Raw genomic sequence first — 56,308 nt, forward strand, 5'->3', positions numbered from 1 at the left:
GTCAAGCAGGGCAAGCCGGGCAAGGTGGCTTTGGTCGCGGTGATGCGCAAGATGCTGGTGATCCTCAACGCCCGCAAAAGGGATGCGGAGGCCCAGATGGCCTCCGCCTGACAAGACAGTTGCTACAGGGAGTGCTTGGCTGGCGCGTCAGTCTTCGACGCGCAGTACCGCGCCCGGCTTCAGCACGCTGCTGCCGCTCAGGCCGTTCAGCGACAGCAGGGCCTTCACCGGCATGCCGTAGCGGCGGGCGATGGTCCAGGCAGACTCGCCATTTCGCACGGTGTGGCGACGGCTGCGCGGACGGTCGGCGATGGCCGCGACGGTCTTGGCCACCTGGGGCGTTGGCGCGGCTGCGGCGACCGGAACGGCGCTGGCGACCAGCGCGGTGGCAGCCTCTGCTACTGTCGCATTGGTGGCCGAGACCGGCGCCAGCACGCGAGTGGTGCCGGAGGCGCGGCCACCGCCTGCCAGGGCGGGGTTGAGGCGGGCGATCCTGGCCGGGTCCAGGGCGCGCTGTGCGGCCCATTGCTGGACGCTGGTGCCGGCCGGCAGGGTGTGGTCCTTCAGCACCGGCACGGTGCGGTCCAGCGAGGCCATCACGCGCGGCTGGTCTTCCACGTCTTCCAGCACGCAGGCCAGGGCATGCAGCTTCTCGACGTAGGCATAGGTGACCGGCGACAGGCCGGGCAGCGCCGAGGGCTTGGCGTTCTGCGCATTCATGCCAGCCTTGCGCAGCGACTGCAGCACGCGGTACTCGCCGGCGTTGTAGGCCATGGTGGCCAGGCGCCAGTCGCCACCGAACATGCCGTGCAGGGTCTTCAGGTAACGCACCGCGGCCTGGGTCGAATCGACCGCAGAGAGGCGTCCGTCATAGCCGTTGGCCATCGGCACGCGATGGTTGCGTGCGGTGGTGGCGATGAACTGCCACAGGCCGGTCGGGCCGCTGCCGTTGCGGGCATTGGGCCGGTAACCGCTTTCCACGAAGGGAATCAGGGCGAATTCGGTGGGCAGGTTGGCTTTGCGCAGTTCTTCAACCACATAACCGAACAGCACCAGTGCGTCGTCATCCTGATTGGCCAGGCGGGACGGCGCGTGGGCGAACTGCTTCTGCCAGCGCGGGCTGGTGGCTTCGGCATCGCAGCTGGGTTCGGCCAGGCCATCGCGGAAGCTGGTGAAGATCTCCTGGCCATTGCGCACCGAGGGCGCAGGCAGCGCGGACGGATCCAGCGGCAGCGCCGCAGCGGCGGTCAGGTTCTGGCTGATGCCGGCGCCCAGCGACTGTGCGCCTGCGGTTCCGGCCAGCCCCAGGACAAGGCCCAGGGCCAGCGGCAGACTTCGGCGCATCATGCGCGAAAGCCGTCTTTCCAATGCCGGAGACCGGCCATCACGTCGACGTCGTCAACGACGTCACGGCCCAGGTGTGCCGACACCGACGCACGGATCGGCGCCGTGTGCACACGCAGGAAGGGATTGCAGTCGAATTCGTTGGCCAGGGTTACCGGCAGGGTGGAACGGTCATCGCGGCGCATGGCCAAAGCCTCCTCTTGGCGCTGCCACAGGGCAGCGTTGGCGGGGTCGACATGCCGCGCGAAGACGGCATTTGACACGGTGTACTCATGAGCGCAACACAGCAGCAGTTGCGCGGGCAGGGCACCCAGCTTCAGCATCGATGCCAGCAGCTGGGACGGCGTACCTTCGAACAGGCGCCCACAGCCCAGGCTGAACAACGAATCTCCGCTGAAAAGGTGTTCAGCAGTGTGAAACGCGATGTGGCTGCGGGTATGCCCGGGCACGGATAGTACGTGGAACATCCGGCCCAGTGCCTGAACGCGTTCACCTTCGCCGACCCGCTCGGTCGCCGTCGGGATGCGCTCCTCGGCCGGTGCGATTACCCGCACACCGGGAAAACGCGCCTGCAGTGCGGGCACGCCGCCAATGTGGTCATCGTGGTGATGGGTGAGCAGGATGCTGTCCACGCGCAGGCCCTGGTCGGCCAGCGCGAGCACCGGCGCAGCATCGCCGGGATCGACGACCACGGCTGCACCATCGTCGTCGATCAACATCCAGATGTAGTTGTCCGCAAATGCGGTCAGGGCAGTCAGTCGCATAGAATTGGACCATGCCCGCGCTGCAGAGCACCCGTCAAGCGAGCCAGGCCCCGTGGTTCGACAGCGAACCGGCGGTGGCATTGCGCGTGCTGGAGCGGCAGTTGCTGCTGCCGCAGCTGTCGGTGCTGCCGACGCAGCCGTGGCTGTGGATCGCACCAAGTGCGGCGTGGCTGGACGATGCACAGCTGGGCGGACGCGGTCTGCGCCTGTTCCGGCAGGGGCAGGGCTATGCCGGCGACACCCGCTGCGCCCTGCCATTGCCGCTGGCCAATGAGAGCGTCAACGCCATCGTTCTGCAGCATGTGGTCGCGGCCGATGCGGACCAGCTGCTGGATGAGTGCGAACGCGTGCTGATGCCGGGCGGCCACCTGTGGCTGAGCAGCCTCAATCCGTTCAGCCCGTACCGCACGCGCTGGCGCCAGCATGGGCTGGTGGTGCGCACGCCGCAGCGGATCCGCCTGCTACTCGGCCGCCATGGCCTGGAGTGCGACGATATGCGCTACCTCGGTCCGCTCTGGCAGGGCGGCGGCAGCCGTCGTCCCGGCGGCTGGGCACCACTGCGCGCGGCCTGCCTGTTCCATGCCGAAAAACGCACGCTGGCCCTGCCCGGGCCGAAACCGCTGCCGGTGCGCTGGCACGGCACTGTTGCTACCTGATTCTGGAGTTGTATTGAAAACCATCGAAATCCACACCGACGGTTCCTGCCTTGGCAATCCCGGCCCCGGCGGCTGGGCTGCGCTGCTGCGCTACAAGGGCCACGAGCGTGAACTGAGCGGCGGCGAAGCGCACACCACCAACAACCGGATGGAGCTGATGGCGGCCATCTCCGGCCTGGAGTCGCTGACCGAGCCGTGCAACATCGTGCTCTACACCGATTCGCAGTATGTGCGGCAGGGCCTGACCCAGTGGCTGCCCGGCTGGATCCGCAAGAACTGGAAGACCGCTGGCGGCGACCCGGTGAAGAACCGCGAGCTGTGGGAGCGCCTGCAGGCGGCCACGCTGCGCCACCAGATCGACTGGCGCTGGGTGAAGGGCCACTCCGGTGACCCGGACAACGAGCGGGTGGATACCCTGGCCCGCAATGCGGCCATCCAGATCCGCGACTCCAGCCCGGTAAACTGAGCCCATGCGTCAGATCATCCTCGATACCGAAACCACCGGCCTGGAATGGAAGAAGGGCAACCGCATCGTTGAAATCGGCTGTGTGGAGCTGTTCAAGCGCCGACCGACCGGCAACAACTACCACCAGTACATCAAGCCGGACTGCGAGTTCGAACAGGGCGCGCAGGAAGTCACCGGCCTGACCCTGGAGTTCCTTGATGACAAGCCGGACTTCGCGCAGATCGCCGACGAGTTCCTGGCGTTCATCGATGGCGCCGAGCTGATCATCCACAACGCGGCGTTCGACCTGGGCTTCCTCGACAACGAGCTTTCATTGCTGGGGCCGCAGTACGGGAAGATCACCGACCGCTGCACCGTGATCGATACCCTGGTGATGGCGCGCGAGCGCTTCCCGGGCCAGCGCAACTCGCTGGATGCGCTGTGCAGGCGGCTGGGCGTGGACAATTCGCACCGCGCACTGCACGGCGGCCTGCTCGATGCGCAGATCCTGGGCGACGTCTACATCGCCCTGACCTCGGGCCAGGAGGAGATCGGTTTCGGGCTGGGCGATGACGATGCCGGCGCTGCCGGTGCGGCATTGCTGGCCTTCGATACCAGCAAGCTGTTGCCGCGCCCGCGCGTGGTGGCCACGCCGTCGGAACTGGAAGCGCACACCGCACGCCTGGAGCGGCTGCGCAAGAAGGCCGGCCACGCGCTGTGGGATGGCCCGAAGGTGGAAGAGCCTGCCAGCGTGTAATGCCTGGGATGGGGTAGTGCCGGCTGCTGGCCGGCAGCGCCGTATCCACGCGTGGCGTGGATCTACCGGTTAGTGGCAGCGCACCAGGATCACGCTGATGTTGTCGCGGCCACCGCCATCGAGCGCGGCCGCGACCAGCGTATCCACGCATTCCTGCGCGCTGGCATCCTCGAAGGCGAGGGTGCGGGCAATGCCGCGGTCGTCCACTTCCTCGGTGAGGCCGTCACTGCACAGGAGCAATTGCATGCCCGGGCGCAGTTCGCCGCTGGTGGTGGCCACGTTCAGATGCGCTGGATCGGTCACGCCCAGTGCCTGGGTGACGACGTTGCGGTGCGGATGCGCACGCGCCTGTTCGGCGGTGAGATTGCCCTGGGTGACCAGTTCCTGCACTACGCTGTGGTCCTGGCTGAGCTGGGCCAGCTGGCCGTCGCGCCACAGGTAGGCACGGCTGTCGCCGACCCACGCCACTTCATAGCGGTTGCCGTGCACGCGTGCGGCCACCACGGTGGTGCCCATCGGCAGGGTGTCGTTGCGGCGGCGCGAGGCGCGGATGATCTCTTCATCGGCAGTACGGATGGCCTGCGCCAGCGGTGCCCCGCGACGGATCTCGCGCACGATGGCCTCGCGTGCCAGCGCGCTGGCGACCTCGCCGCAGGCGTGCCCGCCCATGCCATCAGCCACCAGCCAAAGGCCGAGCTCGCTGTCACCGTAGTAGGTGTCCTCGTTGAGCTCGCGGCGCATGCCGGGATGGGTGAGATGTCCGAATTCGATCATGGTGGGCAACGGGCGCGGTATTGCGGGGGAGACGGGCATCATCGGGTGGTGGCCGGGATCCGGCAAGGCATGCACCCGGGAAATTTTCATCGGGTTGTTCGTAATGACTTGTCGTCGGCCTCACTTCCTCGTATGATGCGCGTCCCCGGTCCGCCGGGGACCACCCGGAGAGGTGGCAGAGTGGTTGAATGTACCTGACTCGAAATCAGGCAGGCGTTTATAGCGCCTCGGGGGTTCGAATCCCCCCCTCTCCGCCAGATAAAAGAAAAAGGGCTGCCGAAAGGCGGCCCTTTTTCTTTTATCTGGCGCGGGACGCGACGCGCTTTGCGCGTCGCCCCACACGTTGCTGCGCAACCTATGGGCCCCTCCCTTTGCCTGCCTCTCCCCGCCCCTGTCGGGGCAGCCTCTCAACAGAGGGGCTTGTTGCTCCAGATGCATCTGTACATCCACGCCATGCGTGGATGCTCTTCCTGCCGAGCTGAACCATCCACGCATGGCGTGGATCTACCCATTCCATCGCGAGCTGCGAGTTAAACTGCCTGCCTCACCTGCTGGAGCTTTCCCCATGACCGCTGAAATCCTCGTCCCCGTTTCTTTCGGCGAGTTGCTGGACAAGATCTCGATCCTGCAGATCAAGTCCGAGCGCATCAGCGACGAAGGCAAGCTGGCCAACGTGCGCAAGGAGCTGTCGGCGCTGGAGCAGACCTGGATGGCGCACCCGGCGGCGGTGAAGGACATCGCCAAGCTGCGTGCCGAGCTGAAGGCGGTCAACGAGCAGCTGTGGGATATCGAGGACGACATCCGCCTGAAGGAGAAGGCGCAGGCGTTCGACCAGGGCTTCATCGACCTGGCGCGCAGCGTCTACCTGCGCAACGATGAGCGCGCGCGCATCAAGAAGGCGATCAACCTGGCGCTCGGTTCGGCGTACGTGGAAGAGAAGTCGTACCAGGATTACGCGCAGCGCGCGTAATCCCGGCCAAAGGGGAGATCCACGCCATGCGTGGATGGCGACTGCCGCTCACCCCAGGTGGTCGGCGACGTAGCGTTCGAACGCAGCGATACCGTCTTCGACGCTGATCAGTTCCATCACGTCATCGAACTCGATCTTGGTGCCCCACTTCAGGTCGGCAGCCTGCTTGCCCAGATACTTGCGCGCGGCGTCGTCGTAGCGGTCCACGCAGTAGCGGCGGTCCGAGTAGGGGCCGCTGCGGTGCGGGTTGCTGGCCGCGTGCAGGCCCAGCACCTTGGCACCCATGGCATTGGCGATGTGCATCGGGCCCGAATCCGGGGTCATCACCAGGTTGGCGCGGGCAAGCAGGGCAGGCAGCTGCTTGAGCGTGTCCTTGCCGACCAGGTCCAGCGCCGGTGTATCCAACTGCGCCAGGATGGCGTCGGCCATGCTGCGCTCCAGTTCGCTGCGGCCGCCACACAACACGACCTTCCAGCCACGCTGTGCGGCGTGGCTGGCAACGGCGGCATAGCGGTCGGCGTACCAGTTGCGGCGCACGTGGCTGGAGCACGGCGAGATCATCAGCACCGGACGGCCATCGTCCTTCCACTGCGCGGCGGCCCACTCAGAGGCCGCCGGCGGCACGGCCAGGTCCCAGCTGACCTCCGTCTGGCGCAGGCCCATCGGCTCGCAGAAGCTGCCAATGGCGTCGAGCACGTGGATGCCGGGGCGGTCGGGAATGCGTTCGTTGATGAAGAGACCATGCAGGTCCTTGGAGCGGCTGCGGTCATAGCCGATGCGGCGTTCGGCCGGAATGAACGCCGACAGCAGGTTGGCGCGGAACGCGACCTGCATCTGCAGCAGTGCCTCGAAGCGACCCGGCGGCAGCTGCTTGCGCAGCTCCTTGACGCCGGCCATGCCGCTCTTCTTGTCATAGGCATGGAAGGTCACGCCGGGCAGGCCCTCGAGGAGCTTGTGACCGGCCTTGTCGATGATCCAGTGGATCGGCGTGTCCGGCCGCGCAGCCTGCAGCGTGCGCACCAAGGGCACCACGTGGGTGACATCGCCGAGTGCGGACAGGCGCAGGAGGCACAATGAGGAGGACGCTGATGCCATGTGTTGTTAGACTCAAAGAAATGGTCGCATTCGACGCCAATGAAGCGCTGACGCCATGCCGCGAGGGTCGCGGCATCGGGGCCATTCTGTTCGACCGCGAGCGGCTGCGGCAAGCCGAGGCCGACCTGTTCTCGCCCCAGCACTGGGGCAGCAAGGCCCGGCCGGTCGGCGAGGGTGGCCGTGGAAGCGCCTGGTTCATCGATGCGCCGTTCGGTACCAGCGTCCTGCGCCACTACCTGCGCGGCGGCCTGGCGGCGAAAATCAGCCATGACCAGTACCTCTGGCGCGGCGCCGATCGGACCCGCAGCTTCGCCGAATTCCGGCTGATGCGCGCATTGCGCGAGAAGAAGCTGCCGGTACCCCGGCCCCTGGCGGCGTTCTACATGCGCGAGGGCCTGCGCTACCGGGCGGCGATCCTGATGGAGCGGATCGAGGGCGTGCGCTCGCTGGCCGATCGCGCGCTGGTTGCCGGCCGTGGAGCGCCTTGGGAAGAAACCGGGCGATTGATCGCCCGCTTTCACCGGGCCGGGCTGGATCATGCCGACCTCAATGCGCACAACATCCTGTTCGATGGCAATGGTCATGGCTGGTTGATCGACTTCGACCGCGGGGTGATCCGCATCCCGGCCACCGCCTGGCGCGAGCGCAATCTGAAGCGCCTGCTGCGCTCGCTGGTCAAGCTGCGCGGCGAGCGCAGCATGGAAGACGTGCAGAAGGACTACATGCGGCTGCGCCGCGCCTATGACATGGCCTGGAACCGGGGCACCTGATGGACTGGTCGTTGCGTTTCCTCGGCGTCGGCAATGCGTCGGCGGTCGAGCTGGGCTCGCCGATGTCGGTGATCGAGCGCGAGGGGAGGCCGTGGCTGACCATCGATTGTGGTGGTGAGGGCCTGACCGCGTTCAAGGGCCACTACGGGCACATGCCGCAGGCGCTGTTCGTCACCCATGTGCACCTGGATCACGTGGCCGGCTTCGAACGGTTGTTCGTCGACACCTTCTTCAGTGGGCAGCGGCGCGGCAAGGTGCGCCTGTACGTGCCGGCGACGGTGGTGCCGCTCCTGCACAAGCGCATCGGCGATTACCCGAACGTGCTGGCCGAGGGCGGCGCCAACTTCTGGGACGCGTTCCAGCTGATCGTGGTGGGCGATGCGTTCTGGCACGAGGGCGTGCGCCTGGAAGTGTTTCCGGTGCGCCACCACTGGCCGGAGACTGCCTATGGCCTGCGCCTGCAGGGTGCGCTGACCTGGAGCGGCGATACCCGGCCGATTCCGGAAATGCTCGCCCGCTTCGCCGATGACAATGAGCTGATCGCCCACGACTGTGGCCTGCACGGCAACCCGTCGCATACCGGCGTGGATGATCTGGAGCGCGAGTACAGCGCTGAACTGCAGGCGCGGATGATGCTCTATCACTACGCCAGCAAAGCCGACGGCCAGGCGCTGGCCGCGCGTGGACACCGTGTAGCCCAGCCAGGGCAGTGCGTGCCGCTGGCCAATCCGACCGCCCCGCACGTCCTGGCCCAGGACCCGCCGTGAGCGCTGCCGGCCGGCCTGCCGATGCGGCGCTGGCTGCCGCACTGGAGGCGCTGGAGCGCGCCCTGCACAGGCCACAGGTGCGCGGTGACCGCGAGCGCCTGGAGGCGCTGCTGGACGAGGATTTCAGCGAGATCGGCAGTTCCGGCCGCTGTTATGGGCGTGCCGCTGCGCTGCAGGAGATTCCGCAGGAGCGGGCGGAGGTTGAGATTGAATCGGGCGACTATGCCGTGTGGCTGCTGTCCGACGGCCTGGCACAGGTGCGCTACCGCAGCCGCAACCACGTTGATGGCCAGGCCCAGGGCTGGGTGTTGCGCAGTTCGCTGTGGCGACGGCACGCGCAGGGATGGCGGGTGGTGTTCCACCAGGGCACGCCTGAAGCACGTTAGCGCCGGGTCATGCCCGGCGAAGAGCGCCAACCAAGGTTGGCAGCCACCAGAAGTGGGGCAGCGCCCGAAAAGGCGGTGGCCCCGCCGGCTGACCTCGGCGCCCGCGTCGATCGATACCGTTGCTGCCTTCCGGCCCTGGCGGGATTTTCGACCTAGCGTCGCGAGGGGCCGACGGGGCCACCATAGAGACGTTGGCCGCCCAGAAGGCGGCCAGTTCGCGGATCAGGGGAAGCAGCGCGCGTCGCGCCGGAGACCACAGCCGGACTGCGCATCGGCTGGCCGATGGCAGGCGCGTATTCTAGCCCAGGCATGCACGCCGGCGCCAGCTTCATGCGCTGAATCAGCTGTAACCCCTGACCGCAGGCAACGGCCCGGGCCAACCGGCGTTGCTAGAATGCCGGCCAGGAGGAACGACCTCCCCCACATCGGGAATCAATGACCAGGACGGCCTGGCCCTACCAAGAGGAGGGCTGTCATGGCCTGGATCTATCTGTTGTTCGCCGGCCTGCTGGAAATCGTCTGGGCCGTGTCCATGAAGCAGTCTGAAGGCTTCACCAGGCTCACCCCTACCGTGGTCACCATCATCGGCATGATCGCCAGCTTCTGGCTGCTTGCGGTGGCCATGCGCAGCCTGCCGCTGGGTACCGCTTATACGATCTGGACGGGCATCGGGGCGGTTGGCGCCTTCGTGGTCGGCATCGTGTTCCTTGGCGAGCAGGTCAGCCCGATGCGGATCGGTGCGGCGCTGCTGATCGTTTCCGGCCTGGTGCTGATGAAACTCTCGAGCAGCTGAATGCATTTAGTTGGGCGGAGAAAGGAATCTCCGCCTGCTGCAGGTATATGCATTTTCGGCAAAACCATTTTGTCCGCCCGTTTTATTTGACGTGCGTCATGAAAATAACGAGCTTGATTCACATGCCGCTGGCGCCATCGGCCGCACAGTGCCGCCATTCGTCATCCGAAATCGGGGAGTTTTCGCCTTGACGGACACGTTGGCCTGCCTGTTCCAGGTGCGGTCGCGTGAAGATGTGAAGATTTTCAGAAGTTAATGAAGCCAGGCCTTGTTCCCATGTCGGGAACCGGGGTGGGCCGCATTGTCTTCAAAAGAACCTGCCTGCAGTGCCATCCGGTCTTTTCATGGAGATTTACCGATGAACCGCATTTACCGTCTGGTTTTCAATCGTGCCCTCGGCGTAATGCAGGTTGCTTCGGAGGTCGCCCAGAATCCCGGCGGAAGCGCGGTCTGCGCAGGGCGGGTGCCGCGATTGCGGGCGCACCAGTTGGCGGTGGCATTGGCTGCCATGCTGGCCAGTGGTTCGGCGTTCGCGGCTTGCTCGACACCGGGACCGAATATCAACTGCACGGGTACCACCAACAACTTCGCGGATGCCACCAATGGTGTCAATGTAACCGTGGCGGCCGGCGCGAATGTAGGAAGCACTGCCGGCCTGGGCAACTCGATGACGTTGAGCGGTAACGGCATCCAGCTCACCAACAACGGCACGATCGGTACCAGCGTAGGTATTTTTGCCGCCTCCGGCGCGGTGCTGGGCAATGCGAGTGGCCAGACGATCACCGTCGACAACACTTCGACCGGCACCCTGCAGGGCTTCATCGATGTCGCCGCCCTGTTGGGTGCGAGTGGGCGTGCGCTGTCCGTGCAGAATGGCGCAAGTGGCGTCACCACGATCAACAACGCCGGCACCGTCAACATGAATTTCCTGTTGGGCGGAATCGGTACGGCCGATGCGCCGGCCATCGTCAGCTACGGCGGCGCGCGAACGGTTCTGAGCAATACCGGAGGGATTACCGGGCGGGTCGGTCTCGCCGGATCGGCGGCAGGCAATTCGGTGACCAACAGCGGCACGATCACCGGCAGCGTCTACCTCGGCGATTCCACGCTGGGGAATACCTTTACCGCCGTATCCGGGTCCAATGTGGCAACTGGGACCGGGGCGTCGGCGGGCATCGATGTGCTGGGCGGTATCTCGGTCTCGCTGGCAGCGGCCGGTACGGTCAACGCAGGTGTCGGTACTGGTGCAGCCAACAACACGCTGGTGCTGCAGAACAGCCCGACCGGCCCAGGCTCCGGCACCGGCGGGGCGCAGACCACGCTGGGCTGGAACCAGTACCTCAACTTCCAGCGGCTGACCGTCAACAGCGGTACATGGAACCTGCAGGGAGCCTGGACCGGAACCGGGCCCACGACGCTCAATGACGGTCTGGTCAATTTCAACAATGCTGCCTCCTTCGGCACCGGGCTGTTCACGGCCAACGGCGGTGCCATTGCCGCCTCCACGGCGGGCCTGAACCTGACCAACGCCTTCAACCTTGGCGGCAACCTTTCCCTCGGCGGAACCAATGCGTTCGGCCTGGGGGGCGTGCTTTCAGGCGCTGGCGGCCTGGCGGTCAACAACACCGGCATCGTCACCCTCGGCGGCGCGAACCTGTTCTCCGGCGGCGTCAACCTCAATGCCGGTGGCCTGCTGCTGGGCAATGCGGGTGCTCTCGGCTCAGGCACCCTCACCGTGGGTGGTCTGGCGTCGCTGGACACCACCGCCGCGTTCAACCTGAGCAACAACCTGATCGTCAGCGGGGGCGGCACGCTCAACCTGCTCGGCAACAACAGTCTCGGCCTCAACGGTTCGATCTCCGGCGCCGGCAACCTGGTCAAGGCGGGGCCGGGTACGCTCACCTTGAATGGTACCAACCTGCTCACGGGCTCCTTCTCGGTCACCGGTGGTGCGCTGGCATTGGGCGCCGGTGGCAGCCTGTCGCCGACAAGTGCGATCTCGCTGAGCGCAGGGACCAACCTCGATCTCTCGGTTGCGGCCAGCCAGACCATCGGCTCACTCGCCGGATCCGGTGCGCTCAACCTCGGCGCGCACAGCCTCACCCTTGGTGGCCTGAACACCAGCACCAGCTTCTCCGGCGTCATCGGCGGTGTCGGTGGCGCGCTGGTCAAGGTCGGTACGGGTACCCAGACCCTGTCTGGTGCCAATACCTTCACCGGTGGCGTCGCGCTAAACGGCGGCGGCCTGCTGCTGGGCAATGCTGCTGCGCTGGGCAGCGGTGCACTCAGCGTCGGCGGCAACGTGACGCTCGATGGAACCACGGGAGCGCTTGCACTGGCCAACGCGGTCAACCTGGGTGCGGGCAGCATCCTCAATCTGCCCGGCAACCAGGCGCTGACGTTCAACGGCGTGATCGGGGGCACCGGCAGCCTGGTCAAGAATGGGGCGACCACGCTGACACTCAACGGTGCAAATAGCTTTGGTGGTGGGCTGGGGCTCAATGCCGGTGGCCTGGTCCTGGGCAATGCCGGCGCGCTCGGAACCGGCACGTTGAATGTTGGCGGTGTGACAACGCTCGATGCCAGCGCGGCGCTGAGCGTGGGCAATGGCATCAACCTCGGTGCAGGTGGCCTGCTCAATGTACTGGGCAGCAATGCACTGACGCTGGGCGGCTCCATCGGTGGTACCGGCAGCCTGGTCAAGAACGGTGCTGCCACGCTGACGCTGGGCGGCGCGAATACCTTCACCGGCGGTCTGGCGATCAATGCCGGCAAGGTCGCGGTGGGCAGCGGCGGAAGCCTGGCGGCCGGTGGTGCGGTCAACCTGGCCGGCGTTGGCGCGGACCTGGACATCTCGCTCGGCGGCAACCAGACCATCGGCGCGCTGTCCGGTATCGCCGGCAGCACGGTGACGCTGGGCAGCAGCACGCTCACCTTCGGTGATGCCACCAACCAGACGTTCGCGGGCGTGATCGGCGGTACCGGCGGCCTGGTCAAGCAGGGCACGGGCATCCAGACGCTGAGCGGCGCCAACACCTTCAGTGGGGGCGTGAATCTGACGGCGGGCGGCCTGCTGCTGGGCAACAACAGTGCGATCGGCAGCGGTGCGTTGACGGTTAGTGGAAACGGTACGCTCGATGGCTCGGCCGCACTGAACCTCGGCAATGCCATCAACCTGAGCGCGGCGCTGACCCTGCCGGGCAGCCAGAACCTCACGTTGGGCGGCAACATCACCGGCACCGGCAGCCTGACCAAGAACGGTGCCTCGCTGCTGACCTTGAATGGCACCAACACTTTCAGCGGGGGACTGAATCTCAACGCGGGCGGGTTGTTGCTTGGCAATGGCGGCGCGCTTGGCACTGGTGCCCTGAACGTGAGTGGCAGTGCGTCGCTTGACGGCAGCGCGGCGCTGAGCCTGGCCAACAATGTGACCCTGGGCAGTGGGGCTGTGCTGTCGCTGCCGGGTTCGCAGGCGATCACGCTCGGCGGGGTGGTTTCCGGAGCCGGTGGCCTGGTCAAGAACGGCGCCAGCACGCTCACGCTCAACGGCGCCAACAACTTCGCCGGTGGGCTGACGCTCAACGGCGGTGGCCTGATGCTGGGCAACGCTGGCGCACTGGGAACCGGGTTGCTTGCCGTGGGCGCGAACGCGACCCTGGGCAGCACGGTGGCATTGAACCTGGGCAATGCCATCGATCTCGACGCCGGTGCGCAACTGAGCCTGACCAGCAATGAGAATGTTGCTCTGGGCGGACTGATCACCGGCACCGGTGGCCTGATCAAGACCGGCACTGGCGTGCTGTCGTTGAACAACAGCAACACCTTCAGTGGTGGCCTGGCGCTGAACGCGGGCGGCCTGTCGGTTGGCGCCAGCGGTGCACTGGGTACCGGTGCGCTGAACATCGGCGGCAATGTTTCGCTGGATGCGAGTGCGCCGGTTTCGCTGGTCAATGCAGTGAACCTGGGCACCAACACGCTGACCCTGCCGGGCAGCAACAATCTCACCCTGAGCGGCGTGGTGGGGGGAACCGGTGGCCTGATCAAGAACGGCGCCTCGACGCTGACCCTGTCCGGTGCCAATACCTTCCTCGGTGGCGCTGCGGTCAACGCCGGTACGCTGGCGCTCGGCGCGGGAGGCAGTCTTGCCGCCGCCGGTGCGGTGGACCTCGCCGGTGCCGGCGCGACGCTGGACATCTCCGCGGCGGGTGCAGGGCAGACCATCGGTGCATTGAACGGCATCGCCGGCAGCCATGTGGCGCTGGGCACGCAGACGCTGACCTTCGGCGGCGCCGGCAACGGCAGCTTTGCCGGTCTCATCGATGGCAGTGGTGGATTGATCAAGGCTGGCGCGGGCGTGCAGACGCTGTCCGGAGCCAATACCTTCAGTGGCGGCGTCGCGCTCGATGCCGGCGGCCTGATCCTCGGCAATGCCGGGGCGTTGGGTACTGGGGCGCTGGGCATTGGCGGCAACGTCAGCCTGGACACGACGGCTGCGCTGGATCTGGCCAATGCGGTGAACTTCGGCGCGGGTTCGCAGCTGACGCTGGGAGGCAGCAATGACCTCAGCCTGGCGGGCGTGCTGGCCGGTGGCGGCAGCCTGGTCAAGAACGGTCCGGGCCTGCTGACGCTCAACAACACCAATACCTTCGGTGGTGGCCTGACCTTGAACGGTGGTGGCCTGGTGGTCGGTGCGAACGGCGCACTCGGTTCCGGCGCGCTGGCGGTGAATGCCAGTACCACGCTGGATGCAGGCGCCGCGGTGACACTGGGCAATGCAGTCACGCTGGGCTCGGGCGTTGCACTGACATTGCCGGGCAGCAATGCGTTGACGCTGTCGGGTGTGATCGACGGCAATGGCAGTCTGATCAAGAACGGTGCCACCACGTTGACGCTGTCCGGTATCAATACCTACACAGGAGGTACCACCATCAACGCCGGCACACTGGCGCTGGGGGCGGGTGGCAGCCTTGCCGCAGCGGGTGATGTCACGCTGGGCGCAGGCGCTGGCTTCGATATCTCCGGTGCCGGTGGCAGCCAGACCATCGGTGCGCTCAACGGTGCGGGTGGAAGCACGCTGGCGCTGGGCGCAAACTCGCTGACCTTCGGCACAGCGACGAACGCCGCGTTCGATGGCGTGATCAGTGGCGGCGGCGGTCTGGTCAAAGTGGGCGCGGGCGTGCAGACGTTGTCCGGTGCCAACACGTTTGGCGGCGGCGTGACGCTCAACGCAGGCGGGCTGGTGCTCGGCAATGATGCGGCGCTGGGTACCGGTGCATTGACCGTCGGCGGTGCCGCCACGCTGGACACCACCGGCCTGGCAACGCTGGCCAACAACATCGCGCTCAATGCCGGGCTGACCGTGCTCGGCAGCAATGCGCTGACACTCAACGGTGTCCTTTCCGGGGCTGGCAGCCTGACCAAGAATGGCGTCGCGACGCTGACCTTGAACGGCATCAACACCTACACCGGTGGCACCAACATCAATGCCGGCACGCTGGCGCTGGGTGCCGGTGCCAGCCTGGCGACGAGTGGTACCGTCAACCTCGCCACCGGTGCCACGCTGGATCTGTCTGCCGGCAGCGGCACGCAGGTGTTCGGTACGCTGGTCGGCAACGGTACGGTGAACCTTGGTGCCAGCTCGATCGAAGTCGGCGGTGCCACCAATGGCACGTTCAGTGGCTCGATCGCAGGCACGGGTGGCCTGACCAAGGTCGGTTCGGGCATTGAAACGCTGACCGGCACCAATACCTATACCGGCGGCACCTTCATCAACGCCGGCACGCTGGCGATTGGTCCGGGTGGCAGCCTGGCTGCGGACGGGGCGGTGACGCTCACTGCGGCGGGAACCGGCTTCGACATCTCGGCGTCCGGCGCCAGCCAGACGATTGGTTCGCTGGCCGGCGTGAGCGGCTCCACGGTCAGCCTGGGCGCGCAGTCGCTGATCCTCGGCGGCATCGGCAACAGCGTGTTCGACGGTGCGATTTCCGGCACCGGCGGCCTGGTCAAGAATGGCGCCGGCATCCTCACGCTGGGTGGCGCCAATCTGTTCAGTGGTGGCGTTGCACTCAACGGCGGTGGCCTGATGGTCGGCAACAACGCCGCGCTCGGCACTGGTGCGCTGACGGTGGGCGGCAACGCGACGCTGGATGCAACGACAGGCGTCAGCCTGGCCAACAACATCGGGCTTGCAGCGGGCGTCAACCTCGACCTGCTCGGCAGCCAGGCGCTGACACTGGGCGGTGTGATTTCGGGTACCGGTGGCCTGATCAAGAACGGTGCGGCTACCGTGACCCTGACCGGTGCGAATACCTACACCGGAGGCACCACCATCAACAGCGGCACGCTGGCCATCGGTGCTGGTGGCAGCCTGGCGTCGACCGGTGCGGTGAACCTGGCCGGTTCCGGCACCCTCGACATTTCGGCCGGCAACCAGAGCATCGGCTCGCTTGCAGGTGTGGCCGGCAGCACCGTGGCCCTCGGTGGCAGCTCATTGAGCCTGGGCGGCACGGTGGACAGCACCTTCAATGGCGCGATCAGCGGCAACGGTGGTCTGATCAAGAACGGCGCTGGCGTGCAGACGCTCAATGGTGCGAGCACCTTCAGTGGTGGCGTAACGCTCAATGCCGGTGGCCTGGTGGTCGGCAACAATGCTGCACTGGGCACCGGCGCGGTAACGGTGGGGGGTAATGCCACGCTCGATTCGAACACCGCGGTGACGCTGGCCAACAACTTCATCCTCAACAACGGGTTGACTGTACTCGGCAGCAACAACCTCACCCTCAACGGCAGCCTGAGCGGCACTGGTTCGCTGACCAAGGACGGCGCGGCGACGCTGACCTTGAACGGTACCAATACCTATACCGGTGGCACCTTCATCAATGCCGGTACGCTGGCATTGGGCGCTGGCGCGAGCCTGTATGGCAGTGGCATCGTCAACCTGGCTTCGGGGGCGACCTTCGACCTGTCGGCGGGCAGCGGCACGCAGCAGTTCGGCACCCTGGTCGGCAACGGTACGGTGAACCTGGGCGGCAACACCTTGACCATTGGTGGTCCCGTCAATGGCACGTTCGGTGGTTCGGTGGGGGGGACCGGTGGGCTGATCAAGGAGGGCAGCGGCACCCAGACCCTGACCGGTGCCAATACCTTCACCGGAGGCACTACCATCAATGCGGGCACGCTGGCGATTGGCGCCGGTGGCAGCCTGGCATCGAATGGCGCGGTGACATTGGCCAATGCCGGTACAGCGTTCGACATTTCTGCCGGTGGTGCGCAGAGCATCGGATCATTGGCCGGTGTTGCCGGCAGTACGGTCGCGCTGGGTGGCAGCACACTGACCCTCAATGGCGTGGGCAACACCACCTTCGCTGGTGACATTACCGGCACCGGCGGATTGGTGAAGAACGGGGCGGGTGTGCAGGCCCTGACCGGCGCGAACACGTTCAGTGGCGGCGTGGCACTCAACGCCGGTGGCCTTGCCTTGGGCGACAACGCTGCACTGGGAACCGGCACGCTGACCGTGGGTGGCGACGCCAGTCTGGACGGCACCAGCGCGCTGACGCTGGCCAATACCGTGCAGCTGGCCAGCGGCACGTTGACTCTGGCCGGCAGCAACGCGCTGACCTTGAACGGCCCGATCAGCGGCGCTGGCGGCCTGCTCAAGGATGGCGCAGCAACGGTCATCCTGGGCGGTGCCAGCACCTATACCGGCACCACCACCATCAACAGCGGCACATTGGCGGTGGCGGCCGGTGGCAGCCTGTCCGGTGCCAGCACGGTCAACCTGACCGGCGCCGGCACGTTGGACATCAGTGCCGGTGGCAATCAGAGCATCGGAGGCCTGGCCGGCGTGACCGGATCCAGCGTGGTGCTGGGCGGTGCGACCCTGACCACCGGCGGCAACAACGGCAGCACCACCTTCGGCGGTGTGCTCAGTGGCACCGGCGGCCTGGTGCAGAGCGGCACCGGCACGCTGACCCTGAGCGGCGACAATGTGTATACGGGCGGCACCACCATCAATGGTGGCAGCACGCTGCAGATTGGCAACGGTGGCAGCACCGGCTCGGTGCTGGGCGACATCACCAACAACGGCAGCCTGGTCTACAACCTGGGCAGCACCGCAACCGTGGGCGGCGTGGTCAGTGGCAGCGGTGGCCTGACCCAGGCCGGCAGCGGCACGCTGGTGCTGACCGGTAACAACACCTATACCGGCGGCACCACCATCAATGCCGGCGGTACGCTGCAGATCGGCAACGGCGGTGCGACGGGTGCGATTGTTGGTGACATCACCAACAACGGTGCGCTGGTATCCAATGTGGCCGGCAACACCACGCTGGATGGCACCATCAGCGGCAGCGGCGGCCTGACCCAGGCCGGCGCCGGCACGCTGACCCTGACCGGCAACAACACCTATACCGGCGGCACCACCATCAACGCCGGTGGCACGCTGCAGGTCGGCAATGGCGGCGCGGCTGGCGCCATCACCGGCAACGTCGCCAACAACGGCAGCCTGGTCTTCGACGTGGCGGGCAACACCACGGTCGGCGGCGCGATCAGTGGCAGCGGTGGCCTGACCCAGGCGGGTAGCGGTGTGCTGACCCTGGTCGGCAACAACACCTACTCCGGCGGCACCACCATCAATGCCGGCGGCACGCTGCAGGTCGGCAACGGTGGTGCGACCGGCGCCATCGCTGGTGACATCACCAACAATGGTGCGTTGATTTCCAACGTGGCTGGCAACACCGCGCTGGGCGGCACCATCAGCGGCAGTGGCGGCCTGACCCAGGCTGGTAGCGGTACGCTGCTGCTGACCGGCAACAACACCTTCACCGGCGGTACCACCATCAATGCCGGCGGCACGCTGCAGCTGGGCAATGGTGGTGCGACCGGTTCGATCGTGGGTGACATCACCAACAACGGCACGCTGCTGTCGAACGTGGCCGGCAACACCACGCTGGGCGGCACCATCAGCGGCAGCGGCGGCCTGACCCAGGCCGGCAGCGGCACGCTGACCGTGACCGGCAACAACACCTATACCGGCCCGACCACCATCAACGCCGGCGGTACCCTGCAGGTCGGCAATGGCGGCGCCACCGGTGCGATCGGCGGCAGTGTGGCCAACAACGGCAGCCTGGTGTTCAACGTGGGTGGCAACACCACGGTCGGCGGCGCCATCAGTGGCAGCGGCGGCCTGACCCAGGCCGGCAGCGGCACGCTGATCCTGGGCGGTAACAACACCTATACCGGCGGCACCACCATCAACACCGGCGGCACGCTGCAGGTTGGCAACGGCGGCGCGAGCGGATCGATCGCCGGCAACATCAGCAACAACGGCAGCCTGGTGTTCAACGTGGGTGGCAACACCACCGTGGGTGGCACCATCAGTGGCAGCGGTGGCCTGACCCAGGCTGGCAACGGCACCCTTACGCTTACCGGGAACAACACCTATACCGGTGGCACGACCATCAATGCGGGCGGCACCGTGCAGGTGGGCAACGGTGGGGCCAGCGGTTCAATCACCGGCAACATCACCAACAACGGTGGCCTGGTCATCAACACCGGTGGCACCACCACGCTGGGCGGCACCATCAGCGGTGGCGGCAGCATCGTGCAGGCAGGTCCGGGCGGCCTGAACCTCGGCGGCAACAGCGGTGGTTTCAGCGGCACCGGCCAGGTCACCGGCGGTGGCCTGAATGTCACCGGCAACATCGGCGGCCAGTGGACCATCGGCAGCGGCACCACGCTGTCCGGCACCGGCACCATCGGTGGTACCGGCGGTGGCGTGACGGTATCCAGCGGCGGCGTGCTGTCGCCGGGCAATGGCCCGGGCAATGGCAGCGGTGCGGGCAACGGCACCGGCACGATCACGGTGGGTGGCAACCTGACCTTGTCGCCGGGCAGCACGCTGGGCATCGATCTGGGTGCCACCGGCAGCGACACGGTGCAGGTGGGTGGCAGTGCCAACGTGGGTGGCAGCACCGTGCAGGTGAACACCATTTCGCCGAGCACCAGCTACCAGCAGGGCCAGCAGTACACCGTGATCAATGCGGGCGGTGGCGTAAGCGGGCAGTTCGCCTCGGCGACCACGCCGTCGGCCTTCCTGACCATCACTCCGGTCTACACGGCGAACACGGCCAATCTGCAGATCGATGTGGCGCAGACCGCGGCCTTCACCACGGCGGCGAAGACGCGCAACCAGTACAACACCGCTGCAGCGCTGGACAGCCTGCCGCAGAGTGGCTCGGCACTGGGGCTGTACAACACGCTGCTGATGTATGACGCGGGTACCGCGCGCGCGGCGTTCGACCAGCTGTCCGGTGAAGTGCATGCGGCCAGCCGTGCGGTGCTGCTGTATGACAACTACCTGGAAGAAGGCATCCGCCAGCGTCTGGGCAGCGAGCTTCCGACCGTGCGCGGCGAGCGCGCGTCGGCCTGGCTGGCTGGTAGTGGCAAGGTGTTCCGCCAGGACGGTGACGGCAACGGCGATGACATCCGCTCCAACCGCAATGCGCTGATGGCAGGCGTGGACTGGCAGCTGGGCGAGCACGTGGTGCTGGGTGCAGCGGCCGGCAACGAACGGCTGGATACGCGCCTGTACGATCGCAGCTCGCGGGCCCGCCTGCGTGGCAACACCTTCGGCCTGTATGCACAGGGCCAGTGGAGCAACGGCTTCGCGGTCGGTGGCAGCGCGTCGCGCGGTGACTATCACACGCGCACCACGCGTGAGGTGCCGCTGCTGGGCCAGACCCTGTACAGCCGCCAGGATTCGGACGTGACCATCGCCCAGGTGGAAGGCAGCTGGACCTGGACCCGCGGCAGGACCCAGCTGCAGCCGTATGTGCAGTTCACCAAGCACTGGGTCGACAGTGATCGTGCGGTAGAACAGGGCGGCAGTGCTGCGCTGGTGCTGGAGGGCGGCAAGGACACGCTCAATGTCAGCACCGTGGGCGTGCGTGGGCGCTGGGACGTGGGCAGTGGCGAGCGCTTCCCGGCGCAGCTGACGGTCGGCCTCGGCTGGCAGCATGCATCGGGCGATACCGACGTGGCCAGCCGCAACCGCTTCGCGGTCGGTGGCAACGCGTTCGATGTGTACAGCGCGGTGATGGCACGCAATGCGCTGGTCAGCCAGTTGGGCGTGGCGGTCGGCCTGGGCCGCAACAGCCAGCTGTCGATGTTCGTGCAGGGCCAGCACGGCGATGGTCGCCGCGATGTTGGTGGTCAGATCAACCTGCGCGTCGGATTCTGAGCAGGGGATGCCAGCGGCAGATCCACGCCTGCGTGGATCTGCCGGCTGCGGGAGGCTACAGCACCCGTTCCATTTCCACGGCGTCGATCCCGGCGCCGTGGCCATCGGGCACCACACGTGTCACCTGGAAGCCCAGACCGGCGTAGAAGCCCTGGGTGTGCTGGCTGGTACTGAGTGTGATGCGATTGATGGCTGGATCAGTTTCGGCCTGACGCAGGCGCGCCAGCGCCAGTTCGCGCCCCAGCCCCTGCCGGTGCAGCGCGCGCTTCACCATGCCCCAGCAGAAACCGGCACTGCCATCACCGCGTCGCGACAGGCCGCCACAGGCCACGAGGCTGCCATCGCGCTCGATGACCAGGAATGCACAGTCCATTGCCTGCTCACGCAGGAAGCGTTCAAAGTCGCTGCGCTCTTCGGGCGCAAAGTAGGTGGGTACGTTGCTGTCGAAAATCGACAGGCAGGCGGTTACGTCACTGCGGCAGTAGGGGCGGGGTGTCATGAAGGAACGTCAGGGTGGTGGCGGACACATTGTGCGCGAGGTCCGTGCCATTGATGTCTGAACATGGCGAGTCCGGAAACCGGTTCGGAGGCAGACTGCAGGTCCCCGTCATCAGGAGGTTCCATGTCCAACGCTCACGCCAGTTTCGTGCAACTCCACCACGGCGCCGATCTTTACGTGCTGCCCAACGTATGGGATGCCGGTGGCGCCCGCCTGGTCCAGCAGCAGGGCGCTCGCGCGGTGGGAACATCGAGTGCTGCGATGGCGTGGTCCTGCGGTTATGCCGATGGCGGTGCGCTGCCCGATACCGCGCTGCTGCAGCGGGTTTCCGAAATCGCTCGTGTGGTCTCGTTGCCGGTCACGGTCGATATCGAGGACGGCTACAGCGATGTTCCCGATGCGGTCGCTGCGCGGGTGCTGCGGCTGGTGGAGGCGGGTGCGGTCGGGATCAACATCGAAGACGGCGCCGGCAGTCCTGCGGCGCTGGTGGACAAGATCACTGCCATCCGCTCGGCGCTTTGCGGGCGATCGCTTTTCATCAATGCGCGCACCGATGTGTATCTGCGCAGCCTGGCTGAAGGTGATGAGGCCGTCAGGATGAGCATCGATCGGCTGCAGGCCTATGCACGTGCCGGTGCCGACGGCGGCTTTGTGCCGGGGCTGCGTGCGCTGGACGAGGCTGATGCGGTTGCCAGCGCCGTGCCGCTGCCCCTCAACCTCATGTGGCTGCCTGGAATTGCGTCGCTTGCTGCGCTGTCGCAGGCCGGCGTGCGGCGGCTGAGTGCAGGGCCCGCGTTGTTCATGCACGCATGGGCGGCGACGGTTGCGGCGACCACGGATTTTCTCGGCGGCACGATGGCGATGCCCGAGGGCGCACCGGGGTATGCGGCCTTGAACCACCTGTTCAGCGAAGGGTGAGGGTGCTGGGGACGGGAGCAGCGGGAGGCTGGGGCATGGGCGGATAGTCGATTCGACCGGGCCGAGTCATCCACGCATGGTGTGGATCTACTGATGCAGCTGGAGGAACAAGCCCCTCTGTTGAGGGGCTACCCCGACAGGGGCGGGGAGAGGCGGGCGGAGAGAGGGGGATCCAGTTGAGTCCGACCCAATCCATTGAACCGCTTGGCATTCACAAACCGGGAGTGCCCTGTTTTGTGCCCGGCGCATTGTAGGACTATCCAAGCATGCACGGATAGCTCCGGGGCTCCTCCGTGTGCCTTTAGAGAATGCCGCCTGGGTCGCCGAGGGCTGGTCGCGGGATAGCTACTCCAATTGGTCCTACCCGCTGGACCCGACTGCTCAATGAGTCATCTCAGGGCCTCCTAGTGGCTAACCACTTCGCTGCGAACAACGGGCACCCGGCGAGGGGAGAGGGTCGAGTCAGTATCGCGTCGGGGGAACGCTGACCAAGCCGGAACAGTATTGTATCGAGATGCTGAAAGCATTCGATGCTGAGGCCAACGACAATCAGAATTTCATGATTTGGTTCATTGAACATCAACGAAAGGTTGGCGTGCCCCTCGAAAACTACGTTCCGTATGGGATCGTCGAGCTCGTTGACACGCGAAACTCTATCGGCGAGAAATGGCGTGCAGTGACGGAAGACGCATCCTGCTCAAAATGGTGGACACAGGTCCAGAAAAACATGTGTGGGGTAAAGTAATGCGCGCGAGATCGATTCTGTTTACGGCCATTTTGGCAGTCATCGCCACGGCTTGTTCAGAACAACCCGCCCCAGACAAGGGCGCAGTGACACCGGCGGCAGAAGGCGCCGCGTCGTCCCACTCTGTTCCGGGACAGACACCACGCGCTACCACGTCCCAGCACTCAACGGGTGGTCAATCCCATAGCTTTGACGCGGCCGTGGTTGCGCAGCGCTTGTGCACTGGAGACTGCCGTGACGCCGGCCCTCTGCAAGCAAGATCGCAAGAAGAGGCCGAATGGCTAATTCGGCATCAATATCCTTCGCAGGCTGAACTCGAGCGGCTTGGATCTGAATCGCTGGATGTATTGCAGCAAAAGGCGTCAGTGGGCGACTCCACCGCAGCCGCGGTGCTGGGAAAACGGATTGCCTTGGAGAAAAACTTCATGGACGGCCAAGTCATGCTCCGAAATCAGGTGCTATCGGGCAACCTCTATGCGCTTTACGCTATCTCAGAGTCGTATCGCGAATCGAAAGTGCCAAACGCGGTAGATGGTGCAGCATATCTCCGTTTGGCTTACATCATGGGCGACCACAAAGCAGCGACCGAGATTGCGAAGATGGGTCTCAGCTCTGCGGAGCTGGCGGCTGCCGACAGGAGAGCGTCTTTGCTCTACAAGGGATTCGCAGGAGACCAGGTGCCTGATCCGCGCCCACAAGGGTAGTCGCATATGGTGCAGCAGGGTGCCCTCTTAAGGGCACCCTGGCTTCGCAGGCATGGGCAATAATGCAGTGCGGGTCGATGTAAGCCATCGACCAGCGCGCCAGAGCTCTCCGCATTTTTCCCTTCTTCTTCCCTTGCTTGGCGGCATTGGCTGCTTTTCGCTTTTTCTTCATGGTTCGGCGCAAGCTTCGCCGCTCGTGTCGTAACCAGCGGCTTTCAGGAGTTTGTCGGCGGCGCGTGCCGCTGCTAGGACGTTTGCCCCCCTAGTGCTTAACGCGTTTTCGCCGTTGCGCAAGCCCGGCGGCGCAGGAGCGCCGCCACTACCATTTTGCCGACAGGGAGCCGAGCGGCAGCGAGGCCAGTCGATCTGCCAGTGCTCGGTCACCGTCCCGTCTGCCGCCTTGGTCCGGTTCAAGATCAACTGCTGTAGCGGGTCACCATCGGTCAGGTGCTTGGCAGCGCGTCGATGTCCTCTTCCTTGATTCCCATACGTTGCTCTCTCAGCGCCTCGAAAGCCCGGGCATAGCGCGCCGTCAGTTGCAGGGCGCAGCTGGGCCACGGCCAGCTCGGTCGTGCGCAGGCGGCGTTTGAAGACGCGATGGCCTGGAGATCGGTGGGACCCGTTGCCGGAACGACCAAAGCTCAGAGGGCGCGCGAACGAGATGGTGTGGGATGCGCATCGAGAGATGTGTCCCGATTTGTGTCCCGCCGAAGGTCATCCCAGAAAAGCAAAAACCCCTGCGTTAACAGGGGTTTGCGTAATCTGGCGGAGAGAGGGGGATTCGAACCCCCGAAGCGCGGTTTAGACGCTTACACACTTTCCAGGCGTGCTCCTTCAACCACTCGGACACCTCTCCGGATCCCTGCCATCGGCAAACGCCTCAGCAGGGGCGCAGATTCTAGCGGGCTGCGCGACACTTCACAAGCACCCCAGTCAGGAACCTGCGAAGGACGCGCCGGAGGCGAGGGGGCTGGACAGGCATGGCACAATGGAACATCCGATGGAAAACGGTGGCCTGATGTCCTATCTCGTCCTTGCCCGCAAGTGGCGTCCGAAGCGTTTTGCCGAGCTGGTGGGCCAGGAACACGTGGTCCGTGCGCTCAGCAACGCGCTGGACAGCGGCCGGGTCCACCACGCGTTCCTGTTCACCGGCACCCGCGGCGTGGGCAAGACCACCATCGCGCGCATCTTCGCCAAGTCGCTGAACTGCGAGCAGGGCACCAGCGCCGACCCGTGCGGCCAGTGCGCGGCCTGCCTGGACATCGACGCCGGGCGCTACATCGACCTGCTGGAAATCGACGCCGCGTCCAACACCGGTGTGGATGACGTGCGCGAGGTGATCGAGAACGCGCAGTACATGCCCTCGCGCGGCAAGTACAAGGTCTACCTGATCGACGAAGTGCACATGCTGTCCAAGGCGGCGTTCAACGCGCTGCTGAAGACGCTGGAAGAGCCGCCGGAACACGTGAAGTTCCTGTTGGCCACCACCGATCCGCAGAAGCTGCCGGTCACCGTGCTCAGCCGCTGCCTGCAGTTCAATCTCAAGCGCCTGGATGAGGACCAGATCCAGGGCCAGATGACCCGCATCCTGGCTGCCGAGGAGATCGAGGCCGACAGCACTGCCATCGTGCAGCTGGCCAAGGCCGCCGACGGCAGCCTGCGTGACGGCCTGTCGCTGCTGGACCAGGCGATCGCCTACGCCGGCGGCGCGCTGCGCGAGGATGTGGTGCGCACCATGCTGGGCACGGTTGATCGCACCCAGGTGGCGGCGATGCTCGACGCACTGGCCGAGGGCGATGGCCAGTGCCTGTTGCTGGTGGTTGCCGCGCTGGCCGAATTCTCGCCGGACTGGAGTGGCGTGCTGGAAGCGCTGGCCGAAGGCCTGCACCGCATCCAGGTGCAGCAGCTGGTGCCAGGCGCTGCGGCTGCCGCCGAAGGCCTGGACGCGACAGCCTTTGCCGAACGCCTACGCCCGGAAGTGGTGCAGCTCTGGTACCAGATGGCCTTGAATGGTCGTCGCGACCTGCCGCTGGCGCCGAGCCCGCGCGCCGGCTTCGAAATGGCCGTGCTGCGCATGCTGGCGTTCCGCCCGGCCGCGGCGGTCCCGCCGGTGCCGAAGTCGGTGGACGGCGCAGGCAATGCGTCGGGCGGCAATGCTGCCGGTGGCGGCACCGGTGCGGGTACCCATGAAGCGACGCCGGCGACTGCCGCCGCTTCGGCAAGCCCGGCCGTGGTGGCGCAGTTGGCCGCTCCGGCGCAGGCTGCGCCGCGCGAGCCTGAACCCGAACCTGAGCCGGCCCCGCAACCGGAGCCGGATCCGACGCCGGAACCCGAGCCGGTTCCAGTGGAAGAGCCCGTGTCGTCGCCGCCGGTAAAGGCCGAAGCAGCGGCGCCGCCGTCCGCTGAAGCAGAAGCGGGTGATGACCTGCCGCCGTGGGCCACCGACGAAACCGGGGCGCGTGACGAGGCGCTGGCGGCCGAGATGGCTGGTCCGGATGCGGCGATGGTCGCGCCCTGGCATGAGCCGCCGGCTCCCGTCGCGGTCCCCAGCGAGCCTGCGCAGCCCGAACGTCCGTTCCGCGCCGAAGGCATTGCCATCGCGCCGGCCGAACCGCCGGGGCCGGCGCGTGATGCCCCGCCGCTGGAAGGTGTCAGCGATCTGGCCAGCGCCGAGGACTGGCTGGACCTGGTCGCCAACAGTGGCCTCAGTGGCCCATCGAGGCAGTTGGCCGCCAATGCCGCGTTCATCAGCTGCCAGCACGGGACCTTGAAACTGGGCCTTTCGCCCGGATTTGAATACCTGCGCTCGGAGCGCGCGCTGGCTGCGCTGGGCGAGATGCTGGAGAAGGCCCTCGGCCAGGCGCCGAAGATCGTGGTCGAGACCGTGGAAACCGAACACGTTCCGGCCGAGACCCTGCACCAGCGTGCCGATCGCCAGCGTGGCGAGCGGCAGCAGGTGGCAGAGGCTGTTTTCATGGACGATCCGGAAGTGCAGGTGCTGATCCAACAGCACGGTGCCCGGGTTGTTTCCGATTCCATCCGTTCTTTTGACGAGTAAGACACTATGCGCGGCAACATCGCCCAACTGATGCAGCAGGCCCAGAAGATGCAGGAAAACCTGCAGAAGGCCCAGGAAGAAATCGCCAAGATCGAAGTGACCGGCAGTGCCGGTGGCGGCATGGTCAGCGTGACCCTGACCGGCGCCAAGGAATGCCGCAAGGTGCGTATCGACCCGTCGCTGGCCAGCGACCCGGAGATGCTGGAAGACCTGATCGCCGCCGCTTTCAACGACGCCTCGAACAAGATCGATGCCGAGTCGAAGTCGAAGATGGGGTCGGCCACCGCCGGCATGCAGCTGCCGCCAGGCATGAAGCTGCCGTTCTGATCTTCAGCGGGGTGCCTGTTGTTGCGGGCACCCCGCAGAGTCGAGCTTGCTCGACTGTCTGCAGCAGTCGAGCAAGCTCGACTCTACACATACCCGTCGGGCATGCCCGGCACGATCGAAGCACCCTGCCGTGTCCGCACCCCTGCTTGAACAATTGATCGACGCACTGCGGGTGCTGCCTGGCGTTGGCCAGAAGACCGCGCAGCGGATGGCCTACCACCTGCTCGAGCGCGAGCGCGAAGGTGGCCAGCGCCTGGCTGAAGCGCTGTCGCTGGCGGTGGAGCGCATCGGCCATTGCGCACAGTGCCGCGATTTCAGTGAAACCGAGCTGTGCCCGACCTGCGCCAACGGCAGCCGCGAGCGCAGCCAGCTGTGCGTGGTGGAATCGCCGGCCGACCGCCTGGCGATCGAGAACGCTACCGGTTTCCGTGGCGTGTACTTCGTGCTGCAGGGGCGGCTTTCGCCGCTGGATGGCATCGGCCCGCGCGAGCTGGGCCTGGAGCAGCTGGAGCGGCGGCTGGCCGAAGGCGAGGTACGGGAGCTGATCATCGCCACCAGTGCCACCGTCGAGGGCGAGGCCACCGCGCATTACCTGGCGCAGCTGGCGCGCGCACGAAAGGTTCAGCCGAGCCGTTTGGCGCAGGGGCTGCCGCTGGGTGGTGAACTGGAATACGTCGATCGCGGCACGCTGTCGCACGCGTTCGGGACGCGCAGCGAGTTCCGCGATTGAGCGCTGGCCGGGCATCGTCCGGCGCGGCCGGCCTACAATGCGGGAGACATTCCCGCCGAGGCTGACCATGAGCAACGAAACCCTCTTCAGCAAGATCATCCGTCGCGAGATCCCGGCCACCATCGTCTACGAGGATGACGAGGTGCTGGGCTTCAAGGACATCGCACCGCAGGCGCCGGTGCACGTGCTGTTCATTCCGAAGAACGAGATCATCCCGACCCTGGACGACCTGCAGCCGTCGCAGGCGCACCTGATCGGCAAACTGGCGCTGGCCGCTGCCGAGTATGCGCGCCGCGAAGGCTTCGCACGGGACGGCTACCGCATCGTGATGAACTGCCGTGAGGACGCCGGGCAGACCGTGTTCCATATCCACATGCACCTGCTGGCCGGTGGGCAGCTGGGGCATTTCGGTACGCCGGGGCGTTGAGCGCAGGGCATCCATGCCATGCGTGGATGAAAAAAGGCCGCCCGAGGGCGGCCTTTTCCGTCATGCCTGTGCGGTGACGATCACCACCAGCCCCAGCGTCCATAGCCACCCCAGTACGGGCCATACGGGCCCGGGCCCCACGGGCCGTAGGGGTAGGGCACCACGTCGACCTGGCGCTGTTCCGGCCACAGGTAGATCACATCGGCCGACAGCTTCGGCAGGCGGTAGTCATAGTCGCCGATGCGGGTGTTCTGGTAGCCGTCGATCTTGCCGATGAAGGTCACGTCACGGCCGGCTTCGAACACGGCCGGGTCGTAGAAGCCGGCGCGGCAGGCGATGAAGCGGCCGTCGCTGGCGTCGGACGAGGTGGTGTTCGGGCGGCCACTGGCGTTGAGCGGGCGCGAGATCATCTGGAAGCAGGTCTCGCCCTGGCCGGGCTTGGTTTCGATGATGCGGCCGCCCCAACGGACGGGCGTGCCGACCTGCTGGGTGGCGACCGAGTCGCGCGGGGAGACCAGGCTGAACTGTCCCTGCAGCGGCTTGGGGGCCGTGGCGCAGGCCGACAGGGCCAGCGTGGCCACAGCGGTGAGGAAGAACTTGGTGTTCATGGGGAGGCTCCGGAAGTCGGGCGATGCCTGCGCAGGTCCCGCAATAATGAAGCGAGGTCGGTGCAAGTTCCAGCGTAGCGCGCGTCGTCGAAACGCTGGCTGAGCGCCAGCAGTGCAGGATCGGGGCGGCGGGCATGTACCCGACGCGCCCAGTCCTGTGCGGTTTCATGCGGTTCGCGGGCCAGGCCGAGGCGGGCGTAGCGGCGGCCCAGCCGGTGCCAGGCGCGCAACAGCGGATCACGTTCGCGTTCGCCGCGGGCCAGCAGCCAGGCCATCCACGCCAGCGCCATCAACGCAGCCGTCACGAAGCCGGCTATCAGTTGTGCCGGCCCCAGGTCATCCAGCCCGAGCGGCTTGAGCAGCTGCTGCTGGCGGCGGGCATCGAAGGACAGCACCAGATCGTTCCAGCCGCGGCGCAGCCAGTCGCCCATCTGCCCCAGTTGCAGCCAACGCTGTTGCAGCGGGCTGTCCGTGCCGGCCTGCAGGCGGTCGTCGAGGGTGTCGAGAATACGTTCGGGGGCGACGGCAGCGGTGGGGTCGACGCGCACCCAGCCACGTTGCGGCAGCCACACTTCGGCCCAGGCGTGGGCGTCCATCCGCCGTACGATCCAGTAGTCGCCAAGGCGGTTGCGGGTGCCGCCGGCGAAGCCGGTCACCACGCGTGCCGGAACGCCGGCGCCGCGCATCAGCACCACGAAGGCGGCGCTGAAGTGTTCACAGAACCCGGCTTTGTAGCCGAACAGGAACTCGTCGACCGGATCGCGTCCTGCCGGGGGCGTTTCCAGCGTGTAGGAGAAATCGGTGGTGATCCATTGCAGCGCGCGGCGGACGATGGCTTCGTCATCGCCACCGGCGTCCTGCCGCCATTGCTGGGCGAGGGTTGCCGTGCGTGGATTGAAGCCGGCGGGCAGCTGCAGCGTCGCGCGCCGGAGGTAGGGCGAGAGCGTGCTGTCGAAGTGCTGTGGTGGTGCCGAATGCAGTCGCCAGCGGCTCAGCGAGGCCAGCGAGCGCTCGCTGCTCAGGCTCATGTCCGCGTCCAGCGTGCTGCCGGCAGGGGCGCGGCTGGGCAGGTCCAGCGCCACCAGCTGACGGCGGTCGGTGGGCTCGTAGTCGATCTGGTAGTCCCAGCCCTGCACACCGGCAACGACGACTGCCGCAGGCCGCCGTGCGCTGGCCCGGTCGCGCGTCCAGCGCCGGCCATCGAAGGCAGTCAGCACCGGGCCACGCCAGTAGCGTTGCGTCGGCTCGGGTACGGCACCGAAGAACTGCACACGCAGCGCCGGGGTGTCGTCGGCCATCAGGTCCAGCCATTGGCCGGGTTCCATGCTGTCGGACAGCCCCGGCGTGCCGACGGCACGTTCGGGAACACCCCACAGCGGCGTTGCCAGGCGCGGGAACAGCCAGAAGCTGGCCAGTGCCAGCGGCAGGCCGATCGCCAGCAGACGACCGACACTGCGCAGCTGCCCACGCAACGGCAGGCGGCCGGCATGGCCTTCATCCTGGGCCAGGCGTTGCAGTGCAAGCAGGGCGCCGACACCGGCCAGGGCGGCCAGGGTCGTGGTCAGTGGTCCCTGGTCGAGCAGGAATGCGGCAAACGGAGCAAACAGCGCAAAGCCGAGCAGGCTGCGCGCGTCACGCAGGCTGCGCAGTTCGCTGGATTTGATCGCCAGCATCGCCGCCAGCAGGGCGCAGCCGGTATCGCGCCCCGGGCGCGCCATGCCCATCTGCCAGACGATGGCGGCGAGCATGCCCAGCACCAGCAGCAGGCGTATCGGCATCGGCAGCACGCGTCGCCAGGACAGGGCAGCGGTCAATATCGCAGCGATCGCGATCACCACCGCCAGCAGCGGTGGCAACTGCAGCAGCAGTGGCAGCAGGGCCAGCGCCGCACAGGCCAACGTCCAGGCACGTGTGCTGCGATCCAGTTGATCGAGGGGATCAGCCATATGGCATCAGCGCCAGCGCGCGCAGGCACAGGTGGTGATGGTTCGCGCCCTGGCCGGGCCCGAACGGCGGGTGCGCCGGCAGCAGCAGAGTGTAGCGGCGGCCCTCGCGTTCGGCCATGCCGACCCAGCGCGCCAGCCGCGCGATGCGTGCTTCGTGGCCCAGCGGTGCCAGCATGCGCCAGTCCAGCACCACTTCGATGCCGGCCGGCCTTTCGTACTCGCGCACCAGCAGACTGTCGCGGCGTGCCGAGTGCTTCCAGGAAATGCTGCGTGGCGCGTCGCCGGCGCGGTAGGGCCGCAGCTGATGCAGTTCCTCACCACTGGCATGGGCACGCGTGTGCAGGGGATCGTTGCCACTCTCCGGAAGTGCAGGTGCGGTTGTCTCGGCCAGTGGATAGACCAGCAGCGGTTGTTCCGGCCACACCCACGACCACGCCCGTACCAGGCCCAGTGGCTGGGTGGTGGACAGGCGGATGCGCGGCAGCTCCAGCCAGCCGCGGCGTTCGCTCGGTACCTCCAGTTCCACCTCACCGCGACCGTGTGCCGGCAGTGAGGTCCAGGTTTCGCTGTCGCCCAGCTGCAGGTGCAGGCCATGGCGCGCGCGCGGATCGCGCAGCGACAGGTCCACGCGCAGGCGCAGCGGTTGCCCGGCCGGCACCGGCTCGGCGGAGATCGCATCGATCTGCACGCCGGATAGCTGCAGGTGCGCGGCAATGGCACTGGCGATGGCCGCTGCCGCCAGCAGCAGGGCCAGCAGCAGCGCTGGATTGTTGTTGTAGTTCAGCGCGCCGAGGAGCATGGCGGCCAGCAAGGTGGCAACGAACAGGCCGAAGCGGGTGGGCAACACATAGATGCGATGGCGATCCAGTCGCTTCGGCAAGGCTTCTGGCCTGCGCGGCCGGGCCATCAGCTGCAGTCGTGCCCAGCGTGTGGCCACGTTCAATCCACCGCGACGGTCTGCAGGATCGCACGCGCCAGTGCCGGCCCCGAGCTGGATTCCGCCTCCGCCACCAGCCGGTGGCCGGCCACTGCCACGAACAGGGTCTGCACGTCTTCGGGCACTACATGGCTGCGGCCAAGCATCAGCGCATGCGCCTTGGCCGCACGTAGCAGGGCCAGGCCTGCACGCGGTGACAGGCCGACGCGTACACCAGCGTGCTGGCGGCTGCGGGTCAGCAGCGCCTGCACGTAGTCGATGAGTGCGTCGCTGGCATGCACCTGGCCGACCGCATCGCGCAGCGCACGCACCTGGGTATCGTCCAGCTTCGGTACGGCGCGTGCGATCAGGTCGCGGCGGTCGGTGCCACGCAGCAGCTCGCGTTCGGCCTGTGCACTGGGGTAACCCATCGCCAGCCGCAGCAGGAAGCGATCCAGCTGCGAATCCGGCAGCGGGAAGGTGCCGGACAGGTCCACCGGATTCTGCGTGGCGATCACGAAGAACGGATCGGGCAGCGGATGGGTCTGTCCATCCAGAGTGACCTGCTGCTCGGCCATTGCCTCCAGCAGTGCGCTCTGCGTGCGCGGTGGCGCGCGGTTGATCTCGTCGGCCAGCAGCACGTGGGTGAACACCGGGCCGGGATGGAACTGGAACTGGCGGCTGCCCGCTTCATACACCGAGACGCCCAGTACATCGGCGGGCAACAGGTCGGAGGTGAACTGCACGCGCTGGAAGCTGAGGCCGAGGCTGCTGGCCAGTGCATGTGCCAGCGTGGTCTTGCCCAGGCCAGGCAGATCCTCGATCAGCAGGTGCCCACCGGACAACAGCGCGACGAAAGCCAGCCTGACTTCCGGCACCTTGCCCAGCACCAGTGCATTCACCTGATCCTGTGCCTCCCGCAGGGCCTGTCTCAATTGATCGGTTAGCATGCTGGGGTTGGGGGACGAAGCTGGCATGATCGTCTCAGTTCTGGAATCCACTCGATTATCCATAGAGCGATGCAAGGCGAACAGCGCGCACGAACGATATTTCTCTGGTTATGGACGCTGGTCACAGCGGCCAAGCTGGTGGTGGCCGCGCGCCTGCCACTGTTTGTCGATGAGGCGTTCTACTGGCAGGAAGGCCAGCATCTGGCGGCCGCCTATTCCGATCTGCCCGGGTTGACTGCATGGCTGGCACGACTGGGCGTGGAGATCGGTGGCCACCACGTCCTGGCGTTGCGCCTGCCGTTCCTGGCCATTGGTGCATTGCTGCCGCTGCTGGTGGCGCGCATCGCCACGCGTTGGTTCGGCAACGTGGCCGGATGGCAGGCCGGCAGCCTGACACTGTTGATGCCGTTGTCGGCCACGCTGGGGCTGCTGGCGGTGCCGGACGTGCCGATGGCACTGGCGGCCGTGATCTGCCTGCACGCCGGTGCGCGCCTGCTGCACAACGTCGATGCGTCTTCGGCGATGAAGCTGGCGCTGGGCCTGATGATCGGTGCGCTCAGCCACTATCGCTTCATCGGCGTCATCGGCGTGGGCTTTGTTGCCTTGCTGGCGCTGCCGCAGGGACGGCGCATGCTGGCTGATCCACGCGTATGGGTGGCGCTTGCAGTGGGCGTGCTGGCCTGGCTGCCGCTGCTGGCGTGGAATGCGGACAATCACGATGCCGGGCTGAAGTTCCAGGTGGTTGAGCGCCATCCCTGGACTTTCGAATGGGCCGGGCTGTGGTTCCTGCTGATCCAGCCGATGCTGGTTACGCCGATCCTGTGCATCGCGATGTGGAAGGTGGCGTTGGCGGGCACCCGCAGCGGTGGCGGCGCGCGCGTGCAATGGCGTTACTTCGGCCTGGTCGGTGGCGTATCAACGCTTGGCATCTTCCTGCTGGGATTCTTCACCGACGTCGAGCGGATCAGCTTCCACTGGCCACTGCCGGGCTATCTGGCGCTGCTGGTGGCGGTGCCGGTGGTGCTCAACGGCTGGCCGCGCTGGCTGCGCCGTACCGGCTGGTGGCTGGCTGGCGCCGGCATGGTGCTGGCATTCGGTTATTACCTGATGGCATCCACGCCTTCGCTGCGTGAGCAACTGGCGGGCAGCAAGTACTACCCGCGCAACTTCGCCGGTTGGCAGCCGCTGGCGGTGGCGGTGCGCGATGAGCTGCAGCAGATGCCAGCCGGCACGCGCGTGCTGGCCGGCAACTTCAAGGTCGGGGCCGAACTGGGCTTCCAGCTCGGCAATGGCGATATCGAGGTGCTGCCGCATCCGCTCAACGACAAGCACGGCCGCACCGCGCAGCTGGCGCAGTGGGGGTTGCTGCACGAGGGCGAGCGTGCGGCGCCGATGCTGTTGGTGCTGTCGCCCAGTGACCAGCGTTACCGCGATCTGCTGGCGCGCTATCACGCCATCTGCGGGCAGGTCGGGCCGTTGCCCGCGCCGCGGGTGGTCAGCAGCGATCATGGTTTCCAGCGTTTCCTGCTGTTCCGCCTGCCGGCACAGCGCGCGGCGGGTCCGTGCGTGACCCCGGCGATGGCGTGGCTGGATGCGCCATCCAACGGTGAAAAGGTTTCGGGCACGCTTGCCATCAAGGGCTGGGCGTTCAAGGACGGCGTCGGCCTGGCGCGTGTCGAGGTGCTGGTCGATGGCCGCTCTATCGGTAGCGCGCAGTACGGGCGTGTGTTCGACGTACGTCACACCTGGCCGGACAGCACCGACCCGCGGCATCCGGCGGTGGGCTTCGATGCGTCGCTGGATACCGCCACTCTGGCACCGGGCCGGCATTGGCTGGGCCTGCGCCTGCATGGCAACGATGGCAGCGTGGAAGAGTGGCAGGAGCAGCCGTTCGAGGTTCGTTGAGTCCGGCTTTTGCAGAGTCAAGCCATGTTCGACTGCTTCTGTTCCAGAGGGCAGGTGGCCAGGGAAATGCAGTCGAGCATGGCTCGGCTCTACAGTTCAGGGCACCGCGAATCCCGCTCTGCGCAGCAGCCCGCACAGCGCGATCAGCGGCAGGCCCACCAGTGCCGTCGGGTCGCGGTTGTCGATCGCCTCGAACAGGCTGATGCCCAGGCCCTCGCACTTGAAACTGCCGGCACAGTCCAGTGGCTGTTCTGCGGCTACGTAGCGGGCGATCTCGTCCTCGCCCAGCGCGCGGAAACGCACTTCGGTCAGGTCGATCGCCGTGAAGGATTCTCCGTCTCGCGTGAGACTGATGCCGGTATGGAAGCGCACGGTGTGTCCGGACATTGCCTTCAATTGCGCGCGGGCCGCCTCGACCGTGCCAGGCTTGCCCAGCGGCTGGCCGTTCAGGTCCGCCACCTGATCCGAGCCGATCACCCAGGCGCCCGGATGACGGGCAGCCACCTCGGCGGCCTTGGCGGCCGCCAGTCGCATGGCCAGGGCCAGCGGGGCCTCACCGTCCAGCGGGGTTTCATCCACGTCCGGGCGTGCGCAGTCGAAGGGCAGGCCCAGCCGTTGCAGCAGTTCACGACGGTAGCGGGAGGTGGAGGCCAGGATCAGCGGCATGCGACAATACCGGGGCAGGGCGCGGCAGTCTGGCCCGTCCGCAACGCCAGCGGCAAGTCCTGTATGGCGGGCATTTGACAGCCGCCGCCCCGATCCTTAGTATTCAGCGGCTTATGTCCGCGAACGTGCCCGAAACGCTGGATGCCTGGCGGATGGTTGTAGCGCGAAGGCGCTTCGACGGCCAGGTCTCCCTGGCTGAATTGACCCGCCTGCAGGGGTTGGTCGCCGATACCGACGGTGAGTGTGCCTACTCGCTTGAATTCGGTCGCGACGACATCTTGCGGGTATCCTATGTGGAACTGACCATCGACACCGCGTTGCCGCTGACCTGTCAGCGCAGCATGCAGCGATTCCTGTTGCCGGTGAAGGTGACCCAGAGGCTTGGCCTGATCCGCGACGAGGACGAGGAATCGTCCTTGCCGGAGGAATACGAGGCGTTGCTGGTGCCGGAAGATGGCCAGCTGCGTCCGCTGGACCTGGTCGAAGACGAGTTGGTGCTGGCGGTGCCGGTGGTACCGCTGTCGCCCGATGGTGAAGCAGTCGACAAGGACTGGGCACCGAGCGAAGAAGAAACAAAGAAGGCCAACCCGTTTGCGGCGTTGGCGGCCTTGAAGAAACAATAGCAGCCGGATTGTCGTCGGCGGCTGCGGCGAAAGCGAAAGTGTGCTGGGCGCTGGCGTCCTGCGCGACGATACGACGAAGCAAAAACGAACCGAGTTTGGAGCAATCCCATGGCTGTCCAGAAATCCCGTGTCACCCCGTCCCGCCGCGGTATGCGCCGTGCGCATGACGCCCTGAGCGCCAAGCAGCTGTCGACCGACCCGACCACCGGCGAAGTGCATCTGCGTCACCACATCACTGCCGATGGTTTCTACCGCGGCAAGAAGGTCATCCAGACCAAGACCTCGGCCGTCGAAGAAGATTGATGTGCCGGGAAGGCCGCTGCCTCCGGGCAGCGGCCTTTGCCTTCTTTCCCGGGCTTGCCGGTGATCGGCGGCCTGCGCAACAGGAAACATGATGAGCAAGCGGATCTATTCGAGGATCGCGGGCACCGGCAGCTATTTGCCGGAAAAAGTCCTGACCAACGCCGACCTGGAAAAAATGGTCGAAACCTCGGATGAGTGGATCCAGTCGCGCACCGGCATTCGTGAACGGCACATCGCGGCCGAAGGCGAAACCACCAGCGATCTCGGCTACAACGCCGCGCTGCGCGCGCTTGAAGCGGCCGGCATCGACGCTTCGCAGCTCGACATGATCGTGGTCGGTACGACCACCCCTGACCTTATTTTCCCGTCCACCGCGTGCCTGATCCAGGCAAAGCTCGGTGTGGCCGGATGCCCCGCCTTCGACGTCAACGCGGCCTGTTCGGGTTTCGTGTTCGCGCTGGGCGTGGCCGACAAATTCATCCGTTCCGGCGACTGCCGGTACGTGCTGGTGATCGGCGCCGAAACACTGACCCGCATGGTCGACTGGAACGATCGCACCACCTGCGTGCTGTTCGGTGATGGTGCCGGCGCCGTCGTGCTCAAGGCCGACGAAGAGACCGGCATCCTCAGCACCCACCTGCATTCCGATGGCAGCAAGAAGGAGCTGTTGTGGAACCCGGTGGGTGTCTCGACCGGGTTCAAGGACGGCACCAACGGTGGTGGCACCATCAACATGAAGGGCAACGACGTGTTCAAGTACGCCGTCAAGGCGCTGGACTCGGTCGTGGACGAGACCCTGGCTGCCAACGGCCTGGACAAGTCCGACCTGGATTGGCTGATTCCGCACCAGGCCAACCTGCGCATCATCGAAGCCACGGCCAAGCGCCTGGACATGTCGATGGAGCAGGTCGTGGTCACGGTTGACCAGCACGGAAATACCTCGTCCGGCTCAGTGCCGCTGGCGCTGGACGCTGCAGTGCGTTCGGGCAAGGTCGAGCGCGGCCAGCTGCTGCTGCTGGAAGCCTTCGGTGGCGGCTTCACCTGGGGTTCGGCCCTGCTGCGCTATTGATAGTGCAAGTTACGACAACGTGAAGTCTGTCGTTACGGCCCCTCTGGGGCCGTAACGCGTTTAAGGAGGACCTGTCATGGTTGAGCCCATCGTCATCGAAGGGCAGCGTGCCTGGCTGAAGCAGTACGGCAAGGGAAGCCGGGCGCTGGCTCTGGGCCTGCTCAATTTTGTTGCCCGCCGTTTCCATCTCGATGCCCTGCGCCCGCCACCGCATCGCGGCGGTGATGCTGCACGCGAAACCGAAGCCCGTCGCCTGGCTGAACTGCAGGCGCAGGGAGTAAACGTGCCGGATGTGCTGGGTACCGGTCATGCCGCGCTGGTGATCGGCGACAACGGCAGTTCGTTCAATACCTGCCTGCGCGAAGCCGACGAGGCTGGTCGCGACCGGTTGGTGATGGCGGCGATGCTGGCCATTGCCGAGGCGCATGCGCGCGGGGCCTATTTCGGCCAGCCGCTGCCGCGCAATCTCACCTGGGACGGCCAGAACGTGGGCTTCATCGACTTCGAGGAAGATCCGCTGGAAGTGATGGATCTGTCCGAAGCGCAGGCCCGTGACTGGCTGATGTTCGGCTATGGCGTCGCCAAGTATTACGCCGACCGGCCCGAGCGCCTGCAGGCGATGATGGCCGAGGCGATGGGCGACGTTCAGGCACCGGTGCGCGAGCATGTGCATGTGGTCAGTGGCCGCCTTCGCAATCTGGCCAGGGTCTGCATGAAGCTGGGCCGTTCAGCGCGCGCGCTGGCGCATTCGATCTTCATCGCCCATGGCGCCAGTACCGCTGGCGTGCTGATGCTGGTGGGCCTGTGCGTGGATTTCCTCGCCGACGGCGATCTGGACGTCCTGCAGCTGTTCTGCTGATCGTCGGCTGGGGTCAGATCCCTTTTCCATGGGAAAAGGGATCTGACCGCGGATCTCCAGCGCCCTGCGACCACCATGGACCATACGCGTGCATACGCGCACGTACAGACGACACGGCATGTTCCCCCTTATCATGGCCCGCTTCGATTGCAACAAGCGGATGACCGCGTGACCGTATCCACCCTCGCTTTTGTCTTCCCCGGCCAGGGCTCGCAGTCTGTGGGCATGCTGGCCGAGCTGGCTGAACTGCACCCGCAGGTGCGTGAAGCCTTCACCGAGGCATCCGATGGTGCCGGCGTCGACCTGTGGGCACTGTCCCAGGGCGGCCCGGAGGAAATGCTCAACCGTACCGAATACACCCAGCCGGCCCTGCTGGCCGCAAGCATCGGCGTGTGGCGCGTCTGGAATGCCGTGGGCGGTCCGCGCCCGTCGGTGCTGGCCGGTCACAGCCTGGGTGAGTACAGCGCGCTTGTCGCCGCTGGCGCGCTGAGCCTGCACGACGGTGCGCACCTGGTGCGCCTGCGCGGCCAGCTGATGCAGGAAGCCGCGCCGGCCGGCGTCGGTGCCATGGCCGCGGTGCTCGGCGCCGAGGACCAGCTGGTACTGGACGTCTGTGCCGAAGCCGCGGGCAGCCAGGTGGTGGTGCCGGCCAATTTCAATTCGCCGGGCCAGATCGTGATCGGCGGCGACGCCGATGCGGTCGATCGTGCGCTGGCGCTGCTGGCCGAGAAGGGCGTGCGCAAGGCGGTCAAGCTGGCGGTCAGCGTGCCGTCGCATACCCCGTTGATGCGTGAAGCTGCCAACCGCCTGGCCGAAGTGATGGCCGGCCTGTCCTGGCAGGCGCCGCAGCTGCCGGTGGTGCAGAACGTCGATGCCAAGGTGCACGACGGCGTGGACGCGGTCCGTACCGCGCTGGTGCAGCAGCTGTACCAGCCGGTGCAGTGGACCGGTTGCGTGCAGGCACTTGCCGCCCGCGGTATCACCCAGATTGCCGAGTGCGGTCCGGGCAAAGTGCTGACCGGCCTGGTCAAGCGCATCGACAAGGCCATTGACGGCCGCTCGCTGGCCACTCCGGGCGACTTCGAAGGCGCCCGCGAGGCGTGGTCGGCCTGATTGCCCCTGTTCCTGCCGACCGTGCCGGTCGCCGCTGCAAGCGGCATGGGCGCGGCGGCCGTCCCAGCCTGAGGAAAACATCATGAGCAAGCCCCTGCAGGGTGAAATCGCACTGGTCACCGGTGCCAGCCGCGGCATTGGTGCCGCCATCGCCGATCTGCTGGCCGCCCAGGGCGCCACCGTCATCGGTACCGCCACCACCGAGTCCGGCGCTGCCGCGATCGGTGAGCGCCTGGCTGCCCACGGTGGTCACGGCCGTGCCCTGAACGTGACCGACGCTGCCGCACTGGACAGCGTGCTGGACGGCATCGCCAAGGAATTCGGCCCGATCTCGATCCTGGTCAACAATGCCGGCATCACCCGCGACAACCTGCTGATGCGCATGAAGGACGAGGACTGGGCGTCGATCATCGACACCAACCTGACCAGCGTGTTCCGCACCAGCAAGGCGGTCATGCGCGGCATGATGAAGGCACGCAAGGGCCGCATCATCAACATCGCATCGGTGGTGGGTGTGACCGGCAATGCCGGCCAGGCCAACTACGCGGCTGCCAAGGCCGGCATCATCGGCTTCAGCAAGTCGCTGGCCAAGGAAATCGGTTCACGCGGTGTCACCGTCAATGTGGTCGCTCCCGGCTTCATCGACACCGACATGACCAAGGCGTTGCCGGAGGAAGCGCGTACCGCGCTGATCAACGACATCGCCCTCGAACGCCTGGGTTCGCCGGAAGACATCGCCCATGCGGTGGCCTTCCTGGCCGGCCCGGCTGCCGGTTACATCACCGGCGAAACCCTCCATGTGAACGGTGGCATGTACATGCCGTAAGCAAGGGGCGCAGGGATTGCGCCGCAAGTGGTTGATCTGCTGGGCTTTTTGCTGCGATGCAAGGCCGCGCTGGTTTCCACTACACTATCCCACGGCCATCGCCTTTGATGGCGACCACTTTTGAACCACAACTCCATCTGGAGCGAGATCCCATGAGCACCATCGAAGAACGCGTCAAGAAAATCGTCGTCGAACAGCTTGGCGTCAAGGAAGAAGAAGTCACCACCAGCGCATCGTTCGTCGATGACCTGGGCGCTGACTCGCTGGACACCGTCGAGCTGGTGATGGCGCTGGAAGAAGAATTCGAGTGCGAGATCCCGGACGAAGAAGCCGAGAAGATCAGCACCGTCCAGGCCGCCATCGACTACGTCAAGGCCCACGTCAAGGCCTGATGTCAGACGGCAGTGCGCGCGCGGGCTCAGGCTCGCCGCGCACCGCACCCCATGGGGCCGCTGTTGCGGCCCCGTGTGTTTGGGCATTACATCGAAGCAAACCGAGTTACCCGTAGAAACCATCCGGGTCAGGAGAAACAGCAATGAAGCGTCGCGTCGTCGTAACCGGCCTGGGTATCGTCTCGCCGTTGGGCAATGATCTGGCCAGCAGCTGGGAAGGCATCACCCATGGTCGTTCGGGCATCGGTCCGCTGACCAACGTTTCTGATGCCTATCTGGATCGGTTCACCACCAAGATTGCAGGTGAGGTCAAAGGATTCGACATCACCGCCGACAACGAACTGTTCGGCAAATTCCGGGTCAGCGGCAAGGATGCCAAGAAGATGGACCCGTTCATCCATTACGGCCTCGGTGCCTCGTTCATGGCCCTGCATGATTCGGGCCTGGAGATCACCGAAGCCAATGCCGATCGCATGGGTGCCATCGTTGGCGCCGGCATCGGCGGCCTGCTCGGCATTGAAGAGCAGACCATCGAGTTCCACGAGGGCAAGAAGATCTCGCCCTTCTACGTGCCCAAGACCATCATCAACATGCTGCCGGGCCAGCTGAGCATCATCACCGGCCTGAAGGGCCCGTCGTTCTCGGCGGTGTCGGCGTGCGCGACCTCGAACCATTCGATTGGTACCGCGATGCGCATGATCCAGTACGGCGATGCCGACGTGATGGTGGTCGGTGGTGCCGAGCGCGGCTCCTCGCCGACCGCGGTGGGCGGCTTCTGCGCGATGAAGGCCATGAGCACCCGCAATGACGCCCCGGAACAGGCCTCGCGCCCGTGGGACAAGGACCGCGACGGCTTCGTGCTGGGCGACGGCGCCGGCATCCTGATCCTGGAAGAGTATGAGCACGCCAAGGCGCGTGGCGCGAAGATCTATTGCGAACTGGCCGGCTTCGGCGCCAGCTCCGATGCGTACCACATGACCGCGCCAAGCGAGAACGGCGAAGGTGCCGCGCGCTGCATGGTCATGGCCATGAAGGACGCCGGCGTGACCCCGGAGCAGGTGGGCTACCTCAATGCGCACGGCACCTCCACGCCGCTGGGCGACCTGGGCGAGACCATGGCGATGAAGACCGCCTTCGGCGACCACGCCTACAAGATGATGGTCAGCTCCACCAAGTCGATGACCGGCCACCTGCTGGGCGCTGCCGGCGGCGTGGAAGCGATCTTCTCGGTGATGGCGCTGCAGGACAACGTCATTCCGCCGACCATCAACCTGCAGCAGCCGGGCGAAGGCTGCGACCTGGACTACGTGCCCAACGAAGCGCGCCAGGCCAAGGTCGATGTGGTGATGTCCAATGGCTTCGGCTTCGGCGGCACCAACGGCACGCTGATCTTCAAGCGCGTCTGACCGAGTTGTAGAGTCGAGCCATGCTCGACTCCACGTTCTACGGAGCCGCCGAAAGGCGGCTTCCGTGCATCTGAACCCCCGAACTGGCTGCCATGACCCACGCACCAATGATCCACCCGCTGCCGCATCCGATCGACCTGCTGGCCCTGCAGCAGCACGACCCGGTGCGCTTCCCGCTGCTGATGGAATCCACTGCCTCGGGCACCGCCCAGGGCCGCTGGAGCCTTCTGCTGGCCGCGCAGGGCGATTGCCTGCGGCTGGATGCCGATGGCCGGGTGCGTGATCAGCGCGACGTGGTGCAGGCCGGCAGCTTCCTGCAGGCACTGGACCGTGCCTGGCAGCACGAACGGCTGCCGCATGATGGCAGCCACAGCCTGCCGTTCCGCGGCGGCTGGGCGTTGATGCTGGACTACGAAGTGGCCAGCCAGATCGAAACCGTGCTGCCGGCGCGTGCACGCGATGACGGCCGCCCGACCGCGTTGGCGCTGCGTTGCCCGGCGGCGGTGCTGCACGATCACCACAACGACGCCAGCTTCGTCATCGCCGAAGCCGGTGAGCACGCGCTGCTGGATGCGCTGGTGGAACTGGCCTCGGCCGCACTGCCCAATGCAGGGCAGGGCTGGCTGCCGCCGCAGTCGGTCGGCGAGGACGCGCCGCAGCGCTTCACCGACGGCGTGCGCCGGGTGATCGAATACCTGCGTGCCGGCGACGTGTTCCAGGTGAACCTGTCGCGACGCTGGAGCGCGCAGTTCGCCGCACCGGTCAGCCCGCAGGCGTTGTACGCGCAGCTGCGCCGTGCCAACCCCGCACCGTTCGCCGGCCTGTTCAGTGCGCACGGCCGGCACGTGGTCAGTTCCTCGCCGGAACGGCTGGTGTCGGTGCACGCCGGCCATGCGCAGACCCGGCCGATTGCCGGGACGCGTCCACGTTTCGAGGGCGACGACGATGCCGCGCGCATCCAGGAGCTGGTCGGCCACCCGAAGGAGCGTGCCGAGCACGTGATGCTGATCGACCTCGAGCGCAACGACCTTGGGCGCATCTGCCTGCCTGGTACCGTGGTGGTCGATGAACTGATGACCGTGGAGAGTTACGCGCACGTGCACCACATCGTCAGCAACGTCAGCGGCCATCTGCGTCCGGACGTGACCCCGGGTGAAGTGATCGCCGCCACCTTCCCTGGCGGTACCATCACCGGCTGCCCGAAGGTGCGTTGCATGCAGATCATCGGCGAGCTGGAGCAGGTGCCGCGCGGCGCCTACACCGGGGCGTTCGGCTGGCTGAACCGCGATGGCGACCTGGACCTGAACATCCTGATCCGCACCGCCGAAGTGGACGGCCACGAGGTCAGCTTCCGTACCGGCGCCGGCATCGTGGTCGATTCGGATCCGGACAAGGAACTGGACGAGACCCGCGCCAAGGCCCGTGGCCTGCTGCGCGCGCTGGGCCAGCAGGGCTGAGGGCAGGGCCTCCCGCCGGGCATGGCCCGGCGCTACCGATTCCGGTTTTGGTGGGTGCCGATCTTGGTCGGCACGGATGCGGGTGTCTGCCACCCCGGTCATGACCCCACACCACCGGCACGGTATCCTGCACGACGGAATCGAGTTCAGAGGTAGTCCATGGCGGGAGCCAAGCGCGGGTGTCTGTTCGTGGTAACGCTGGTGGTGGTGCTCGCCGCCGTCGTGGCCGGCGCGGGCGCGTGGTTCTTCTACCAGCAGGCCCGGTTCGCCGACACCCGGATCACCCCCTCCGCCGAGAGCGTGGTCATCGCCAGTGGCGACGGCATGAACACGGTGCTGCGCAAGCTGCGCGACGCCGGCGTGGACGAGGGCCAGGACGCGCAGTGGCAGCTGCTGGCGCGCCAGCTCGATGCTGCCGGCAAACTGAAGGTGGGTGAGTACGCGCTCAGCGGCGACCTGACCCCGCGTGAGCTGCTGCTGCGCATGCGCGCCGGCAAGGTGCTGCAGCATCGCGTCACGCTCATTGAAGGCTGGAATATCCGCCAGCTGCGTGCGGCACTGAAGCGTGCCGAACCGCTGCTGCACACCACCGACACCCTTGATGACGCAGCGCTGATGGACCGCCTCGGTTTCGCCGGCCAGCATCCGGAAGGCCGCTTCCTGCCGGAGACCTATGTCTATCAGCGCGGCGACAGTGACCTGGACGTGCTCAAGCGCGCCCACGGTGCGATGGAGAAGGCGCTGGACGAAGCCTGGGAAAGCCGTGCGCCGGACCTGCCGATCAACACGCCTTATGAACTTCTGATCATGGCGTCGATCATCGAGAAGGAAACCGCGCTGGCCAGCGAGCGCCCGCAGATTGCCGGGGTGTTCATGCGTCGCCTGAAGATCGGCATGCGCCTGCAGACCGACCCGACCGTGATCTACGGCATCGGTGCTGCGTACGACGGCAACATCCGCCGCCGCGACCTGACTACCGATACGCCTTACAACACCTATACCCGTGCGGGCCTGACCCCGACCCCGATCGCCATGCCCAGCCGCGATGCGCTGATGGCGGCTGCACAGCCGGCCGCAGGTGACGCGCTGTACTTCGTCGCCGTAGGCGATGGCAGTGGCGCGCACGTGTTCTCGCCCAGCCTGGACCAGCACAACGCCGCCGTAGCCCGCTACCTGCAGCAGCTGCGCCAGCAACGCACCAAGGAGACCCCGGCGCAATGAGTCCCGCGCTGCTTCGCCATCCCCGTTTCGTCAGCCTGGAAGGTGGCGAGGGCGCGGGCAAGACAACCGCCATCAACGCCATCCGTGACTGCCTGCGCAGCCACGGCCACGAAGTGGTACTGACCCGCGAACCGGGCGGTACGCCGTTGGCCGAGCGCATCCGTGGCCTGGTGCTGAAGCCCGATGCCGAAATCGCTGCCGAGCCGCTCAGCGCCGAAGCCGAGCTGCTGCTGGTGTTCGCTGCACGCGCGCAGCATGTGCGCCAGGTGATCCAGCCTGCACTGCAGCGCGGCGCCTATGTGCTGAGTGATCGCTTTACCGATTCCAGCTATGCCTACCAGGGCGGTGGCCGTGGCCTCGACCCGCAGTGGATTGCCGACCTGGAACGCCGCGCGGTGGGCCTGCTGCCGGGACTGACCCTGCTGCTGGATGTGGACGTGGCGGTAGGCCGCGCGCGTGCCAACGGCCGCGACCTGTGGCCGGACCGCATCGAAAGCGAACAGGACGACTTCTTCCAGCGCGTGCGCGAAGTGTTCCGCAGCCGTGCGCAGCAGGACCCGCAGCGCTTCGCGCTGATCGACGCTGGCCAGGTGCAGGCGCGCGTGGCCGCGGATGTGGTGGCGCGTGTCGAGCGTTGGCTGCAGGACGGGGAGGGCGCATGAGCACGTTCTCGCCCTGGCAGCAACGCGCGTTCGAACAGACGGTTGCCGCGCTCGATGCTGATCGGCTCGGCCATGGCCTGCTGATCTGTGGCCCGGCCGGGCTGGGCAAGCGCGAGGTGGCGTTGGCCCTGGCCGACCACGTGCTGGCGCGCGGCGATGCCGCGCACGCCACCCGCACCCGCCAGCTGATCGCCGCAGGCACACACCCAGACCTGCAGCTGGTCAGCTTCATTCCGAACAAGAGTGGCGACAAGCTGCGCACCGAGATCGTCATCGAGCAGGTGCGCGAGATCACCAACAAACTGGCGTTGACCCCGCAGTACGGGGTGGCGCAGGTGGTGATCGTCGACCCGGCCGATGCCATCAACCGCTCCGCCGCCAACGCACTGCTGAAGACGCTGGAAGAGCCACAGTCCGGCCGCTATCTATGGCTGATCAGCAGCGACCCGGCGCGCCTGCCGCAGACCGTGCGCAGCCGCTGCCAACGCCTGGAATTCAAGCTGCCGCCGCGCGATGAAGCGCTGGCGTGGCTGCAGCAGCAGGGCCACAGCGAAGCGTCGGCGCGAGAAGCGCTGGACGCCGCGCGCGGCCATCCCGGCCAGGCCGACAACTGGCTGCGCGAAGATGGCCTGAGTCTGCGCCGCGAAGTGGGCCGCGAGCTGGAACAGCTGGCCGCCGGCAAGACCGGCGCGGTAGAGCTGGCGCAGAAGTGGTGCGCCGATGACAACGCGGCGCTGCGCCTGCGCTTCGCTGCCGACCTGGCGCTGGCCCAGGCCAGCACCGATGCCTTGACCACGCCGGAGCGATTGCACAAGCTTGCAGCCTGGTTCGATGCGGCCAACCGCACCCGCGACCTGCTGCGCACCACGGTGCGTGCAGACCTTGCGGTGGTCGAGTTGCTGCTGGCCTGGAACAAGGTGAACGAGCGGCCTGCCGCAAGGGGAAATCGATGAGTGCCAGCAACGCCCGCCAGGGCATCCTGTCCCTGGCCGTGAAGGACAAAGCCGCGCTGTACAGCGCGTACATGCCGTTCGTGAAGAACGGCGGCATCTTCGTACCCACACCCAAGCGTTACTTCCTGGGCGACGAGGTGTTCCTGCTGCTGACCCTGCCCGATTCCAGCGAACGCCTGCCGGTGGCCGGCAAGGTGATCTGGGTGACCCCGGCCGGAGCCCAGGGCAACCGCACCGCCGGCATCGGCGTGCAGTTGGCCGAGGGTGCCGAAGGCGAGGGCGTGCGCCACAAGATCGAGACCCTGCTGGCCGGCCTGACCGGCTCGGACAAGCCGACGCATACGATGTGAGGTGGCGCTGGGCCACGCCCGGCTGCGCACACCGAAAACGCCTGTGAACATCCATGTGAAAATGTGTTGACGGCCTCTGAAAAGCCCCTATAATGAGCGGCTCAGCAACACCGGGCGGTTAGCTCAGCGGTAGAGCATTGCCTTCACACGGCAAGGGTCACAGGTTCGATCCCTGTACCGCCCACCATGTTGCAGAACGAAGGAAGCCTCCAGCAATGGGGGCTTTTTTGTTGCCTGTGATTCCGTAGTGCCCGCCGAAGCGATCGCCGTTTCAGCCGGGATCCTCCAGCAGCTCGCGCGCGATCATCGCCGTTGCATCCAGCAGGTCGTGGCCGCTGCCAGCGCGCGCCACCACCGCCAGCAGACTACGGCCCACCTCGGCATTGCCGCTGGTCAGTTCCATCTCGCCTTCAAAGCACAGATCGGCCAACCATTCGTGGGCCTGTTGCAGCCCGCGCTTGCGGACGCGGCGGAACTCCGCGAGCAGCTTGGCCTGGCCGGCCTCACGCTCCCCATCGGCAAGCAGGCCGATGGCACCGCCGTGCGCCGCGCGCCAGATGGCCGGCAGCGGGCGACCGTTCGCGTCCACCACGTCCGCTGAGAACTGCGCGCAGTACATCTCGTAGCGTTTGCCCGCCGTACTGCGGGGCACGATGCCGGCCGCGGCGAGCAGGCGTTCGGCTACATCCAGTTTGCCGAACTTCAAGCGCAGCAGAGCAGGGCGGCTCAGCTGTTGTGCCAGCGCCTGCTGGTTGGCGGCGAACCAGACGTTCCAGCCCACGCTTGCGCGACCTTCCAGTGCGGCCTTGAAGTACTCCAGGTGTTCGGCGTCCATTGCGGCCTCCTGCGTTTCCGGCGCGATTGTAGCGGGCGCACACCCGAGCCGGTCAGGCATCGCCGGCGGAGAGGCAGTGATGTGCCTGGCGCACCAGTTGTCCTGCGGCCACGATCAGCCCGTCGGTATGGAAGGCGCCCAACTGTTCGTCCGGGCCGCCTTCGTTACGCGCGCGGTCGGCGGCCTGCAGCCGCCCACTCCGACCGTGCATATGACGACTCCAGAGCGGCGCCGCCATGGCAACTCCGTCACCCGGCGCACGCCGGCGGGAATGTGTCGCGGATGAAGGCAGAGGGTTCCATCCCTGCGCTGTCCCACCGCCCCGGGCAGGCGTAGTCTCAGCCCATTGCCGTGCCCATCCGCCCTGGAGTGCCACCATGCCGCTCGCCCGCATCGATCTTCGCAAAGGTAAATCCGCCGACTACCTGCAACGCGTCGGCGAAACCATCTACCAGGCCATGCGCGCGGTGGGCGTGCCGGAAAACGATCGCTTCCAGATCTTCCAGGAACACGAGCCCGGCACGCTGATCTACGACCCGGGTTACCTGGGCGTGGACCGCACCGACGACTTCATCTGCATCCAGATCACCTGGAACGAAGGACGTACGCTGGAGCAGAAGAAGGCGCTGTACGCCGGCATCGCCGATGGCCTGCACGCGGCGGTGGGCATCCGCCGCGAGGACGTGTTCATCAACCTGGTGGAAGTGAAGAAAGAGAACTGGTCGTTCGGCAATGGGCAGGCGCAGTATGTGACTTGATGCGGAGAGCATCCACGCATGGCGTGGATCTACACCTCGCTGCCCACCTGCTCGTCCTCGGTCGCTGCGGCGCTGCTGGCCGCTTTCACTGCGTCGGCACTGTTGGGCTGTTCGCATTGGATGCTGGTGACGTAACCCTCGCTGCCGATGCTGTGCTCGGCATGCTTGACCAGCCACCGCCCATCCACGCCGTCGCGGAAGCCCTGCATCACCACCGTGGCTTCGGCCATCAACGTCTGGCGGCCGGGCAGGGTGTAGCTCAGCTTGCGCGTCTGCCGCGCCTGTTCGCGTTGCTTGGCGCGGGCTGCTGCTTCGGCGGTCGCGCGGTCGGCGTAGGCCATGCGCAGGCGCACGATCGGTTCACCGCTGCCCACCTTCACCTCCTGGCGGTTTGCGCCGCGTACATCGCGGTAATAGGCGATGGTGGTCCCGGCCTTCTCGCGTGAGGCGATGGTGACCTTGTAGGCACTGCCATCGGCGGGGGTAAGGGTGACGTCGGGAATGCGCTCGCCACTGGCCGTGGTGGATTCGCCGCGGGTGACGAACATCAGGCGTCCGCCGCCCGGCTTGGCGATGGCGTCATGCTGTTTGCCCAACCGCAGCAGCAGGTTCATGTCCGACTCCTGCGACTGCACGGTGAGCGGCAGCACGATCGACGCCAGCGATTCACTCACTGCTGCGCTCAGTCCGTGCTCGCCCGCCATGCGCTGCACCATGCCGCCGATCGTCGTGCCCTTTTTCCAGGTGCGCGTCTTCTGCGTCTGAAGATCGTTCTTGCCACCCTTGCTGGCCTCGAAGGGCGCCGCGCGTGCGCGCAGGGTCATGCTGCCTGGATAGCCGGAGATTTCCACTTCATCGCAGATGTACAGGCCCATGCGCCGCACCTCGCCGTCATAGCCGATGAAGGCCTCCAGCTCGGCACCCACGGGAGGCAGCTGGATCGGATCGGACGGATCGTGGTCAGCCAGCTGCAGCTCCAGCGTGTCGGCGGTGTTGCCGGTTTCGTCCGTGATGCGCAGCGACTTGAAACGCGACATGATCTTGTCGGTGATGTCTTCGCTGTTGGCCACCACACGGAAGGCCGGTTCGACGTTCAATCCCACAGCGATACTCCCGAGCGTTCATTGGCTGGACGCTGTACATCCGGCAGGGTGATCACCAGGCCCGCAGGCAGTACCGCGCCGCGTGCGGCCAGGCCGGGGTTGGCATCGAACACCGCGCGCAGGATGGCCGGTGATTGCTCGCCGTAGAGCACGTAGGCGATGCGGTCGACGACGTCGCCGTCGCGGGTGTTATACGTTCGTGCCATGGCTGTGCTTCCGCAGGGAGAGGGTGAAGGTCTGCTGGCGGATGTCGCCATCGGGCGTGAAGTGCTTGCTGGTGGCTTCGATCTTGTCGATCACCCACAGGCCGAGGTTGCCACCACGGCCGGTCAGCAGCCGCTGTGGCTTGCCCTGTGCGGCCAGCCTGCGCAGCTCCGACATCTGGTTGCCCTTGCCACGGAACTCGTGGTTCAGCACGCCGGGCAGTGTCATGGTGGCCTGGCCCGGACCGGTGTACTGCAACGCGGCCAGCTGGCCGACGCGTTCCTGTGCCTGCCAACGGAACTCGTTGGATTGCTGGATCTCCTGGAACACCGCAGTGTTGAGGCTGAACTTGAAGCCGCCCAGCATCAGCAGCACGGGTGCGTTGCCTGAATCGTTGCTCTGGAAACCGGACAGCAGCTTGTCGAGGGTTGCGGTTACGAACTCGCGCTTCATGCTTAGTTCCTGTCTCCGAGGGTGGCGCGGGCCTGTACGGCCTGCTGGTGCTGCAATGCATTGGCGGTACGCCGCGCCAGTGCCTCGCTGGATTCCCCCGGTTGCTGGTGGATGGTGATGTTGTTGGTCTGTTGCTGCTGCACGGTGGTGGGCATGCGTGGAGTGCCCGAGGGCATCGACGGTGCCTGTCGCCCCTGCTGCGCGCTGCCGAGGTCTGCCATGCGCCGCTTGAGGCCATCGCCGTCGTTGGTGCCGACCGCGTACGCGACACGTGCCATGTCACCAATGCCGCCGCCGCCGTTGGCTGCCATCGCGCCATAGGCCGCCTTGCCCACGTTTGCGCGGTCAAGGGCGATACCGGCGCCTTCGACGGCCTTGTCCTTGAGGAAGCCCAGGCCACCGCCCACTTTGCCTGCCACCCAGCTGATGCCATCCAGCAACGGCTGCAGCTTGCCCATGATCCAGTCGATGGCCGCGCCTGCCGACGCCATGATCGCGTCCCAGGCACCGCCGAGCGTGACGGTGATCCAGCCGGCAGCGATGCCCAGCGTTTCGCCCAGCCAGACAACGGTCTGCACCACGCCCCCGATGACCTGGATGACCATGCGGAAGTTGGCCAGCAGGGCCTCACCCACCAGCGAGCCGATCTCGGCCACACGCGAAAGCTCGTTGCCGGTGTACTGCGCCGGCTCCAGCATCTTCGACAGCCAATCCCAGGCCTGCCCGATCAACCCGCTCATGACTTCCCATGCCGGGCGCAGCGGTTCGACGGCGCGCATCAGTTCGCCCATGGCGGCAGTGCCCGCGCCACTGAGACCGTCCCAGACGCCACCGAGGAAGGCCTTGATGGGTTCCCAGTACTTGCGTACCAGCAACGCGCCGGCGGTGATGGCGGCGATGGCCAGCGTGATCGGCCCACCGCCGATGGCACCCACGGCGGTGGCCACCACGCGGAAGCCGGACGCCAGGCGCATGGCGGTCGGTCCGAACTGCCCCAGCTGGGCCAGCAGGCTGCCGCCGCGGAACAGTTCGAACGCCTTCTGCACGGCCAGGATCGGGCCCTGCAGGAAGGTCCAGGCATAGCGCACGCCGAGCACGGCGGTGCGCATGCCCATCATGCCGACCACTACCTGGGTGGTGTTGGCAATCAGCTTCGGGTTTTCCTGCACGAACGAGGTCACCCCGTTCAACAGCTCGGTCAGCTTCACCGCTGCTTCGCCCACCGCCGGCAGCAGCGCGCTGCCGAAGGCCTTGGACAGATTGTCGACGGCGATCTTCGCGCCTTCGATCTTTTCCGGATCGCTCTGGATCTTTGCCGCGAAACCGGCATCGGTGGTGCCTGCCGATGCGTAGAGGGCCTTGTCGCGGATGCGGGTGTATTCGTCCCAGTTCTGGATCATCGGGCGCACGAAGTTCTGCGCCTGCGCATCGCCGAACAGCTTGCCGATCTTCGCCTGGTCACCCGAGGTGGCCTGAATGATGCCCTGCATCGCTGCATCGAACGGATTGCCGCCGGTGCTCTGCGCCTCATTGATGATCCTGCGCAGGTCCAGCTTGAAGCCCTTCTTGGCCTTGGCCTGCAGGTCCGGCGAGAGGATGCTGGCCATGAAGCGCTGCATGTTGCCGGCGGCTTCGTCGGCGCCACCGGCACCCTGGCGGGCGACATCCAGCGCCGCGCCCATGGTGGCTGCGGCCGCATTGCCATGCATCTGCAGTGACTGGAACGCGCTGCCCAGCACCGGCAGCGCGCCCGCCATGTCCTTCAGGCCGACACCGCCATCCTTGCCCGCCACGACCAGTACGTCCAACGCCGATTGCAGCCCGCTGGGATCGATCTTCAACGCCTGCTGCAGGCCGGACGCAGCAAGGGTGACATCGTCGATGCTTTCGCCGGTGGCGGTGGTGGTGCGGCCGATTGCACCGAGGCTGGCCTGTGCGGCCTGCGCGTCGATGCCGGCTCCGACCAGCTGGCCGATCGCGCGCTGCAGCTCGCCGGCGCCCTGATAGGTGCGCCCTGACTCGGCCAGGATGGTCTCGCCCAGTGCCTTGACCTGGGCGCGGGTCAGGTTGGCGGCATTGCCGATGGCCTGGTTCTCGCGCACGAAGCCGGCGGCGTTCTCCACCGGCTTGGCCAGCGTGGTGATGGCATTGCCGAGCATGCCACGTGCATCGCCGAACGCCGATCCGAGTTTCTCGCGCTTCTCGAGATTCGCCGTGCGCTTGTCTTCGATGCGCTGCAGTGCTTCCTGCGACGCTCGCAGCGCATCAGCTTCGATGCGCATGCGGGCGAACTGGCTGCTCGAACTGCCCATGACATTGAGCTTGCGCTCGAGCTTGTCCGCTTCATCGCCAAGGCGCTTCAGGCCATCCCTGCTGAAGGACAGCGCGTCCTGCAGCGACTTGGAGACCGAGCCGCCGATCGTGATCGTTGTCGTTTGAACGTTACTCGCCATGTACCGGCAATCCCTGTATCCACCAGATGAACTTCGACACCCGCAGCGTCATGATCTCGCCCAGGCCCCAGCCGGTATGCCCGGCCAGGGCGAGTGCTCCCTGCCTGATCTGCGGCAGGGTCAGGTGGTAAAAAGCGCGACACCGGCCTGCAGGCGGGCGTAGTCGCGCAGCGGCATCCTGCGCACGTCGTCGGGTGCGATCTCGCACAGGTTGGCGATCATCCGCACTTCGCGCTGGGCATCGGTGCCCTTGTCGTCCTGGTAGCGCTCCATGTCTTCCACGGTCGGCTCGCGCATGCGCAGCACTGCGGTGTCCATGCCATTGACCTGGCGCGGGCGGGAGAGGGTGATTTCGGCATAGCCGTCGCGCTCGATGACGGTGTCGGCGGTGGTCTTGGTCTTGCTGGACATGGATGTGTTCCTGGGTATCGATGGAGTGCGGTGGATGCGGGGGCGCGATGCGCCCCCGTGTACTTCAGTGCGGGGTGGGCTCAGATGCCCAGTGCACCGCGGATGCCGGCCAGTGCGTCCACGCCGCCCTGGCGGGCGATCATGTTGGTCACGTCGATCTCCTGCACCACTTGCGCGCCATGGGTCAGCTTGTAGTAGCTCAGCGCCAGGCCGACCTTGACCGTGCCCTTCTCGCCGACCTTGGTCTCGCCGCGGTCCAGCGACTTCACCTTGCCGCGCATGTTGTGCACGACCTGGGAGACCGTACCGTCGTCGGCTTCCAGCGCCTCGCGGGCGGTGAAGCCGTACTCCTTGCTTTCGATGACGTGGAACTTGGACATGATCTCCGCGTCATCGGAGGCGAAGGTCACTTCGGCAGTCAGCTTTTCGTGGCCGAGGACGATTTCGGTCGGTGCGAGCATGCCGCCGGCCTGGAAGTCCTCGGTCTTCAGCGTCAGCTTGGGAGCGGTGAAGGACATCACGCTGCCGGCATAACCCTTGCCGTCGACGTAGAAGTTGAAGTTCTTGCGGATCTTGCGCGCCATGCTTAGAAGATCTCCGAGACGTAGTTGTTGTTCATGTGCATGCGGAAGGTCAGCTGCTCACCCGGGTAAGTCGGAGTGAAATCGAAGTCCCAGTAGAAGCGGCCCTGGGCCACGCTGTCCGCTGCGTTCAGTTCCGGGTCGATCCAGCAGTTGCCGCCGAGGATCGCGCCCTGGGTCTTCAGGCCGCGCAGGAAGGCATTGACGCCTTCGCGCACGTCGTCGACGTAGGTCTTGCTGATGCCGCGGTCGACGGCCCACAGATGGGCGGCCTCGAGGCTGTCGGCGATGATGTCGGCAGTGCGCACCACGCACAGGAACTGCCACTTGGCGTCGATGCTGGCGGTGCGGTTGCCCCACAGGCGGAAGCCACCTTCGCGGATGATGGTCGCCACGTTCGACTGGTTCAGCAGGTTGGCGCGGCTGCTCGCATCGGACAGCCCGAAGTCGATCGCACGTGCGGTACCGACCACACCGTTGAGCTCCAGGTTCGACGGCGATGCCCACCAGCCACGTTCGTTGTCGCTGCGGGCGATGGCGCCGGCCACGGCACCGGAGGCGTAGCGGGTGACGATGGCATCACCGGACTGCACCAGCAGTGCCGGGTCGACCACGTAGACACGCTTGGAGCCGGTCAGGGTGGTGGTGCTCTTGGCCGCGTCGTCGTTGCTGTTCGGGCCGTCCTTGATGATCACCGCGCGCAGCTTGTCGGCGATGCCCAGCAGTTCGGCTACGACCGGGTTGGCCAGCAGCTCCGTGTCGCGCTTTTCGTGGGTATGGGTGAAGCCCGGTACCGCCAGGATGCGCGGCTTGATGCCGACCACCGACTTGGCAGCCAGCAGCGCGTGTACGCCGGTGTAGGCACCGGTCTGCGCGTTCACGCCGCCCAGCACGTTGGCCAGGGTGTCGTTCTCGGTGGCGCCCTTCTCGACGCGGATGACGACGACGACGGCGTTGGACTGGTCGAAGATGGCGTCGAGCTGGCCCGGAAGGGTACCTTCATCGACTTCGGTAGCCGCGTTTGCGAGCAGCTTTGCGGCCTGCGAACGCGAGGTCACCAGGACCGGGGTGTTGTACGGGAAGGCGTTCTTGTCGGCGCGGGGCGCGGTGCCCACGATGCCGATGACGCTGGTCGAGGCAACAGCGATCGAGCGGGAACCACCATCGATGTTGACGACCTGCACGCCATGCAGAAATTCGGCCATGCGTTGTTTTTTCCTTGGTTGGGTGGGTGCTGCGGTCGCGATCTGCGCCGCATGGGTAAATGTTCGTATCTGGCCGCGGCTGGATTAATTGCAGCCGTGGCCCGGCATCACGGTTGCGGCAGCGGCGCCACTTCGGGTTCGGGTGCAACCACCATCACCCACGCCGTGCTGGCTTCGTCGAAGGTGACCGGGTAGCTGCGGTCGCGGGGCGGTGCAAGGTCGGTGACCGTGGACGGCAGCGCAACGCCGCGGGGTACGGCGGTGGCGAAACTCGCATCACGCTTGTTCCACAGCGGCCGCGTGCTGTAATCCGGCAGCAGGGCCCATTCGCGGCGGCTGGCGTTCCAGGCGTTGTACTGCGCAGTGGTGCCATCCAGCTTGAACGGTTCCGAAAGGGTCACGTCCTGGGGCAATGGCTGGCCGAGCACGAGGCGATTGGGCACCGCCATCGCCGTGCGCGTGTCCCACAGCATGCAGTTGCGGAAATCGGCCACCATTTCCCAGCGTGTGCCGTCGTCGGCCAGGCGCAATGCCTGGTACTCGCCTGCAGGTTGGCGGGGGGCGACATCCACGGTGAAGTCGGGCAGGTTCCATGCACCATCGGGCGATGGCTGCAGGCGGACCTTGCCCACGTAGGCGCGGGTGTCGGGATCGTAGGAGTGCGCGAAGCGCGGTTCGGTAGGCAAGCTCATGTCCTCAGTACGCGATGCAATAGATCATCCGCAGGCCGGCCGGCAGGTTGCGGTCGCCACCGGCGTTCTCCACCACGATGGTGTGGGTGTGTGAACCGGCGTCGGCAGCCGAAGCGGCATGGCCGTGGTCACCCACCTGGGCGATGGAGATGGTGTGCGAGTGGGCGCCGGCGCCGTTCATGCCGATGTTGTGGCCGTGCGCGCCTGCACCGTCGGTGGTGAAACTGTGCGCGTGGCCACCGGCCGGGCTGGTGTACGGCCAGGGGTTGTCGTAGTCCAGGTTGCCGCGCGAACCGGCGTGATTGTTGTAGTCGGCGCCCCACGGATAGGTGGTTCCGGATTCGGCGAATGCGGTGAGATGCTGGTGATCACCAATCCAGGAGGTGCCACCGGTATGCCCATGGTGACCCTGCGAATCGGTCCATGCGCCGTGCGCGTGGTCACCGACGGCGCTTGCGCTGGCACCATGGGAATGGGCACCGCCTGCACCTACCGAAATGGCATGGCTGTGGTTGCCTGCCGCTGCCGTGCTTGCACTGTGGGCGTGGCGGATCACCTCACCCTGGGTGAAGCTGCCGACAGCGTCCGGGTTCAGCGTGTGGGTGACCACCGTACCTTCCTGCATTGCAGGCAGGTTGAAGGTGGTCGCACCATCACCAGCGCCGTAGCGGGTACCGATGGCGGCAAACAGTGCCGGATAGCTGGCACGCAGCACGGCGGCACCGTTGCACAGCAGCATGCCGCTCGGTGCGGTGGCACCGGCGAACAGGATCACCTGGCCGGGCACGTGCACGCTGGACGGCACGCCGGTCATGTTGCGCCAGTCCAGGTAGTGGGTGCCGTGCCGGCCATCAAGCAGGTCGGCGTCCAGGCCCTTGTCGGCTCCCTCGTCCTTCAGCGCCGCCGATTTCAGGCCCAGAGCGGAACGGAACGCGGCATCGGTGGCGACCGACAACAGCGTGCGCACGAACTGGGTCGGTGCGCTGGCGCCGAAGCGCTTGTCGATGAAAGCGCGCAGGCCACGCGGGGTGACAGCGCGTTGTGCATCAGCACCGTCCTCGGTTTCGGTGGAGGTGGCCAGCTCGACCACGCCCTGTACCTCGGTGGTGGAGGGCGGGTAGATGAATTCGGCATTGCCGAACTCGATCAGCGCGGTATCCACTTCGCTGAAGCGGATGTCGGTAGAGAGCAGCAGCATCGAGGCCGCGGTCTTCTCC

The 56,308-nt window shown here is 66.3% G+C and carries 51 protein-coding genes, 3 tRNA genes, 1 other RNA gene and 1 pseudogene (1 of these 56 cut by a window edge); 33 read left to right on the plus strand and 23 right to left on the minus strand.

Features of this window, described 5'->3' with window-relative positions; all coding sequences use genetic code 11:
• Positions 1-111 (plus strand): annotated as a pseudogene (locus DI041_RS10415) (IS110 family transposase); the annotation flags it as partial.
• A 36-nt stretch (positions 112-147) separates the two neighbouring features.
• Here DI041_RS10415 and DI041_RS10420 read toward each other — a convergent pair.
• Together DI041_RS10420 and gloB are read right to left on the minus strand one after the other, a co-directional pair.
• On the minus strand, positions 148-1,347 hold the full coding sequence (locus DI041_RS10420; RefSeq protein ID WP_136639926.1) for a lytic transglycosylase domain-containing protein: 1,200 nt from the start codon (positions 1,345-1,347) through the stop codon (positions 148-150).
• Positions 1,344-2,108 carry a hydroxyacylglutathione hydrolase gene (gene gloB, locus DI041_RS10425; RefSeq protein WP_136639927.1) on the minus strand — a complete coding sequence of 255 codons (765 nt, stop codon included), beginning with the start codon at positions 2,106-2,108 and terminating at the stop codon, positions 1,344-1,346. The genes DI041_RS10420 and gloB overlap by 4 nt, the downstream gene beginning before the upstream one ends.
• 11 nt (positions 2,109-2,119) lie before the next feature.
• Here gloB and DI041_RS10430 point away from each other — a divergent pair, with 11 nt between their 5' ends.
• The 3 genes from DI041_RS10430 to dnaQ are packed head-to-tail and all read left to right on the plus strand — an operon-like array spanning position 2,120 to position 3,966.
• Positions 2,120-2,764 carry a methyltransferase domain-containing protein gene (locus tag DI041_RS10430; RefSeq protein ID WP_136639928.1) on the plus strand — a complete coding sequence of 215 codons (645 nt, stop codon included), beginning with the start codon at positions 2,120-2,122 and terminating at the stop codon, positions 2,762-2,764.
• Between the two features lie 13 nt (positions 2,765-2,777).
• Entirely contained in the window at positions 2,778-3,230 is a 453-nt protein-coding gene (gene rnhA / locus DI041_RS10435; RefSeq protein ID WP_046982837.1) for a ribonuclease HI, read from the plus strand.
• 4 nt (positions 3,231-3,234) lie between these two features.
• A complete protein-coding gene (dnaQ, locus tag DI041_RS10440; RefSeq protein ID WP_136639929.1) occupies positions 3,235-3,966 on the plus strand; it encodes a DNA polymerase III subunit epsilon in 732 nt (243 codons plus the stop codon).
• A gap of 69 nt (positions 3,967-4,035) precedes the next feature.
• Here dnaQ and DI041_RS10445 read toward each other — a convergent pair whose 3' ends face one another.
• On the minus strand, positions 4,036-4,740 hold the full coding sequence (locus tag DI041_RS10445) for a PP2C family protein-serine/threonine phosphatase (RefSeq protein WP_046982835.1): 705 nt from the start codon (positions 4,738-4,740) through the stop codon (positions 4,036-4,038).
• A gap of 166 nt (positions 4,741-4,906) precedes the next feature.
• On the opposite strand from DI041_RS10445, the gene DI041_RS10450 reads away from it, so the two are divergent.
• Positions 4,907-4,997: transfer RNA gene (locus tag DI041_RS10450), tRNA-Ser, on the plus strand.
• A gap of 308 nt (positions 4,998-5,305) precedes the next feature.
• A complete protein-coding gene (locus DI041_RS10455; protein WP_046982834.1) occupies positions 5,306-5,710 on the plus strand; it encodes a DUF6165 family protein in 405 nt (134 codons plus the stop codon).
• A gap of 48 nt (positions 5,711-5,758) precedes the next feature.
• On the opposite strand, the gene DI041_RS10460 is transcribed toward DI041_RS10455, so the two are convergent.
• Positions 5,759-6,805 carry a glycosyltransferase family 9 protein gene (locus DI041_RS10460; RefSeq protein ID WP_046982833.1) on the minus strand — a complete coding sequence of 349 codons (1,047 nt, stop codon included), beginning with the start codon at positions 6,803-6,805 and terminating at the stop codon, positions 5,759-5,761.
• Positions 6,806-6,825: 20 nt separating this feature from the next.
• On the opposite strand from DI041_RS10460, the gene DI041_RS10465 reads away from it, so the two are divergent.
• The 3 genes from DI041_RS10465 to DI041_RS10475 are packed head-to-tail and all read left to right on the plus strand — an operon-like array spanning position 6,826 to position 8,728.
• Entirely contained in the window at positions 6,826-7,575 is a 750-nt protein-coding gene (locus tag DI041_RS10465; protein ID WP_046982832.1) for a 3-deoxy-D-manno-octulosonic acid kinase, read from the plus strand.
• The gene (locus tag DI041_RS10470) at positions 7,575-8,342 is read left to right on the plus strand and encodes an MBL fold metallo-hydrolase (protein ID WP_136639930.1); all 768 of its coding nucleotides are present in this window, start codon (positions 7,575-7,577) and stop codon (positions 8,340-8,342) included. The genes DI041_RS10465 and DI041_RS10470 overlap by 1 nt, the downstream gene beginning before the upstream one ends.
• The gene (locus DI041_RS10475) at positions 8,339-8,728 is read left to right on the plus strand and encodes a nuclear transport factor 2 family protein (RefSeq protein ID WP_136639931.1); all 390 of its coding nucleotides are present in this window, start codon (positions 8,339-8,341) and stop codon (positions 8,726-8,728) included. The genes DI041_RS10470 and DI041_RS10475 overlap by 4 nt, the downstream gene beginning before the upstream one ends.
• A gap of 78 nt (positions 8,729-8,806) precedes the next feature.
• Here the strand turns inward: DI041_RS10475 and ffs are convergent.
• Positions 8,807-8,903: signal recognition particle sRNA small type (gene ffs, locus DI041_RS10480), an RNA gene on the minus strand.
• Positions 8,904-9,203: 300 nt separating this feature from the next.
• Here ffs and DI041_RS10485 point away from each other — a divergent pair.
• Both DI041_RS10485 and DI041_RS10490 read left to right on the plus strand, forming a co-directional pair.
• Positions 9,204-9,521, plus strand: coding sequence for a DMT family transporter (locus tag DI041_RS10485; RefSeq protein ID WP_046982829.1), 318 nt, complete (start codon positions 9,204-9,206; stop codon positions 9,519-9,521).
• A 358-nt stretch (positions 9,522-9,879) separates the two neighbouring features.
• Positions 9,880-20,763, plus strand: a complete 10,884-nt coding sequence (locus tag DI041_RS10490) for an autotransporter-associated beta strand repeat-containing protein (protein WP_136639932.1) — start codon at positions 9,880-9,882, stop codon at positions 20,761-20,763.
• A gap of 55 nt (positions 20,764-20,818) precedes the next feature.
• Here the strand turns inward: DI041_RS10490 and DI041_RS10495 are convergent, their stop codons facing one another.
• Positions 20,819-21,262, minus strand: a complete 444-nt coding sequence (locus tag DI041_RS10495; protein ID WP_136639933.1) for a GNAT family N-acetyltransferase — start codon at positions 21,260-21,262, stop codon at positions 20,819-20,821.
• Between the two features lie 123 nt (positions 21,263-21,385).
• Between DI041_RS10495 and DI041_RS10500 the strand changes: the two genes are divergently transcribed.
• Together DI041_RS10500 and DI041_RS21230 are read left to right on the plus strand one after the other, a co-directional pair.
• Positions 21,386-22,180, plus strand: coding sequence for an isocitrate lyase/PEP mutase family protein (locus tag DI041_RS10500; protein ID WP_211195228.1), 795 nt, complete (start codon positions 21,386-21,388; stop codon positions 22,178-22,180).
• Between the two features lie 666 nt (positions 22,181-22,846).
• Positions 22,847-23,629, plus strand: coding sequence for a hypothetical protein (locus DI041_RS21230; protein WP_169050346.1), 783 nt, complete (start codon positions 22,847-22,849; stop codon positions 23,627-23,629).
• A gap of 763 nt (positions 23,630-24,392) precedes the next feature.
• Here DI041_RS21230 and DI041_RS10515 read toward each other — a convergent pair.
• A tRNA-Ser gene (locus tag DI041_RS10515) sits at positions 24,393-24,485 on the minus strand.
• 144 nt (positions 24,486-24,629) lie between these two features.
• Here DI041_RS10515 and dnaX point away from each other — a divergent pair.
• The 4 genes from dnaX (at position 24,630) to DI041_RS10535 (ending at position 28,171) form a co-directional block, all read left to right on the plus strand.
• On the plus strand, positions 24,630-26,687 hold the full coding sequence (dnaX, locus tag DI041_RS10520) for a DNA polymerase III subunit gamma/tau (protein ID WP_136638936.1): 2,058 nt from the start codon (positions 24,630-24,632) through the stop codon (positions 26,685-26,687).
• Positions 26,688-26,693: 6 nt separating this feature from the next.
• Positions 26,694-27,014, plus strand: coding sequence for a YbaB/EbfC family nucleoid-associated protein (locus tag DI041_RS10525; RefSeq protein WP_004154630.1), 321 nt, complete (start codon positions 26,694-26,696; stop codon positions 27,012-27,014).
• Positions 27,015-27,144: 130 nt separating this feature from the next.
• Positions 27,145-27,744 (plus strand): recombination mediator RecR, encoded by a 600-nt coding sequence (gene recR / locus DI041_RS10530; RefSeq protein ID WP_046982807.1) that lies wholly within the window; start codon positions 27,145-27,147, stop codon positions 27,742-27,744.
• A gap of 67 nt (positions 27,745-27,811) precedes the next feature.
• Positions 27,812-28,171 carry a histidine triad nucleotide-binding protein gene (locus DI041_RS10535; RefSeq protein ID WP_046982806.1) on the plus strand — a complete coding sequence of 120 codons (360 nt, stop codon included), beginning with the start codon at positions 27,812-27,814 and terminating at the stop codon, positions 28,169-28,171.
• An 80-nt stretch (positions 28,172-28,251) separates the two neighbouring features.
• Here the strand turns inward: DI041_RS10535 and DI041_RS10540 are convergent, their stop codons facing one another.
• From DI041_RS10540 to DI041_RS10555, 4 genes are read right to left on the minus strand one after another with little or no spacing between them, the layout of a single operon-like run.
• Positions 28,252-28,779: a Slp family lipoprotein gene (locus DI041_RS10540; RefSeq protein ID WP_004154632.1), complete on the minus strand. Its 528-nt coding sequence runs from the start codon at positions 28,777-28,779 to the stop codon at positions 28,252-28,254.
• On the minus strand, positions 28,776-30,725 hold the full coding sequence (locus DI041_RS10545; protein WP_046982805.1) for a transglutaminase TgpA family protein: 1,950 nt from the start codon (positions 30,723-30,725) through the stop codon (positions 28,776-28,778). Before DI041_RS10545 ends, DI041_RS10540 begins: the two co-directional genes overlap by 4 nt.
• Positions 30,718-31,632: a DUF58 domain-containing protein gene (locus DI041_RS10550; RefSeq protein WP_169050348.1), complete on the minus strand. Its 915-nt coding sequence runs from the start codon at positions 31,630-31,632 to the stop codon at positions 30,718-30,720. Before DI041_RS10550 ends, DI041_RS10545 begins: the two co-directional genes overlap by 8 nt.
• Before the next feature lie 32 nt (positions 31,633-31,664).
• Positions 31,665-32,618 carry an AAA family ATPase gene (locus DI041_RS10555; RefSeq protein ID WP_046982804.1) on the minus strand — a complete coding sequence of 318 codons (954 nt, stop codon included), beginning with the start codon at positions 32,616-32,618 and terminating at the stop codon, positions 31,665-31,667.
• Between the two features lie 42 nt (positions 32,619-32,660).
• Between DI041_RS10555 and DI041_RS10560 the strand changes: the two genes are divergently transcribed.
• Positions 32,661-34,496: a glycosyltransferase family 39 protein gene (locus tag DI041_RS10560; RefSeq protein WP_136638934.1), complete on the plus strand. Its 1,836-nt coding sequence runs from the start codon at positions 32,661-32,663 to the stop codon at positions 34,494-34,496.
• A gap of 96 nt (positions 34,497-34,592) precedes the next feature.
• Here the strand turns inward: DI041_RS10560 and DI041_RS10565 are convergent, their stop codons facing one another.
• The gene (locus DI041_RS10565) at positions 34,593-35,162 is read right to left on the minus strand and encodes a Maf family protein (protein ID WP_046982802.1); all 570 of its coding nucleotides are present in this window, start codon (positions 35,160-35,162) and stop codon (positions 34,593-34,595) included.
• Positions 35,163-35,275: 113 nt separating this feature from the next.
• Between DI041_RS10565 and DI041_RS10570 the strand changes: the two genes are divergently transcribed.
• From DI041_RS10570 to DI041_RS10635, 14 genes are all read left to right on the plus strand, one after another.
• Entirely contained in the window at positions 35,276-35,785 is a 510-nt protein-coding gene (locus tag DI041_RS10570; RefSeq protein ID WP_046982801.1) for a YceD family protein, read from the plus strand.
• A gap of 108 nt (positions 35,786-35,893) precedes the next feature.
• Entirely contained in the window at positions 35,894-36,088 is a 195-nt protein-coding gene (rpmF, locus tag DI041_RS10575; protein ID WP_004154640.1) for a 50S ribosomal protein L32, read from the plus strand.
• Positions 36,089-36,179: 91 nt separating this feature from the next.
• Positions 36,180-37,157, plus strand: a complete 978-nt coding sequence (locus DI041_RS10580) for a beta-ketoacyl-ACP synthase III (protein ID WP_046982800.1) — start codon at positions 36,180-36,182, stop codon at positions 37,155-37,157.
• Between the two features lie 76 nt (positions 37,158-37,233).
• Positions 37,234-38,016, plus strand: a complete 783-nt coding sequence (locus DI041_RS10585) for a BUD32 family EKC/KEOPS complex subunit (RefSeq protein ID WP_046982799.1) — start codon at positions 37,234-37,236, stop codon at positions 38,014-38,016.
• Positions 38,017-38,184: 168 nt separating this feature from the next.
• Positions 38,185-39,129 (plus strand): ACP S-malonyltransferase, encoded by a 945-nt coding sequence (fabD, locus tag DI041_RS10590; RefSeq protein ID WP_136638933.1) that lies wholly within the window; start codon positions 38,185-38,187, stop codon positions 39,127-39,129.
• An 82-nt stretch (positions 39,130-39,211) separates the two neighbouring features.
• On the plus strand, positions 39,212-39,955 hold the full coding sequence (gene fabG / locus DI041_RS10595; protein ID WP_004146899.1) for a 3-oxoacyl-ACP reductase FabG: 744 nt from the start codon (positions 39,212-39,214) through the stop codon (positions 39,953-39,955).
• Positions 39,956-40,107: 152 nt separating this feature from the next.
• On the plus strand, positions 40,108-40,347 hold the full coding sequence (gene acpP / locus DI041_RS10600) for an acyl carrier protein (protein ID WP_012510218.1): 240 nt from the start codon (positions 40,108-40,110) through the stop codon (positions 40,345-40,347).
• Positions 40,348-40,490: 143 nt separating this feature from the next.
• The gene (fabF, locus tag DI041_RS10605; protein WP_004146925.1) at positions 40,491-41,753 is read left to right on the plus strand and encodes a beta-ketoacyl-ACP synthase II; all 1,263 of its coding nucleotides are present in this window, start codon (positions 40,491-40,493) and stop codon (positions 41,751-41,753) included.
• A 92-nt stretch (positions 41,754-41,845) separates the two neighbouring features.
• Complete coding sequence (locus DI041_RS10610) at positions 41,846-43,210, plus strand: aminodeoxychorismate synthase component I (RefSeq protein WP_046982798.1); 1,365 nt, start codon at positions 41,846-41,848, stop codon at positions 43,208-43,210.
• 159 nt (positions 43,211-43,369) lie between these two features.
• Positions 43,370-44,431 (plus strand): endolytic transglycosylase MltG, encoded by a 1,062-nt coding sequence (gene mltG / locus DI041_RS10615; RefSeq protein ID WP_136638932.1) that lies wholly within the window; start codon positions 43,370-43,372, stop codon positions 44,429-44,431.
• Complete coding sequence (gene tmk, locus DI041_RS10620) at positions 44,428-45,093, plus strand: dTMP kinase (protein ID WP_005408317.1); 666 nt, start codon at positions 44,428-44,430, stop codon at positions 45,091-45,093. The genes mltG and tmk overlap by 4 nt, the downstream gene beginning before the upstream one ends.
• Complete coding sequence (locus tag DI041_RS10625) at positions 45,090-46,046, plus strand: DNA polymerase III subunit delta' (protein ID WP_136638931.1); 957 nt, start codon at positions 45,090-45,092, stop codon at positions 46,044-46,046. The genes tmk and DI041_RS10625 overlap by 4 nt, the downstream gene beginning before the upstream one ends.
• Positions 46,043-46,396 (plus strand): PilZ domain-containing protein, encoded by a 354-nt coding sequence (locus DI041_RS10630; protein ID WP_046982794.1) that lies wholly within the window; start codon positions 46,043-46,045, stop codon positions 46,394-46,396. Before DI041_RS10625 ends, DI041_RS10630 begins: the two co-directional genes overlap by 4 nt.
• 112 nt (positions 46,397-46,508) lie before the next feature.
• Positions 46,509-46,583: transfer RNA gene (locus tag DI041_RS10635), tRNA-Val, on the plus strand.
• Between the two features lie 84 nt (positions 46,584-46,667).
• Here DI041_RS10635 and DI041_RS10640 read toward each other — a convergent pair.
• Both DI041_RS10640 and DI041_RS21235 read right to left on the minus strand, forming a co-directional pair.
• Positions 46,668-47,231: a hypothetical protein gene (locus tag DI041_RS10640; RefSeq protein ID WP_136638930.1), complete on the minus strand. Its 564-nt coding sequence runs from the start codon at positions 47,229-47,231 to the stop codon at positions 46,668-46,670.
• Positions 47,232-47,283: 52 nt separating this feature from the next.
• A complete protein-coding gene (locus tag DI041_RS21235; protein WP_169050344.1) occupies positions 47,284-47,442 on the minus strand; it encodes a hypothetical protein in 159 nt (52 codons plus the stop codon).
• Between the two features lie 166 nt (positions 47,443-47,608).
• On the opposite strand from DI041_RS21235, the gene DI041_RS10645 reads away from it, so the two are divergent.
• Entirely contained in the window at positions 47,609-47,989 is a 381-nt protein-coding gene (locus tag DI041_RS10645; RefSeq protein WP_136638929.1) for a tautomerase family protein, read from the plus strand.
• 29 nt (positions 47,990-48,018) lie between these two features.
• Here DI041_RS10645 and DI041_RS10650 read toward each other — a convergent pair whose 3' ends face one another.
• The 9 genes from DI041_RS10650 to DI041_RS10690 all read right to left on the minus strand — a co-directional run.
• Positions 48,019-49,092, minus strand: a complete 1,074-nt coding sequence (locus DI041_RS10650) for a phage late control D family protein (RefSeq protein WP_136638928.1) — start codon at positions 49,090-49,092, stop codon at positions 48,019-48,021.
• Complete coding sequence (locus DI041_RS10655; RefSeq protein ID WP_046982790.1) at positions 49,083-49,298, minus strand: tail protein X; 216 nt, start codon at positions 49,296-49,298, stop codon at positions 49,083-49,085. Before DI041_RS10655 ends, DI041_RS10650 begins: the two co-directional genes overlap by 10 nt.
• The gene (locus DI041_RS10660; protein ID WP_046982789.1) at positions 49,282-49,749 is read right to left on the minus strand and encodes a phage tail protein; all 468 of its coding nucleotides are present in this window, start codon (positions 49,747-49,749) and stop codon (positions 49,282-49,284) included. The genes DI041_RS10655 and DI041_RS10660 overlap by 17 nt, the downstream gene beginning before the upstream one ends.
• A gap of 2 nt (positions 49,750-49,751) precedes the next feature.
• On the minus strand, positions 49,752-52,202 hold the full coding sequence (locus tag DI041_RS10665; protein ID WP_136638927.1) for a phage tail tape measure protein: 2,451 nt from the start codon (positions 52,200-52,202) through the stop codon (positions 49,752-49,754).
• Positions 52,203-52,322: 120 nt separating this feature from the next.
• A complete protein-coding gene (locus DI041_RS10670; RefSeq protein ID WP_106467222.1) occupies positions 52,323-52,613 on the minus strand; it encodes a phage tail assembly protein in 291 nt (96 codons plus the stop codon).
• A gap of 80 nt (positions 52,614-52,693) precedes the next feature.
• Positions 52,694-53,197, minus strand: coding sequence for a phage major tail tube protein (locus DI041_RS10675; protein ID WP_046982786.1), 504 nt, complete (start codon positions 53,195-53,197; stop codon positions 52,694-52,696).
• Between the two features lie 2 nt (positions 53,198-53,199).
• Positions 53,200-54,399: a phage tail sheath C-terminal domain-containing protein gene (locus tag DI041_RS10680; RefSeq protein ID WP_046982785.1), complete on the minus strand. Its 1,200-nt coding sequence runs from the start codon at positions 54,397-54,399 to the stop codon at positions 53,200-53,202.
• A 107-nt stretch (positions 54,400-54,506) separates the two neighbouring features.
• Positions 54,507-55,091 carry a hypothetical protein gene (locus DI041_RS10685; protein ID WP_136638926.1) on the minus strand — a complete coding sequence of 195 codons (585 nt, stop codon included), beginning with the start codon at positions 55,089-55,091 and terminating at the stop codon, positions 54,507-54,509.
• Between the two features lie 4 nt (positions 55,092-55,095).
• On the minus strand, positions 55,096-56,308 hold the 3' portion of the coding sequence (locus tag DI041_RS10690; RefSeq protein ID WP_136638925.1) for a tail fiber protein. The gene runs 305 nt beyond the window's last position; only the last 1,213 of its 1,518 coding nucleotides appear in the window; the start codon falls outside the window, past its right edge; it ends in the stop codon at positions 55,096-55,098.

The organism is Stenotrophomonas maltophilia, from assembly GCF_004920835.1.
In the GTDB taxonomy this organism is placed as follows: Bacteria; Pseudomonadota; Gammaproteobacteria; order Xanthomonadales; family Xanthomonadaceae; genus Stenotrophomonas; species Stenotrophomonas maltophilia_AQ.

Excerpts from the sequence above, each read along its gene's own strand:
- DI041_RS10420 (WP_136639926.1), bottom strand. The coding sequence starts at position 1,347 with ATGATGCGCCGAAGTCTGCCGCTGGCCCTGGGCCTTGTCCTGGGGCTG.
- gloB (WP_136639927.1), bottom strand. The coding sequence starts at position 2,108 with ATGCGACTGACTGCCCTGACCGCATTTGCGGACAACTACATCTGGATG.
- DI041_RS10430 (WP_136639928.1), top strand. The coding sequence starts at position 2,120 with ATGCCCGCGCTGCAGAGCACCCGTCAAGCGAGCCAGGCCCCGTGGTTC.
- dnaQ (WP_136639929.1), top strand. The coding sequence starts at position 3,235 with ATGCGTCAGATCATCCTCGATACCGAAACCACCGGCCTGGAATGGAAG.
- DI041_RS10445 (WP_046982835.1), bottom strand. The coding sequence starts at position 4,740 with ATGATCGAATTCGGACATCTCACCCATCCCGGCATGCGCCGCGAGCTC.
- DI041_RS10455 (WP_046982834.1), top strand. The coding sequence starts at position 5,306 with ATGACCGCTGAAATCCTCGTCCCCGTTTCTTTCGGCGAGTTGCTGGAC.
- DI041_RS10460 (WP_046982833.1), bottom strand. The coding sequence starts at position 6,805 with ATGGCATCAGCGTCCTCCTCATTGTGCCTCCTGCGCCTGTCCGCACTC.
- DI041_RS10465 (WP_046982832.1), top strand. The coding sequence starts at position 6,826 with ATGGTCGCATTCGACGCCAATGAAGCGCTGACGCCATGCCGCGAGGGT.
- DI041_RS10470 (WP_136639930.1), top strand. The coding sequence starts at position 7,575 with ATGGACTGGTCGTTGCGTTTCCTCGGCGTCGGCAATGCGTCGGCGGTC.
- DI041_RS10485 (WP_046982829.1), top strand. The coding sequence starts at position 9,204 with ATGGCCTGGATCTATCTGTTGTTCGCCGGCCTGCTGGAAATCGTCTGG.
- DI041_RS10490 (WP_136639932.1), top strand. The coding sequence starts at position 9,880 with ATGAACCGCATTTACCGTCTGGTTTTCAATCGTGCCCTCGGCGTAATG.
- DI041_RS10495 (WP_136639933.1), bottom strand. The coding sequence starts at position 21,262 with ATGACACCCCGCCCCTACTGCCGCAGTGACGTAACCGCCTGCCTGTCG.
- DI041_RS10500 (WP_211195228.1), top strand. The coding sequence starts at position 21,386 with ATGTCCAACGCTCACGCCAGTTTCGTGCAACTCCACCACGGCGCCGAT.
- DI041_RS21230 (WP_169050346.1), top strand. The coding sequence starts at position 22,847 with ATGGCGTGCAGTGACGGAAGACGCATCCTGCTCAAAATGGTGGACACA.
- dnaX (WP_136638936.1), top strand. The coding sequence starts at position 24,630 with ATGGAAAACGGTGGCCTGATGTCCTATCTCGTCCTTGCCCGCAAGTGG.
- DI041_RS10525 (WP_004154630.1), top strand. The coding sequence starts at position 26,694 with ATGCGCGGCAACATCGCCCAACTGATGCAGCAGGCCCAGAAGATGCAG.
- DI041_RS10535 (WP_046982806.1), top strand. The coding sequence starts at position 27,812 with ATGAGCAACGAAACCCTCTTCAGCAAGATCATCCGTCGCGAGATCCCG.
- DI041_RS10540 (WP_004154632.1), bottom strand. The coding sequence starts at position 28,779 with ATGAACACCAAGTTCTTCCTCACCGCTGTGGCCACGCTGGCCCTGTCG.
- DI041_RS10545 (WP_046982805.1), bottom strand. The coding sequence starts at position 30,725 with ATGGCTGATCCCCTCGATCAACTGGATCGCAGCACACGTGCCTGGACG.
- DI041_RS10550 (WP_169050348.1), bottom strand. The coding sequence starts at position 31,632 with ATGGCCCGGCCGCGCAGGCCAGAAGCCTTGCCGAAGCGACTGGATCGC.
- DI041_RS10555 (WP_046982804.1), bottom strand. The coding sequence starts at position 32,618 with ATGCCAGCTTCGTCCCCCAACCCCAGCATGCTAACCGATCAATTGAGA.
- DI041_RS10560 (WP_136638934.1), top strand. The coding sequence starts at position 32,661 with ATGCAAGGCGAACAGCGCGCACGAACGATATTTCTCTGGTTATGGACG.
- DI041_RS10565 (WP_046982802.1), bottom strand. The coding sequence starts at position 35,162 with ATGCCGCTGATCCTGGCCTCCACCTCCCGCTACCGTCGTGAACTGCTG.
- DI041_RS10570 (WP_046982801.1), top strand. The coding sequence starts at position 35,276 with ATGTCCGCGAACGTGCCCGAAACGCTGGATGCCTGGCGGATGGTTGTA.
- rpmF (WP_004154640.1), top strand. The coding sequence starts at position 35,894 with ATGGCTGTCCAGAAATCCCGTGTCACCCCGTCCCGCCGCGGTATGCGC.
- DI041_RS10580 (WP_046982800.1), top strand. The coding sequence starts at position 36,180 with ATGAGCAAGCGGATCTATTCGAGGATCGCGGGCACCGGCAGCTATTTG.
- DI041_RS10585 (WP_046982799.1), top strand. The coding sequence starts at position 37,234 with ATGGTTGAGCCCATCGTCATCGAAGGGCAGCGTGCCTGGCTGAAGCAG.
- fabG (WP_004146899.1), top strand. The coding sequence starts at position 39,212 with ATGAGCAAGCCCCTGCAGGGTGAAATCGCACTGGTCACCGGTGCCAGC.
- acpP (WP_012510218.1), top strand. The coding sequence starts at position 40,108 with ATGAGCACCATCGAAGAACGCGTCAAGAAAATCGTCGTCGAACAGCTT.
- fabF (WP_004146925.1), top strand. The coding sequence starts at position 40,491 with ATGAAGCGTCGCGTCGTCGTAACCGGCCTGGGTATCGTCTCGCCGTTG.
- DI041_RS10610 (WP_046982798.1), top strand. The coding sequence starts at position 41,846 with ATGACCCACGCACCAATGATCCACCCGCTGCCGCATCCGATCGACCTG.
- mltG (WP_136638932.1), top strand. The coding sequence starts at position 43,370 with ATGGCGGGAGCCAAGCGCGGGTGTCTGTTCGTGGTAACGCTGGTGGTG.
- tmk (WP_005408317.1), top strand. The coding sequence starts at position 44,428 with ATGAGTCCCGCGCTGCTTCGCCATCCCCGTTTCGTCAGCCTGGAAGGT.
- DI041_RS10625 (WP_136638931.1), top strand. The coding sequence starts at position 45,090 with ATGAGCACGTTCTCGCCCTGGCAGCAACGCGCGTTCGAACAGACGGTT.
- DI041_RS10630 (WP_046982794.1), top strand. The coding sequence starts at position 46,043 with ATGAGTGCCAGCAACGCCCGCCAGGGCATCCTGTCCCTGGCCGTGAAG.
- DI041_RS10640 (WP_136638930.1), bottom strand. The coding sequence starts at position 47,231 with ATGGACGCCGAACACCTGGAGTACTTCAAGGCCGCACTGGAAGGTCGC.
- DI041_RS21235 (WP_169050344.1), bottom strand. The coding sequence starts at position 47,442 with ATGCACGGTCGGAGTGGGCGGCTGCAGGCCGCCGACCGCGCGCGTAAC.
- DI041_RS10645 (WP_136638929.1), top strand. The coding sequence starts at position 47,609 with ATGCCGCTCGCCCGCATCGATCTTCGCAAAGGTAAATCCGCCGACTAC.
- DI041_RS10655 (WP_046982790.1), bottom strand. The coding sequence starts at position 49,298 with ATGGCACGAACGTATAACACCCGCGACGGCGACGTCGTCGACCGCATC.
- DI041_RS10660 (WP_046982789.1), bottom strand. The coding sequence starts at position 49,749 with ATGAAGCGCGAGTTCGTAACCGCAACCCTCGACAAGCTGCTGTCCGGT.
- DI041_RS10665 (WP_136638927.1), bottom strand. The coding sequence starts at position 52,202 with ATGGCGAGTAACGTTCAAACGACAACGATCACGATCGGCGGCTCGGTC.
- DI041_RS10670 (WP_106467222.1), bottom strand. The coding sequence starts at position 52,613 with ATGTCCAGCAAGACCAAGACCACCGCCGACACCGTCATCGAGCGCGAC.
- DI041_RS10675 (WP_046982786.1), bottom strand. The coding sequence starts at position 53,197 with ATGGCGCGCAAGATCCGCAAGAACTTCAACTTCTACGTCGACGGCAAG.
- DI041_RS10680 (WP_046982785.1), bottom strand. The coding sequence starts at position 54,399 with ATGGCCGAATTTCTGCATGGCGTGCAGGTCGTCAACATCGATGGTGGT.
- DI041_RS10685 (WP_136638926.1), bottom strand. The coding sequence starts at position 55,091 with ATGAGCTTGCCTACCGAACCGCGCTTCGCGCACTCCTACGATCCCGAC.